Genomic DNA, 57,671 nt, shown 5'->3' on the forward strand with positions numbered 1-57,671 from the left:
GTTAGTCCAACAGTTTAAATCCAATCCAACGGGGATCGTCGAACGAATTGGGTATGGCGCGGGAACGAAAGATTTTGCCCATCCAAACGTATTGCGGGCGATGTTACTGGATGGAGAGGCGGACAAAGCGGGGCCTGATCAGGAGCAGGTTTTCATTTTAGAAGCGCAAGTGGATGATATGACGGGCGAAGCATTGGGCTATGCAATGGAAGCGTTGTTTTCCGCGGGAGCCCTTGATGTGTACTACACGCCTATTTTTATGAAGAAAAACCGTCCGGGTATCCTCATTACCGTAATTGCTCATGCTGAAGCGGTTGATGCTTGTGAACAGACACTACTCGTCGAGACGACAACATTAGGTGTGAGGCATTCAACTTGGAAAAGAGTTGCGTTGCAACGTCAATTTATTGAAGTCCAGACGGTATATGGGGCAATCACAGTTAAACAAGCGTTGCGCGGGGATCAACTGCTGAATCAGGCCCCTGAATATGAGGATGTCGCTCAAGCGGCTAAACGGTATGATGTTCCATTTTTGGAAGTGTATCAGACGGCGTTAAAACAATTGAAACGGTAAGCAGAACGAACCAGTCGTATCAAAAACGGCTGGTTTTTTGTGTGTAAATGGTATCCTTATTTTACAACCCGAGTATAATTTTGTAAAATATAATATTAATGTTCATGACGGATGCGCGTGGAACAAAATGAGAGGGGACGGGTTTGTGTCGGAGAAACTTGCAACATTTTTGGAGCAGAACATCACAGAATTAAAACAAAAAGGACTCTATAATGTGATTGATCCTTTACAAGGCGCGAATGGACCGATGATTACGATTGCCGGGCAACAGTTAATCAATCTGTCTTCGAATAATTATCTCGGTTTGGCGACCGACGATCGTTTAAAGCAGAAAGCGAAAGAGGCGATTGATCAATATGGGGTTGGGGCCGGGGCCGTGCGTACGATAAACGGCACATTGGAACTACACATTCAACTAGAGGAAAAGTTAGCTCAATTTAAACAGACAGAGGCGGCGATTGCCTATCAGTCTGGGTTTAACTGTAATATGGCGGCCATATCGGCGGTAATGGACCGACATGACGCGATTCTTTCAGATGAATTGAACCACGCTTCGATCATCGATGGATGCCGATTGTCGAGAGCGAAAGTTATTCGTTTTAATCATGCGGATATGGACGATTTACGAGCGAAAGCGAAAGAGGCGACACAGTCCGGACAGTATCAAAAGGTGATGGTGATTACGGATGGCGTGTTTTCCATGGATGGAAATATTGCCAAGCTACCTGAAATTGTAGAGATTGCGGAACAATATGACCTGATTACTTATGTGGATGATGCTCATGGCTCGGGGGTATTGGGGAAAGGGGCCGGTACGGTCAAGCATTTTGGGTTATCGGATCGAATCGATTTTCAGATGGGGACACTGTCAAAGGCGATTGGTGTTGTCGGTGGGTATGTGGCCGGGAAAAAGCAGCTTATCGATTGGTTAAAAGTGCGCAGCCGTCCATTTCTTTTTTCAACTTCATTAACGCCAGCAGATACGGCCGCTTCTTTGGAAGCGCTTGAGATACTTATGAATAGTACTGAACTAGTTGATCAACTTTGGCGCAATGGGGATTACTTAAAACAGGGTTTGAAAAAGCTAGGATATGATATTGGGATGAGCGAAACGCCAATCACACCTTGTATTATCGGGGATGAACAACAAACACAGACCTTTAGTCAACGCTTGCATGAGCTCGGCGTGTATGCGAAAGCGATTGTCTTCCCTACGGTGCCTAGGGGAACGGGCCGCGCGCGAAATATGCCGACAGCCGCCCATACGAAAGAAATGTTGGATCAGGCGTTGTCTGTTTATGAACAGGTTGGCAAAGAAATGAGTATCATTTAAGATATAAAAATTGCTAATCTGAATTGCAAGTGGTATTATTAGGTAGTGTGTGTACGCAAGAAGTTATATCTGTAGAATTTGAAATCGTTGAAGGAAACCTTAAATGGTATGCCGAGACGTAATTGAAATTTCATATGTCTAGGGATGATGGAAGGGCGTATTCCAAATCAGGAATAGAGCCCTTTTTTTGGGTTAAGATAACCATAATATTGAGATTCACTAAAAAGGAGATAGAAAGCATTGGCTACATTTTATGAATTTGGCATTCACCATAATTTGCTTCGCGCATTAAGTGAGATGGGTTTTGAAGAAGCGACCCCGATTCAAGCGGAAACGATCCCGATCGCATTAACAGGACAGGATCTGATTGGTCAAGCCCAAACAGGAACAGGGAAAACAGCTGCATTTGGTATACCGTTAATTGAAAAGATTGACGAAACAAACGGCCAGATCCAAGCTGTAATTTTAGCCCCGACAAGGGAATTGGCTGTGCAAGTGGCCGAAGAGATAAATCGAATTTGTCAGTATAATTCGGTTAAAGCTTTACCGATTTACGGCGGCCAAGATATTAATCGTCAAATTAGAGCGTTAAGAAACAAACCACAAATTATCGTGGCTACGCCTGGACGGTTTATGGATCATATGCGCAGAAAGACCATTCGTTTGCATGCGATCGAAACGGTTGTATTGGATGAAGCGGATGAGATGTTAAACATGGGTTTTGTCGAGGATATTCAAACGATTCTTCAGGAGATTCCAGACGAGAGACAGACGTTGTTATTTTCAGCGACGATGCCGCGGGCTATCCAGGACATTGCCCAACGTTTTATGAACAATCCTCAAATCATTAAAGTGAAAGCGAAGGAAATGACGGTTCCTAATATTACGCAACAATACATTGAGTTGCCAGAGAAGCAAAAGTTTGATGTATTGTGTCGTTTGTTGGACATTCATTCCCCAGAACTTGCAATTGTGTTCGGCAGAACGAAGCGAAGAGTTGATGAATTAGCGGAGGCGTTGCATAAACGCGGGTATGGAGCCGAAGGGATTCATGGGGACTTAAACCAAGCGAAGCGTGATACGGTTTTGCGTCGCTTTAAGGAAAGTTCAATTGAAGTGCTTGTCGCTACTGATGTCGCGGCTAGAGGATTGGACATTAGCGGTGTGACGCATGTTTATAATTTTGATGTGCCGCAAGATCCAGAAAGCTATGTGCACCGTATCGGGCGTACAGGTCGAGCGGGTAAAACAGGATTAGCGATCACACTTGTGACACCGCGAGAAATGGATCATTTACGAGTCATCGAAAGATTAACAAAGCGTAAAATGGATCGTGAAGCGGTGCCATCGTTGGCAGAAGTGATGGAGGGACAACAACGAATTGCGCTCGATAAGCTGTTGGAGACAGCAAACGAAGGCGATTTGCAGTCGTACAAGACATTATCGCAGCAGTTGCTAGAGGAAACGGACTCGGTCACGTTGCTTGCTGCGGCTTTAAAATTATTGACAAAAGAGCCAAGCACGATTCCTGTCCAACTAACAGCGGAAGCTCCTTTGCGCTCGAAAAAGCGTAACTTTGATTCAAAAGGCAAAGGCGGCGGTGGAAACAGGGGCCGTGGCGGCGGCTATAAAGGAGATCGCGGCGGTCAATATAATCGCGGACGAGATCAACAAGGCGGCGGTGGCGGTCAACGTTCAGGCGGTCGCAAGCAGTCGGCCAAGCGGACAAGAAAAGCTACGGCTGGGAGCGGGGCCAACTCTAGGTAGAGATTCTGCTAAATAATTAAAGTTTAATCAGAAGGCTGTATTCTTTGGGAAGCAGCCTTTTTCTTGTTTTCATTCACTATTAAGGGCTAGGATAGATAAATGGAAATCTGGACCCAATCACGCTAAAGTGTGATTGATAGCTTAAATCACCGGGAATAATGGAGTGAGCTACGCCTCAATAGAAATTTAGACGTTTTTGTGCTATAACTACAGATAATGGAACGGTCAGATACATAAAGCGGAATAGAAAGGTTTGATAGATGATGGAAAGTAAGACCACGTCCTCTAATTTCATTCGAAACATCGTTATTGAAGATCTGGAAGCGAAACGTCACGATCAAATTATTACTCGCTTTCCACCTGAGCCAAATGGTTATTTGCATATTGGACATGCCAAATCGATTGTGCTCAATTTTGAATTAGCGGCAGAATTCAAGGGGAAAACGAATCTGCGTTTTGACGACACGAATCCTCTAAAGGAAGATCAAGAATTTATTGATTCAATTATAGAAGATGTGAAATGGCTCGGCTATGGGTGGGACGGACTATATTATGCCTCTGATTATTTCGAGGAAATGTATAACCGAGCGATCGTACTTATTAAAAAGGGAAAAGCGTATGTGGATGATTTAACGGCCGAGGAAATTCGGGAATACCGCGGTACATTAACTGGACCTGGAAAGGAAAGCCCTTACCGTAATCGTTCAGTCGAAGAAAATCTGGATTTATTTGAACGGATGCGAAAGGGAGAGTTTAAAGACGGAGAAAAGGTGCTGCGAGCAAAGATTGATATGTCATCGCCAAACCTAAACATGCGCGATCCTGTATTGTATCGGATTGCTCACGCAAGTCATCATCAAACAGGTGATAAATGGTGCATTTATCCGATGTATGACATGGCTCACCCGCTTGAGGACGCTATCGAGGGGATTACACATTCGATCTGTACGATGGAATTTGAGGATCACCGACCGTTGTACAATTGGATTGTTGAAGAATGTGAGATGGAGTCACAGCCGCGTCAAATCGAATTTGCTCGTTTGAATCTAACGAATACGGTGATGAGCAAGCGAAAATTGAAGCAACTGGTTGATAATGAATTTGTCGACGGTTGGGACGATCCGCGTATTCCTACGATTTCTGGATTGCGTCGCCGTGGCTATACACCTGACTCCATTCGCGCCTTTTGCCGCGAAATTGGGGTGGCTCGTAATCAGAGCACAGTCGACACACAAATGTTAGAACACTTTATTCGCGAAGATTTGAAATTAAAAGCGCCGCGCACAATGACGGTCATCGATCCGCTCAAAGTTGTAATTACCAATTATCCTGAAGGCGAAGTGGAATGGTTAGACGCGGAAATTAATCCGGAGAACGAAGAGATGGGTATGCGCCAAATTCCTTTTTCTCGAGAAATTTATATCGAACGGGACGACTTTATGGAAGTTCCGCCAAAAGGGTATCGTCGCCTTTTCCCGGGGAATGAAGTGCGCCTGAAACACGCCTATTTTGTAAAATGCGAAGAAGTGATTAAGAATGAACAAGGGGAAGTTGTTGAAATTCATTGTACATACGATCCTGAAACGAAGAGCGGTTCAGGATTCACAGGGCGAAAAGTGAGGGGAACGATCCACTGGGTTGAAGCGACGCAAGCGATCCCCGCGGAATTCCGCCTGTATGAACCATTGATATTGGATGATGTGGATAGCAGTGAAGAGGAAGAAGAGGCAACTTTTTTAGATCGTGTTAATCCCGACTCATTACAAGCGATGCAAGGCTTTGTAGAACCGAACATGAAGGATTCGGAAAAGCAAGATAAATTCCAGTTTTTCCGCCACGGTTATTTCAATGTTGACCCGAAAGATACGACGGAGGACAAGCTAGTGTTTAATCGCATTGTCTCGCTCAGAAGTTCGTATAAAGTGCCGAAGAAATAAGCAGATCAAGCAGGTAAGGGGTCCTCCTTTACCTGCTTATTCTTTTTAGAGCAGAAACCACCCGATCAAACTACCGACGCTGCCAAATAAGAAGGCGTAACCGAGGTTCCACAAGGAAACGCGATAAGGGCTCACTTGCAACAAATTGCCGACGAGTGATACGGAAATGTTAAACGGTCCGGCTGTGACAGTCGATAGCCCAGAAGTCGTTAAAACAATCGCTAAACTGAGTGGGTTGATTGCGGGCATGACGATGTGCATGGCGCTGCCTAAGATACTAATCGTAACTAATGGATGAAACCCAACCATCGCCAAGGCCAAAAATATAAGTTGAATGGAGAGAAACAGTAAGATTGGCGTTTTCATCAACCATTCCACTGGTGTGTAGATATATTGGATGAAATCAGACTCTTTTAAAACCAATGTCAACAATCCAATCGACAGAAACAAAAACATAAAATTTTTGAGACCAATCGTTCGTTGTTTCCAGACGGGGAAACAATAGTTAAGGTATCGTTTGAAGCGGCCAATTACCATCGCCCAAACAAAAGAATACGGAATGATAATTAAAGAGACCGTTTGTAGAAATCCAAAATCAAAGAAGTGATTTGTAAGCATGACGATCACGATGAAGATCATTAAAAAGCAAAATAAAGCGAGTGTCTTCTTCATGGGATCGGAGAGCCCGTGTGGTGTGTCGGCGCTATCTGCCTGATTTTCCGTTTGTTTCGACCCATTTTGAATGGAGAAGGACCGATATTGCCATCCTAAACACCAGTCTGCGAAGAGTAACAATACAACCGATAATCCAAGCCAAGGAAAAAAGGTTAAATAGCTAATTCCCGTAATATCAATGCTGATTGCCACTAATATTTCCATCGGGCTAATCACTAAGCTTAACGCGTAACCACGTAAGATCGACCTCGCAATGAGCTTTTTTTTCAATCGCTGCGGCAACTCTTTTAACGTCTTTTTCAGAACAGAATCAACGAGTGGAATCGTTGCTAAGTTTAAGAACCCCCCTAATAAGAAGGTGACAAAGGAACCGCGTGAATAGAGTTGTCCAAGGTGTTGCGCGTCGGATTCTAGTAACTGACTCACATTTCGATCATAGCGTCCAATATAAATGACACTGTTGATGAAAGGTACAGCATACAATATCCCCATAATTGGAACGGTTGAAGTTACGTAATAAGGGAGTTCAACGATGGGATGCCCTGCTTGCAAAAAAAGTCCTAAGCCAACGAGGAAAAAGATGGCGCCAGACACTTGGAAAAGTCGCATCGCTCCACTAAACGAAATAGAAATACAAATTAACACAAGAACACCAATAAAATAAGTAAGGTTCTGGGAATTAAGGAATATATTTGTAAAGTAGGATACAATAAGAACAGTATAAAAAATTAAATGGACCAAAGATAAACCTCATTTCCATGTAATGAACAAAACTACATACATATTGATATTATCAAAATTCACCATATTTATACAGGAAGAAGGCGATGAACAGCTATGCAACAAATTGGCGTCATTGGACTGGCTGTGATGGGTAAAAATTTAGCGTTAAATATTGAAAGCCGCGGGTACCGTGTATCTGTGTATAATCGTTCGCGGGAACGAACCGAGGAGTTTGTTCAAGAGGCTGTTGGAAAGCAAATTGTAGCGGCCTATACGTTGGAGGAATTTGTTCAATCCTTAGAAACTCCGCGCAAAGTGCTGATCATGGTTAAAGCTGGCGAACCGACAGATGCGACGATCGAACAACTGAAGCCGCTGCTTGATCCTGGCGATATTATTATTGATGGCGGTAACGCTTATTTTCCGGATACGTTACGGAGGAGCGCGCAGTTGGAAGCGGAAGGATTTCGGTTTATCGGAATGGGCGTCTCTGGCGGAGAAGAGGGGGCGTTGAAAGGTCCATCGTTAATGCCAGGCGGTCCCAAGGATGCTTATCAATTAGTGGAACCGATTTTAACGGCCATTGCGGCAAAAGTGGATGGGGATTCATGCTGTACGTATATAGGTCCAGGCGGAGCGGGTCATTATGTGAAGATGGTCCATAATGGGATTGAATATGGCGACATGCAATTGATCTCTGAGGCCTACCACATTCTGAAAGGAACGCTTGGTTTAGAAGCCAATGAACTTCATGAGATTTTCTCCAATTGGAACCAAGGAGAGCTCGATAGTTACTTGATCGAGATTACGGCTGACATATTTACCAAAATGGACCCGGACACGAACAAGCCATTGGTCGATCTGATCCTCGATTCGGCTGGGCAAAAAGGGACAGGCAAGTGGACGAGTCAAAGCGCCTTAGAACTGGGCGTGCCGTTATCAATTATTACGGAATCTGTTTTTGCCCGCTTTTTGTCGTCGATGAAGGAAGAACGGGTCGCCGCTAGCGAGATTTTGAAAGGTCCCCAGCCGACGCCATTTACAGGTGATCGCGCTGAATTTATTGAAGCGGTACGCAAAGCGTTGTATGCGAGTAAAATCTGTTCCTATGCGCAAGGTTTTGCCCAGATGAAAGCTGCATCTGAAGCGTATGATTGGAATCTGCGATACGGTGAGATTGCGATGATTTTTAGGGGCGGTTGTATCATTAGAGCTCAATTTTTGCAAAATATTAAACAGGCGTATGATCACAACGCTAACTTAACAAATTTGTTGCTGGACTCCTATTTTCAACAGATTGTTACCGATTATCAGGCGGCTTGGCGTCAAGTCGTGTCTGTCGCCGTTGCCCAAGGGATTCCTGTCCCAGGCTTTTCAAGCGCATTGTCCTATTTTGATGGTTATCGAAGCGCCCAGTTGCCAGCCAACCTTATTCAAGCGCAGCGTGATTATTTCGGGGCGCACACGTATCAACGGATCGATCGAGAAGGTGTATTCCATTTTAAATGGTTTGAATAAGGAACATCAAAAAAAGGGTCAACTCTTGGAGTTTGGCCCTTTTTTTGTTTCATTTATTTTTGTTCTCTTTGCATAGCGGCGATTTTCCCGAATGGCCCGGTTAAAGCGGCAGAGAGTTCCTCAAAAAGGGGATGTAGTTGCTGATAGGTTTGGTGACGGTTTTGATTTGGAAGATACCGTTGTTTTTCTCCAAGCCTATCGCGGAAAGCATCAATCCGTTCAATTTTACCCATTGCCAGCAAAACGAGAATCGCCGCTCCCCAACTTGAACTTTGATGACTTTCTGGAACATTGACTTCAATTCCGAACACATCGGCTAAAATTTGACACCAAAGCGGTGATTGCGCAAACCCGCCCGAAGCGCGCAACGTATGGAAATCCCCTGTTAACTCTTGTAATGCTTGCCCGATTCGGTATAAACAAAAAATAACGCCTTCCATAATTGCCCGTGTAAAATGAGCGCGTTGATGATGTAACATCACCCCGAAAAAGGTTCCGCGCGCATCCGCGTTCCAAATGGGCGCCCGTTCGCCCGTTAAATAGGGTAAGCAGAGTAGTCCATCACTGCCAGGGGGAACGCTGGCGGCTTCTCTAGTTAATTGCTCAAGGGAGACACCCGTCGCTAACTGATCACGAAACCACTGCAACACGAGCCCTCCGTTATTTGTTGGTCCGCCAATTACCCAATGTTTATCTGTGAGCGCGTAGCAAAACGAGCGCATTTTCGGATCGATCAACGGTTGCCCAACGACAGCGCGGATCGCTCCGCTTGTACCAATTGTAATGGCTAGTTCGTCGGGTTCAATCGCGCCGATTCCTAGATTGGCTAAGCAACCATCGCTGGCGCCAATGATAAAAGGTGTATCGGGATGGAGTCCGAGCTGGCGAGCCCAATGTGGATTGAGTCCTCGTAACGGGTATGTTGTTGGAACAGCGATGGGCAATTGTTCTTTACGGATCCCAAGCCAATCCAAGATTTTGGCGTCCCAGTCTAAAGACTTAAGGTTAAACAAACCGCTTGCAGAAGCGATTGAATAGTCGGTCACATACCGACCAAACCATTGAAACAGCATATAATCTTTAAACGATACAAATTTTGCGGTCCGCTTGAATAAGGCGGGTTGGTTTTGCTTGTACCACAATAACTTACTTACAGGAGCCATCGGGTGAATAGGCGTTCCAGTTCGTTCGTATAAATGAAGCCCAAACTGCTGGCGAATCAGCGTTGCTTGTTCAGCGCTTCGATTATCCGCCCAGGTGATGACCTCTGTTAACGGTCGGTGTTGTTCGTCAATCAAAAGCAAGGAATGCATCGCCGCGCTGATCCCAACCCCAATGAAGTTGGATTGCTTGGATTCACGAACGACCTGCTGAATAGCGTGGACCGCGGCATTGAGCAGCATTCGCGGATTTTGTTCCGCATAGTCGGGTCGCGGAATCGTTAGCGTATATTGTTGTTGATGTTGGGCGATGACGTTCCCCTCCGTGTCAAAAACAACCGCTTTCGTGTTTGTTGTGCCGATATCTAGTCCGATTACATACATACGTTTCCCCCCCCCTTTTCTATTGTTTTCAATTATCTTTAGACTTTGCAATTTGGCGTTATTTACCCCCGCTTATCTTAGTAAGGCGCATTTAAATTTATCAAAATGGACTTTCCTTGAATAGTTATTATTACCATTTGGCATTCTAAGAAAAAAGCTTGGGAGGTCAAATGGATATGCGTAAATGGATGACAGGAATTTTAGCGGCATCGCTGCTTTCATTATCTCTTACCGCTTGTGGCGGAGGACAGCAAGGCGGTGACCAGCAGAAGCAGGAGGGGGCAAACCCGCCAGCGGCTGGAAATGTAAGAACAATTCGAGCGGGTATCGGCTTGAATGATCAACACCCGCAATTTAAAGGGTTGGAAAAGTTTAAGGAAATTGTGGAGCGTGACACAAACGGCTCGATCGTCGTTGAGAATTATCATAGCGGCCAACTGGGTGATGACCGCGCAATGATGGAAGCGTTGCAATTAGGGACGCAAGAGATGACGTGTCCGTCGACCGCTCCCATCGCTAACTTTGTGCCAGGATTCTCCGTATTTGATATTCCATTCTTATTTCCGAATGAAGAAGTAGCGGATCAGGTGCTACTGAAGGATCCCGTTGGACAAGAATTGTTGGACATGCTGCCTGAGCAAGGCATGGTGGGATTGGCTTATTGGGAAAATGGATTCCGCGACTTGACGAACAATAAGCATGAAGTAAAGACAGTAGCAGATTTTAAAGATTTAAAGATCCGCACGATGGAAAACAAATTGCACTTAGCCGCATTTCGCGCGTTAGGCGCGAATCCAACGCCAATGGCATTTAGTGAGTTGTTCACGGCGATGCAACAAGGTACTGTCAATGGACAAGAAAACCCAATCGCGACGATTTATCTACAAAAATATAACGAGGTGCAAAAATATTTATCCTTAACCCACCACGTTTACAGTCCGTTTGTTTTGCTATTAAGCAAGAAGTTTTGGGATGAATCGACACCTGAAGAGCAAGAGATTATGAAGAAGGCAGCCCAAGAAGCGGGTGATTACGAGCGTAAACTTGTTCGTGAAGCCAATGGGGAATATGTTGACGATCTGAAAGCGGCAGGGATGACGGTGACCGAAATCACGGAAGCAGATCGCGCAGAAATGAAAAAGGTTACAGATGCTGTGTTGCCCCAATTCGTTGACACAATTGGAAAAGATATTGTCGACAAAGTAACGACAGCTGTAGAAAATGCAAGTAAATAAGCTAGGTAACAACTGAGATGAAAGGGGGAAACAGATGAGGGAGGTATAATCTCGCGCTGTTTCCCACTTTTTCGTACACCGTTTCCTCATCTGAAAGGAGGATCAACCATGTCTTTGTTACGCGCGATCGACCGTTATTTTGAAGAATCAATTTGTATTGTGTTGTTTTCGGCGATGGTCATCTTAACTTTTAGCCAAGTTTTATCCCGATCCGTGTTTCATCTATCGCTTGGCTGGACGGAAGAAGTCTCCAGATTTATGTTCGTATGGTTGGTTTATATTTCCGCGGCAATGGCAGCTAAACATCGTCGTCATATTCGCGTTGAGTTGATTGATCAGTTTCTATCGCGACACTTGGCTAGGTGGGCGGGATTGTTTGCTGACTTGTTATGGATTGGCTATGCGCTGGTCGTCAGCTATCAAGGGTATCTCGCCGCCGTAAAAATTTGGGGACTTGGTCAGCTTTCGCCTGCCACGCAGCAACCGATGGGATTTGTTTACGCCATCGTCCCGTTAGGCTTCTTATTGATCGCCCTGCGAGTGGCTCAAGGAATTGCCGCCCGTTTTCGCGGTGAATATGAATTGTCAGAGGAAGAAAAATTACGTAGAGCGATTGAGGAGGGGTAACGATGTCGGCGCCAGCTATATTAGCTTTAACTTTAACGGCCAGTCTGCTCATCGGTGTGCCGATTGCCTTCTCCATTGGGATTGCGACATTGGTCACCTTATATTTTGGCGGTATTCCGATCGCCTTTCTTGCCCAGCAGTCGTTTACAGCGCTTGACTCTTTTCCGTTGATGGCGGTTCCTTACTTTATTTTAGCGGGAGCGTTAATGGAAACGGGGGGACTGTCGAGTCGGATTATTAATGTCGCCCAGGAAGCTATGGGAAATATTACCGGCGGTTTCGGGATTGTAACTATTTTGGCATGCGCCTTGTTCGCTGCGATTTCGGGATCTAGTCCGGCGACGGTCGCGGCAATTGGCTCGATAATGATTCCCGCGATGGTTGAGCGTGGTTATCATAAAGATTTTGCGGCCGCAGTAGCGGGTTCAGGCGGTGGACTGGGCATTGTCATTCCCCCTTCGATTCCGATGATTATATACGGGATCGTAGCGGGCGTGTCGATCGGGGATATGTTTTTGGCCGGGTTTTTCCCTGGGTTTATTTTGTCGGTCCTCATGATCGTCTGGATTTATATCACAGCTAAAAAGCGTGGCTACACGGGAACAGGCGAACCCTTTCAGTTGGGCCGATTTTTTAAATCGCTTTGGGATGCGAAGTGGGCTTTGCTTGCTCCCGTTATTATTTTAGGCGGAATATACAGTGGCTACTTCACACCAACCGAATCAGCGGTGATCGCTGTTGTCTATGGTCTGATCATCGGCCTGTTTGTTTACCGAGAACTGAAGTGGAGTCAGATTCCGCAGGCGTTAATTTCTTCTGCTCTTGTAACAGGTTCGGTTATGGTCATCTTGGGTACTGCGACAGCCTTTGGAAAGCTGGTCACGATGTATCAGATCCCAACTTTGTTGGCGAATGCGATGTTGAACATTTCAGAAAATCGGTTCATTTTGCTGACATTGATCGTGATTTTAATTTTATTTGTCGGAACTTTCATGGAAACACTATCGATTATTATCATCTTCGCCCCCTTATTTTTGCCGATTTTGATAAGGCTTGGGGTTGATCCGATTCATTTCGGGATTTTACTCGTCGTTGGGGCGGAAATTGGGATGATGACACCGCCGCTTGGCGTAAATCTATTTGTCGCTTCAGGAATTTCAGGCTTACCGATGGAACGGGTCGCTAAAGCTATTTTTCCCTTTGTGATTGTGTTGACGGGCGGCCTGTTGTTGATGACCTATGTCCCATGGATTTCGACGGTTGTGCCTGACACGGTGAAAGTTATTAAAGCCTACTTTGCGGCAAAAGGAGGAGCTTGATCGGTGAATCAACTCGACGTCGTTACATTCGGAGAAACGATGGTTCTATTAAATCCAGAAGAGATGTTGCCGTTGGAGTATGTTCATCGTTTTCAAAAGCAAATTGGCGGAGCGGAGTCAAATGTTGCGATCGGACTCTGTCGACTGGGCCATTCGGTCGGTTGGTTTAGTCGACTTGGAGATGATCCATTTGGACGGTTCGTGTTGAGATTTATACGCGGCGAAGGGGTCGATACATCGCGATGCTCATTTACGGATCAAGCGCCGCACTCCCTTTTATTTAAAGAGAAACTCTCCCCGACAAATATCAACGTGTACTATTACCGAAAGCAAGGCGCGACCAGTTTATTAACTCCAGACGATTTGGATGAGGAATACATTGCGGGGGCCAAGCTTTTGCATTTGACGGGAATAACGCCAGCCCTGAGCGCAAGCTGTCGAGAGACGGTGTTTGCCGCAATTGAAATGGCTAAGTGTCATGGAGTGAAAATTGTGTTCGATCCGAATTTACGCTTGAAATTATGGTCAGAACAGGAAGCAAAAACGACGTTGTTGGCAATTGCGGAACAGGCAGATTATATTTTGCCTGGATTGGACGAAGGTCAGTTTCTAACAGGGGAGCAAATGCCTGAAAAGGTGGCTGCGGCGCTGCGACAAAAGGATCCAATGAAGACAGTGATTATTAAGCTTGGCAGTAAAGGATCGTTTTACCAAGATCAAACGGGCAGCAACTACGTAAGCGGATTTCCCGCTCCGCAAGTGGTTGATCCGATTGGAGCTGGCGATGGCTTTGCCGCTGGTGTGATCAGTGGGATCTTACGCGGTGAATCATGGGAGCAAGCTTTGCGCAGAGGAAACGCGGTTGGAGCAATCGTCGTTGGAGCAAATGGCGACGTGGAAGGATTGCCAACGGAATCCGTCGTGGAACAGATGTTACGAGGAGAACATGCCACCCAAGATGTCAAACGATAGAAGGGGGATGAAAGGCAATGGACAAGTTAGCGAACTTGCAGAGATTAATCGATTCGGGATTCGTTGCCGTGGTTCGTCGGCCTGGCGCCGATCAAATTGACGCCATAGCGGAAGCGTTAGTTGCGGGCGGTGTCGGGGCCTTGGAAATCACTGTCGACACACCGAATGTGTGGGCCATGATTGCCCGCATTAAACATCAGTTTGGGCAGCGGGTGTTGGTTGGAGCGGGCACGGTGTTAGACGCGCCTACGGCTAAAACGGCGATTGAAATGGGAGCCGATTTTATATTTGCGCCGGTTTGGGATGAGGAAACGATTCAGCTTACAAATCGTTACGGAAAGATTTCAATTCCTGGGGTAATGACGCCGACGGAAATTGTAAAAGCTTATCAGGCAGGGGCTGATTTGTTGAAGATTTTCCCCGGCCGTTCGCTAGGTGTTGATTATATTAAAGAATTGCGCGGTCCTTTAGGACATATTCCAATGATGCCAACGGGGGGAATCACTCTCGAAAATGTCGCGAAGTTCATTCAAAATGGAGCTGTTGCTGTCGGCGTCGGTGGGGCGTTACTCGATCAGCAGTTGATCGAGGCGGGTCGTTATGATGAATTAGAGGCATTGGCCCGTCAGTTTTCCACGGCGATCCAAGCGGCGAGAAGGGAGGAGCAAAGATGAAAATAACAAAGTTTGAAACGTTCATTGTTCCGCCTCGCTGGCTATTTTTAAAAATTGAAACGGATGAAGGGATTGTTGGCTGGGGTGAGCCCATTATTGAGGGACGAGCCGCTACCGTTGAAGCGGCAGTCCATGAATTAAGCGACTACCTGATTGGGAAGGATCCGTTGCGGATTGAAGATCATTGGCAAACGTTGTACCGTAGCGGTTTTTACCGCGGGGGCCCAATTTTAATGAGCGCGATTGCGGGCATCGATCAAGCCCTGTGGGATATTAAAGGTAAGTTCCATAACGCTCCGATCTATCAATTGTTAGGCGGAGCTTGCCGTGATTCGATTCGTGTTTACTCGTGGATTGGCGGAGATCGCCCGAACGATGTGGGGACGGCAGCTAAAGAGGCTCAGCAAGCTGGTTTTTCAGCGGTAAAAATGAATGCGAGCGAGGAGCTGCAATACGTTGATTCATACGCAAAAGTGGACCAGGTTGTGGAACGAATCAGCGCGGTTCGCGAAGCAGTTGGGGCGGATTTTGGGATCGGAATCGATTTTCACGGACGGGTCCATAAACCGATGGCAAAAATCCTTGCAAAAGAGTTAGAGCCGTTTCGTCCAATGTTCATCGAGGAACCCGTGTTAGCGGAAAATAATGAAGCGTTGCGCGAGATTGCTCAGCATACGCATATTCCAATCGCGACGGGGGAGCGAATGTTTTCGCGTTGGGAATTCAAACCGCTGTTGCAGGATGGCTATGTTGATATTATTCAACCTGATTTATCGCATGCGGGCGGAATTACGGAATGCAAAAAGATTGCAGCCATGGCGGAAGCGTATGATGTTGCTGTCGCGTTTCATTGTCCACTCGGGCCTATTGCCCTCGCTGCTTGTTTGCAAGTCGACGCAACCGCGCATAACGCGTTTATTCAAGAGCAAAGTTTGGGGATCCACTATAACGAGGGCAGCGATCTGCTGGATTATGTCGTTGATCGGTCTGTTTTCGATTATGAACAAGGCTTTGTTCGCATCCCACAAGGACCCGGCTTGGGAGTCGAGATCGATGAGGAACATGTTCGGAAAATGGCGAAGCAAGGTCACAAATGGAAAAACCCCGTTTGGAGACACGCGGATGGATCGGTTGCTGAATGGTAAAAAGGGAGGTATTGGTGGATTGATGGGATCATGGAAAGTCGTTGTAACCGATTTTGATTATGCTGATGTACACCCGGAGGAAGAGGTACTTGACCGTCTAGGGATTACCTTGATAAAAGCGCAATGTCGCTCGGAAGCGGACGTGATTGAAATATGCAAAGACGCCGATGGGGTTCTGACGCAATACGCCCCGTTTACGCGGGAAGTGATCGAGCAGTTAGATAAGTGTAAAGTGATTTCTCGCTATGGAATCGGCGTCGATACCGTTGATTTGGCGGCCGCAACGGAAAAAGGGATTATCGTTAGTAATGTAACTGATTACTGTATCGATGAAGTATCCGATCATGCGATGGCTTTTTTATTGGCATGCGCTCGTAAAACTGTTGTGTATAATCAAGCAGTCAAACAAGGCGTTTGGGATTATAAAGTCGGGATGCCGATGTTTCGCTTGCGCGGTAGGGCGCTCGGGTTAGTAGGACTTGGTAGAATTCCACAACAAGTCGCTAGAAAAGCGCAAGCTTTTGGCATGAGGGTGATCGCTTATGATCCGTATTTGCCAGAGCATGTCGCGCGCGATTTGAATGTGGAGCTGGTCGATCTGAACACGCTTTGCGAGCAGGCCGATTTTATTTCCATCCATACACCGCTGACGGAAGCGACGCGAGGCTTCATTGGACCTGAACAATTCCGACGAATGAAACCGGAGGCGGTGATCATCAATACCGCTCGTGGACCGATCATTAATGAGCAAGCAATGATCAACGCTTTAGAAAGCGGAGCGATCGCTGGGGCGGGGTTGGACGTATTGGAGCAAGAACCAATTCCCGCGGATCATCCGTTTATGAAGATGGACCAGGTGATCTTGAACCCGCACGCTGCCTGGCATTCCAATGAAGCGCAGGAAGAATTAAAGCGCAAAGTAGCGGAAAACGTCGTGGACGTTTTGTCAGGTTACTGGCCGCGTTATCTCGTCAATCGAGAGGTACGAGAGAAAGTGAAATTGAAGGAGAAAAGCCCAACATCGGAGTAGATACGATGTTGGGCTTTTTGGATTTGTGGTGGCCGCGATGGGCGGTCAGAATCGCGCTTTGATCCGGAGTCTCATGACGCGCGCTCACGTTTATTTGAAAGCATCGGGTTCTGATCGACACCATCACGACGCGCTACCGCTACTTTTTCAAGGAATCGCGTCTTGATCAAGCAACCATTTTTGCTAGGTCAAAAAAATTCAGCTCCAGGTCACAAAAAGTAGCGTTAGCTCACAAAAATCGCGCGGCTGGTCACGAAATTTTTCCTCTTGCTCACATCGAGGGAATCAATACAAATAGGGGCTGCTTAAATTTCGACCTCAACGCTGTCAATACGAATCCTTTCAACCTTAGAAATATCAATCGGCTCGGGTGAAGTGAATTTTACGATTACTTGATCCTTTTCAGTAAAGCTGATCATTGAGTCAAAGGCTAAAAGACTGCCATCGGTCATTTTTGCTTCCACTGTTATTGTGTCATCTTTATCAAATTTACCATTTCCATATAAACTAACACCAAGCGGCGAAACGGTGATTTGATGCGCGGTCCAGGTTCTAAATTCCCGTTGAAAGTCTTTGGACCACTCATTTCCAACGGATTTGATCTTAAATGTGGTGTTCCAGTTTCCTCTACTGTTGTTACCATTAAAATAGAAGTTGCCCATAAGCGAAAACTGATTTAGATCGAGATGCTCGATATTAAAAACATATTCGTTATACTCATTTCCGTAACCGGTTTTTCCAACTGGATCAAGTCCAAAACTAACACTTGATGAGTAGATTTTATTACCCAAGTCATCGGTAAGATAAAAATGACCGTGACTATCAATATCATTTCCCGTCCATTTTACTTGAATATGAAGACGATTATCGATGATTCCGAGATTAGATATGCGCATAAAGTCTATTTCTGGAAGAGTCCACTTAATCTCACCAGGTTTCAAAACTTGGACAGTTCCCTGTCTCTTTAATTCATTATACAATTCGCCACCTCCGCCAGGAATATTGTCCATGTCTAGAGGAATCGTTTCAACGTTTTTCGCTTCTACCTCTGTCCAATTGGCATCGACCCGAATATCTTCAAATTTTTGTTTGTGACTTAGAAAAGTTTGCGCTTGAAAGCGCGCTTTTTTATTGTTGAGATCTTTTCCTCCGTTAGCTTGAATCCGTAATGTAGCCGTTTTCGTTGTTTCATCATAATCAACTATTTGGCTATTGAACATGGATGCCCCGATTAATGAGTAATCATAGAGATCAAGTGTTTCATCGATTCGGTCTCCGACAAGATCCTGCATCGTCACGTAAATAACAGCCATTTCATTATCATTCATTGCAGCAATGACATCCATTTTAATACCATCATCCTCACTGCTCGCTTCGATAGGGTGAAGATAGAGCGCTATTTGTGGACTAACAAAGGATAATAAATGATTAAAAGCGGGTATGGTTGCGGCCCCAACGCCAATTGTAAGCGCGAGAAATAAAGAGGCTGCCAATGGAAATGTTACCATTTTCTTAAATCTCATTCTTGGTTGCTCCTTATTAGCCAACTTCACGCCAAGGCGCACTTTACTGTGTAATTCTTTCGGGATCTTTATTTTCTCTAGCTCCTGTTTTAGTTTATTCATGTGAGTTAACCTCCTTCAAGTCCTTTCGCAATTTTGCTAAGGCTCGGTATAGAATTGATTTTGCAGTCCCAAGCGGTATGTCCAATGCTTCGGCTATTTCCTTGAATGTGTGATCGTGATAAAACCTTAGTAGTACCACGCTTTTTTCATCCTCGCGCAACGTGTCAATTAGTTCTTGCAAGGTAAGGGAAAGTGGAATGTCTTCATCCTCTGAACTGATCATTTGTTCAATTTCAGGTTTAAGATGGACCACTTTTTGGTTTCTTCGAACAGTATTAATTGCGCAATTTATTGTAATACGGATAAGCCACGTTTTTAGATACTCTGGATTTTTCAACGATCGGATCTTTTTAAAAGACTGATAAGCGACATCCTGCGCAATATCTAAGGCATCATCTTCATTTTTTACATAGATAAAAGCTGTTCGGTAAACTTCAATCTCATACATTTGAAAAAGCTTTAGAAAGGCTTTGGCGTCCCCCTTTTGGGATTTTTCCACTAAACGAATCATTGTATTTCACCCCTCTCTTTGCGCGATTCACATCTATTAGACAAACGAATGCATCATTTGGCTTAAGATAGATTTTAAAAATAGCTCTAAGTGTATACTTTTATCACTGCTCATCCGTTGTATAAGTGTAGGGAGGAAGAACGATGAAAAAAGAAGATGCGCTTGCCTCCTACTTGCTCAACTTAGGAGAGGAAGTGTTACGGTTATTGCAAATGAGAGGATCCAGAAAAGAAGATGCGGAGGATATCATTCAAAATACGTTTTACAAAGTGTATACATTGTTGGATGAGTTGACGGAGGTGAACATCCGACCTTGGTTTTTTAGAGTGGCGCTGAACGAGCATATCGATTTCATGAGAAAAAAGGAGCAGCAGAACATTTACATTACGGATGAAATGTTCGCGATGTTGCAACATACGGATCGCGCGTTTGACGCTTTTTTAAATAAGGACGAGATTGTCTATCTTTTAAAGGATATCAAACAAGAGCACAAAGAAATTTTCTTTTTGAAGTATTATTACGATCTTTCGTATGAAGAGATTGCCACGATGCTGGATATAAAAGTAAACAATGTGAAACAAAGATTGTACCGGGCGCGGCAATCCATTCGATCAACCATAGGAGGGAGAACATAGATGGAAACATCATCGTTGAAAAGCGCGTTAAAGAAAGCCAAGCGAAAACAATTACTAAAAACGATCATTATCTCGACATTGGTTGTACTAATTTCAATCCCAGTTCTTTATAAAACGGGGAATCATTTTGCGGCAAAAGGTTCCGCGAAACTTCATAATAAACTTTTTTTGTATCATCAAATTGCCCAGCCGAACGTTAACATTGATTCTCAAGTGACCAGTAGTTCCTCCACGTTTGGCGGCAACATCACAACGAATCGATCTAAAAATATTAATGGCTACATCGTCCCGTGGAGTACGTTGACAAGTCCATACGATTGGATTCGAAGTAGTATTGATTTTAACGAAATAATTCCAAGTTTATATTGGTCGGATACACAATATTATGAGTACGATAAACAAACAAAGAATAAATCAGCGACCTTTTATCATCCTGAAAACGAAAAATATTCTTCGATTCCAAATGAATTAGCGGGGGTTACCCAACTCGACAATCATGTCGCAGAGGTGGCGATTTCCTTCGATCAGCCGTACACGTTTCAAGAAATTCAGGCGCAAATTCCCAACAACTTAAACACCGTTTGGCTGTATTTAACATCGGAAATGAGAGATGAAAAAATGGGACCTGTGGGTATGCCTGTTTATGGATTTAATCCGGGAGATGAGCCGGACGAGGCGTATGGAAGTTTTGTGAAGGCGTTGCAGCAATATGATCCGAAGGGTCATATTGAAGGGATTCAACAATTTTTAGAAATGAACAAAGACAAATCATTCGATGAGGTAAAAGTGTTAGGGATGATGCTGACGGGTCAAACGCAAAATTTCAAAGCGTTAGAAAATCAGGATTTCATCCGCGCCGCCTCTGTCGGAGCTACCGCCCCGATTGTTCCGTATATCGAGCCAGAGAAATAAAACAAACAAGGGTTGCCCGCCGAGGACAACCCTTGTTCTTGTTCCTATATTAAGCTTCTGTTTTTTCCGGCCGATTCAAAAGGGTAAGGATAAAGAAGAAGACGTAGCTGAGCAGCAAGATCACCCCGCCGCCGATGTAGACGATTAATTCTACCGCTTTCGGTATTTCAAACGGTTTGACCATAAATAGCCACATGCCAATCGTAAGGCCGCTCGAACCGATGATCGCGCTCCAAAAATGAAGTTTGATAAGCATCGTTTCGGTCGTTTGGAAAACTTTATAATAGACAGCCCAGGCGAACAAGCTTAACCAACCGACAACGAGAATATGAGCGTGGACAGGTCGGAACGCATAGGAACCTGAGCCCGCCATATGAGCGCCTAAAATGGCCCCGATCAACCCGAACAGCGCCGAAAATCGTAGTAAAGTTTGACTGTAATGATTCATCAAATATGTCCTCCGTTTACATTATTAATATAAACAATGTTTCTACTATCAATATACTGTATATATGTGAACGGAAGATGAATTCAATGTTTTTAAATGTGCTGCAAATCTTCTTTTGGCTCAATTGGTAACTCAACGATAAAGGTTGTTCCCTCTTTTTCCTTACTGGTTACCTGAATCTGCCCATTATGTAGCTGAACGATCGTGGCGACGATGGATAGCCCTAATCCAGTCCCTTCCATTGTTCGTGTCCGAGAACTGTCTGCGCGATAAAAGCGTTCAAAGATGCGTTCCAATTCCGTTTGCGAGAGTCCAATTCCCGTATCTTCAACTTTAATCGAAACCGTTGTTGCTGTTTTGTGAATGGAAACGTCCATGCTGCCATCCGCCTGATTATATTTGATCGCATTTGTTAGTAGGTTGTCCCAAACCGTATTGAGTAACGATGGATCCCCATAGATTTCGGTGTCGGGTAACGAGTAGCTAAGCATGATCCCTTTTTCGCTAATCAGCCATTGATAGCTACGAATCAACTCTTTCCATTGGTCACTCACATTAAAATGCGTTTTTCTAAGAATATCTTCATTCCGATCCAAAGAAGCGAGCAACAACAGTTGTTTCGTTAATGTAGATAGACGTTGAATTTCAGCGTTTGTAATCGCCACGTACTGACTTCTTTCTTTTCCGACCACCGTTTCTTTCTCTAAAAGGTTTACATACCCTTTTATATTGGATAGCGGAGATTGAATATCATGAGAGATGTTTGAGATGAATTCCTTTCGCATGTCTTCTATTTGTTCCAGTTTGTTGGCCATTCTCAAAAAGCTTTGGGCTAGCTCGCCCAATTCATCTTGTCTCGCGATATCAAGTTCAACTTGGAAGTCGCCGCGGGATAAATGGGTCGTCGCTTTGGTAAGTTTGGCGATGGGATTGACAAGAAATTTGGCGCTGATGACAACCATCAGGATGCTTAGCGTGGTTGAGAAGATGATCAGTAAGCCAAACAAGCTGCGCATTTCACGAAATAGAAATTCGATACTCGGTCTTAAAAAGAGGGCGTACTGCTGGCCATGGAACGTTAAGGGGACACCGATTGTATTGCGCAATTCATTCGCAAAAAAGCCGGTAACGAATGTCTCCTGCGGAAAATGGAGAATGCCGTGATAAATGTCTCCGTTCAATACGCGCTTTTCAATCGAGACAGGCAACGACTTGTCGCGAAAGGGCCCACCGAAAAAAAGGGAATCTCCCGATTCCTGGACCAAGTGAAGCTGGTAGCCAACAGCAGCTAGGCTATGTAGGTAGGCTTCAAGGTCAAGATCGGGATTCTGTTCAATAAACGAAACAACCTGTAACGCCAGCTCGGTGTTTTTTTGGTCGTTTTCAGGCTTCAGTTGGTGTTGGTAATAGGCGTTCGCCAGCATAAAAGAGAGCAGCCCGCTGGCAATCATGATCCCAAAGGTGACGATCATAAACTTACCGTAAAGCGATCTCATCCGCGTTTTTCCTCTAACGCATAGCCGACCCCACGCACCGTTTTCAATTCGAAATCATCGGTTAATTTGGAAAAGCGTTCTCGTAATCGTTTAACGTGGACATCAACGGTCCGCTCATTTCCTTCGTAATCGAGTCCCCAGATCTGTTCGATAAGTTGTTCTCTTGAAAATACTTGCATCGGATGGGTCGCTAAAAAATACAATAATTCAAACTCCTTTAAAGGAAGTAAAAAAGTGCGGTCATCAATTTGAACTTCATAGCTTCGCTTATTAATTGTTGTCGTTCCAAGGCGGGCGATCGTATCATCTGTTTGTTTTTGATAGCGGCGTAATAACGCTTCAAGACGAAAGATGAGTTCGCGCGGTTCAAATGGTTTTACTAAATAATCATCGGTGCCGGATAGAAACCCGCGTTCTTTGTCCTCTATTTGATCTTTGGCGGTTAGCAAAATGATTGGGATGTCGTATTGTTGACGGATCTTTTTTGTTAAAGCGTACCCATCAAGGTAGGGCATCATCACATCGACGACCGCTGCGTCACATGATTCCTTTTCAAGCAGGGCTAAAGCGTCCATCCCATTTTTAGCTTGGAGGACGGCGTAACCGGCCTCCGTTAAATGGATGTTAAGTAGATTTAAAATATGGATATCGTCATCGATCGTTAAAATCTTGATCATACCATTTCTCCCTCATAGATTTAAGCATTTATGCTTGTGTCGCTTGGGGGCGCGGTTTTTCGTTTGGTAAATAAGCTTCGCGTCCATTCGCTGAATCGATCTGAATAGACATACATCACAGGGATGAGGACTAACGTGATTAATGTTGAAAATGTGAGCCCAAATACAATCACAATTCCGAGCGATTGTTGCATTTCAGCGCCTTCTCCAATCCCCAAAGCGAGCGGCAACATGCCCAATACGGTCGTAAAGGTGGTCATAAAAATAGGGCGCAATCGACGCGCGCTTCCCGTGACGAGAGCTTCGTCCCGCGGCATACCGCGCTCTCTAAGTTTGTTAATGTAGTCAATCATAATGATCGCGTTGTTAACCGCGATCCCGACAAGCATAATTAAACCGATCAAAGCCGGGGCATTCAGTGATTGACGCGTAATAAACAACCCAGCAACCATTCCGATGATTGTGGCGGGCATACTGAACATAATAATAAACGGATAGAGAAACGAGTTAAATTGAACAGCCATGACCGCATATACCAAAACAATCGATAAAGCGAGGGCGAATACTAACTCGCCGATGGCCATGCCATGCTCTAAACTTCCCCCTTCTAAGGAAATCGTATACCCTTCTGGGGTGTGGATCAAGTCTAACGTTTGTTCGATTTCTCGTGTTACGGAACGCAAATCTCTGCCGACAATACTCCCTGTAAGTTCAACGCCTCTTTCCATATTTTCACGTGTGATCGTGTTCGCGCCATCGACCATCTTTATTTCCGCAAGAACAGCTAAAGGAACCGTTGCTCCGTTTGGTGTCATCATCGGTAATTGTCGCAAAGACTCGTAATCGGATCGATAGGACTCAGGGATCGTCACAGAAACATCAATCTCTTGATTATTCAATCTCAACGTTGTTGCTGTTTGTCCGCGAATCCCTGCCCGAGCGTTCTGCATAATATCGGCGATCGGCATTTGATAACGAGCGGCTGCCTCCCGATCAATCTGAATTCGCAATTCAGGTCTCGTATCGCCCATTGAGTTTTCTAAATTCGTAATCCCAGGAATCGTTTCGAGGATTGTTTCCATCTCTTTCGAAATCTCGTGTAACGTATCTGTGTCTGGACCCGCTATTTTCAAAGCGACATCCGGTGTGCCGGTCGTGCTGTCTTGCGCGATGGTGTTTAACTTTAAATCGGGAAATTGAGTTGCGAACTGATTGACCTGCGCAATGAGTTCATCTGTCGACACATTCCTTTTGGTAGTCGTACTGAGCTGGACGAATAAGTTTCCTGTGTTCGTTCGGTCGCCATCTCGATCGCTTTTACTTCCAACCGTTGACGCCACGAGTTCAACGGCGTCCTTTTCTAGTAAAAATTGTTCAAGGGACGATAGAACCTGGTACGTTTCCTCCAGATGGGTTCCTTCAGGCAATGTTGCGATGATTTGCAGTTCTCCTTGATCCAATCCCGGCAGCAAATCCATCTCTAATAATGGGATCAGAGTCAGACTGATGATCAGGAGACCAGCCGTTAAGGATAACGTTGTCTTTTTTCGACGAAGCGACCAGCGCAACAGACGTTGATACGTTTTTTCCGCAACGTTTCCGATTTTCGCTGTAAGTTCAAGTCGTTTACTTTCTTTTGAACGAGTCTCCTCTATCTTTAACAAGCGCCCCGCCAACATCGGCACAAGTGATATGGAGACGATTAACGAGGCAATCAGGGCAAAGCTGATCGTGAACGCTAACGGTCTAAAAAGTTGTCCGACAACCCCTTGGGTAAAGGCGATGGGCAGAAAGGCGACGACTGTCGTGAGAGCGGAAGCGAACACAGCTCCGCCTACTTCTTTTGCTCCGATGATCGAAGCTTCGAGCGGTTCATGACCGAGCTGGCGATATCTAAAAATGTTTTCCAAGATGACGATGGAGCTATCGACCATCATCCCCACGCCGAGGGCCAGTCCGCTCATCGTTAATAGATTGACAGTCGACCCAGAGAGATACATCATAATGAAGGCCGAGATGACTGAAATCGGAATGGATAAAATAATGACAAAGGTGCTGCGCAAGTTACGTAAAAACACCCACAATATAATCGATGCGAGTAGACTACCGATGATCAAGTTTTTAATCACATCGTCGACAGCTGTTCGAATAAATACGGAACTATCAGATATCACGGTTAATTTGGCGTCATCAGGCAACAACAAGTTAAGTTGCTCGACCTGTTGAGTGACCGCTTCAGCTGTTTGGACTGTGTTTGCGTCCCCTTGCTTCATAACCGAAATACGCGCCGCTGGAATTCCGTTAACATAGGAAAATGTCTCCTGCTCTGTAAAAGTGTCTTTCACGGTGGCCAAATCGGACAAGTGAATGGTTCGTCCCGAGCGGAGCGTAATCAGGAGTTGTTCTATCTCTTCCAATCGCTCATATTCGCCAAGTAAGCGGATATTCATATCTTGCGAGCCGCGCGTCATGCTGCCCGCGGACATACTCTGATTGTTGGCCGATATTGCTCGCGAAACGTCATTGATACTTAAACCGTATGCGGTGAGCATCCCAGGATCAACTTCGATTTGAATCTCTTTGCTTGTCGTTCCATTAACGTCAATTTGCGCAACCCCGTTAACCCTTTCAAGTTGCGGTTGAATCACATCTTCTACTAAGTCGGTTAATCGCGCTAATGATACATCACCGGATAAGCTCAACTGGACGATCGGTTGGGCATTCGGATCTATGTTTAAAACGTTCGGCGGTTCGAGGTCCGATGGAATGACGTGTCTATTTTTATCTAATGTCTCTCGAACTTCATCCAATGCTTCCTCAATGTCCGTGGAAGCGTCAAAAACTAGCAATAACACGGACTGATTGCTGCGGGAAGAAGATTGTAATGTATCTAGTTGGTTTACCCCGCTTAATACCCTTTCCAATGGTTTAGTGACAACATTCTCCACTTCCTCTGGGGCGGCTCCTGGGTAAGAGGCGCTTACAACAACAACGGGGATGTTAAACCTCGGAAACAATTCAACAGCAATGTTCCTTAGTGACATCAAGCCGACAAAAATAATAAGAACCACACAGATGATGACAGCGACAGGTCTTTTGACTGATAAATCAATCAGTTTCATCGGCAATCACCTCCGTGACCTCAACAAGCGCTCCGTCTTTGAGTGTTAGATGCCCTTTGACAACGATATTCTCGCCGCTATTTAATCCATCCTGAATATGAGCCCATTGTTCATTTTCCTTACCGACGGTAACGGATCGTCGTTCCGCTCGCATATCTTCATTAATGACGAAAACATAATGTTCTTGATTAACGAACAGGAGAGCTTCGTTTGGAATGAGAATCCCTTCTTCGCCGCTAACTTGTTTCGCCAGAGTTAATTCAGCGACCATCCCTGGTTTTACTTTTGCAGAGGGGGCCTTTAGTTCCACTTCAATCGGATAAACGTTGGCTTGCGGATCGGTAACCGCGCTGATAAAGGTTAATTTCCCTTGTACATCTTCTCCGATAGATTTTATCGCCGCGCTTACTGCTTGGTTGAGTTCAAGTTCGGCTAATACCTTTTCAGTTACAGACGTTTTGATAAGCAGCGGATTCGTCTGAACGAGTGTCAGCAGCGGGGTTTGCGGGGAAGCCATTTCCCCGCTTTCTAGGGCAATATTCGTCACTTTACCGGCAAATGGCGCTGTTATCGCCGCTTGCTTCATTTGGTCCTTTACTAATTCAATCGTTAGTTGCGCTTGCGTAACGGAAGATTCGGCGGCTTTGATCCCTTCTGTCCGATTCGCGTTCGCCACTGCTTTTTCCGCTGCTTGAATCGCTGCTTGAGCTTTTTGGCGGGTAAGTTGTTGTTGTTGCAATGAAGCTTGGGCTTTTTGTAGGGCGTCCTCCGCCTGTTCTAGTTCAATTTTAGGAATCGCTCCTTGTTCATGTAACATGGCAGCCCGTTGATGATTCGTTTCCGCTATTTGTAAAGCGGTCATCGCGTTTGAATCGGCTATGCCTGTCTCTTGGTAGGCAAATTGAGTGTTTTGTAGATTAAGTTGGGCTTGGTCAATTTCCTTCTGTCGGTTTAGTTTCGCGTTTTCTACATTGACTTGCGCCGTTCGCAATGATACTTCCGCCTGTTTCAATTGGTTGCGTAGATCGGTTTGATCAAGCGTAGCAAGTAGCTGTCCCGCCTCAACGTGTTGCCCTTTTCGAACATGAATCGCTTCAATTTTTGCGGAAACATTCGCTGAAAGTTGAATTTCCTTGCTAACAGCTACTTCTCCCGTTAGTTTTTGCGTATCTTGTAATAAACCGCTTTGGGCTTGTTTAATATAGACGGGAAAGGTTTGTTCCGTGTCGGTGACGGCGGCCTCTTTGCCGCACGCGGAGAGGAATGCAGCAACGATGATTATCATAAAAAAGTATGTATAAGACTGCTTGGTCAAGGTGGTTTCCTCCTTCATATTTCGATACGATCCCTTTTATTGTTCATCTTCCCATTGTTATATGAACGGGCCGTGAACCAATTGCATGAACCGTAAAAATTGAGGTAACATAAGAAACGAGAATGGAAGAGATCGGAGTCAATGTATAGATGGAAAAATTACAACAGTTAATTACAGAGCTGATCGAGCAGGCGGAATTGTTTCAGGCTACGTTAAGCAATCCGCGCAAAAAGGATTCTTATACAAAGGTAGAGGTCAAGCCAGTTGAATTAAAAGATGGCCTCTACTATCAATTTAGTTACCATTACGCAAACAAAGTCATCCATGATAATTTGCTTCCGAACGGAACGATTGGACAGGTAATGGAATTAGTTCAAACGAAATTTAGACAAGTATACATTCAAGCGGCGAAGTCGGATTATCAAGTGTTGATTAGCAAGAAATTTAAGGTGACGATTTTAAATAAAAAGCCGACAAGGCAACAAGCGGATCTTACGCACAATCGGAAGAAGAACTACTTAATCGAAGAAGGAAGACCGGTCCCTTTTTTGCAGGAACTTGGCGTGATGAATGCGCAGGGGAAAGTGTTCGCGAGGCGGTTTGATAAATTTCGTCAGATCAATCGTTTTGTGGAGATGATTCGAGATATCGTTCCTCATTTAAAAAAGCAACGACAAATAAATATCGTTGATTTTGGCTGCGGAAAATCGTATCTAACGTTTGCCCTTTATCATTACTTGCATCATTTAGAAGGATTGGATATTCGCGTGATCGGTCTCGACTTAAAGGAAGATGTGATTCGCCATTGTGATGCCTTAGCGCAAAAGTTAGGATACGAGCAATTGAAGTTCCAAGTCGGCGATATTAACGAGTTCGAGGGGCTCGATCAAGTCGATATGGTTGTTACGTTGCATGCATGCGACACGGCGACAGACGCCGCTTTGGAAAAGGCGGTCCGTTGGGACGCGGATGTGATTCTTTCGGTACCCTGTTGTCAGCATGAATTAATGAGGCAGGTAGAAAACGAGACGATGGCCCCGATGTTGAAACACGGGATTATAAAAGAACGGTTTTCTGCATTAGCAACGGATAGTATTCGCGCGCAGTTACTGGAGATTGTCGGTTATCGAACTCAGTTGTTAGAATTTATTGATCTGGAACACACACCTAAAAATTTATTGATTCGAGCAGTCAAAGGGAACACGGCTGAAGATCGTTTGCAATCAATGAAGGAATACAAGGCGTTTAAAACGTTTATGCGGGTCGATCCATTTTTGGAACATGCCCTGGAAGATGTATTAGAGCCGATGTTTCATGAACGTGTATAAAAAGGAAAGAGTGGGGTCATAATAGGATTAAATCTCCTTTACCTTTGTTCTCCCCTATCTTATAGTGATCTTAAAGGAAGGCTTACGCTTTCTTTTAGGATCACTTTTTTTTGAACCTTTTATTACATTGACAATCAGAACATTTTAATCTACATTGAGTGAGAGTCATTTAAAGCGGTCTTTCATGGAACCGATTGCTCCTCCCATAGCAACGGTCCGTGAGCGGAAGGATGATAAAAAATATAGAGTTTTACCACGGGAAATGAGGGAGGAATGGATTATGAAATTAAAAGATATCGATGCGATTGACGCGCAAATTTTACGGCTCTTGTCAAAAAATGGACGAATGAGCAATGCTGAAATTGGCAGAGTTGTGGACCTATCGAGGGCAGCTGTAAGAGAGAGAGTAAATTCCCTCGTTGAAAATGAAATCATTGAACGGTTCACGATTGTAGTCGATCCGCGTAAGGCCGGCACACAGCTGTCTGTCTACTTTGACATTGAAGTTGAGTGGATGAAGTTGGAATCCGTTGTCGAAGCCTTGGTTGCTTACGATGAAATAACGAATGTTTATCAGATGAGCGGATCACTGCATCTACATTCTCATGCTATGTTGGACGATACCGAACATGTTGAGGAGTTCATTTTAAAATTGTATGCGATTGACGGGATTAAAGATATTACGAGTGAAATGTTGCTACGTCGCTTCAAAGAAGAACGTTCCATCTTAATTTAATGAGTTAACAGGATTAGGCTTCCTCCTAAAGAGCAATTGACTCCGTGAGGAAGCTTTTTTGTTTCTACTTGGAAAAGGTACGGATATCCTCATAACTCGACTGAAAAAGGGAGAAATGCTCTCACCTTTGTCGAATCTTCGGTGACGAAAGTCAAATTCCAACAAATTACCCCCCTTTGCAGAGCTTGTCCATCCCTGTAAAATAAAGGTAATCAGAAACGAAGCAACGTGGCTAACCCGGGAACGGCCCACTGTCAGTCATCTAAAACATGATGGGAGTGTTGAATCAATGTTAAATGTTACGGTCGGATTTGTATTCACTCAAGTGATGTTTAGTGACAATCAGGGAAAACTGCAATTTCATCGTGTCCTGACAGACGTGGAGAAGCCTTGGAATAGTATTTTTGAGTTGCTTGAATTAATTTGCAATGCGTTACGCTCAGATGGCCAACAACAATCGGTTTATTCTTTAATGAATAGACTTCAAATTCAAGTCCAATATAAAACAGTTCACTTTGATCGCTTGCTAGGCTCGTTACAGGAGGCTTTGTCAGTCGCTTACGAAAATAGTCAGGTTACGATTCATAACAGTCGCGGCGAAGCGTTGACCCCAATCAAACCGATTGATAATCATGCCGTCGATTGGATTGAAGCGGAGGAACAACAGGAGCAACCGAAGCGCCCCGTGTTAGTGGCGGAACAAGTAACTTGCGCTGTCACGCAATTACAACCATTCCAACAGCAAGCAATCGCGTTATTTGGAAATGTAAGTGGGGATAATACAGGTAGACAGCAATTAGTGAATGGTCTGCTAAGGACGCATCGACACCCACCGGCATTTATTACGCGGAGTCATCGGGCGGATCAGGTTGTATGGGGAGGATTCGAGCGCGGGGATCCTTCCTTGGCGTGTTAATTCGTGACGCGCATCTTACTATGTCGATCGTCCTGGTTTTTGTATCTGTGTAAAATTTTGTTGAACGAATAAAGACCTATCGGGCTCTTTTACCGCATATGATACATACTATAGACCATATAAAAAAATAAAAGGAGCTGAAGTGGATGAAAATGAAATGTGAAAATTGCTGCAGTATCTTCAAGATCAAGGCTCATTGCCCAACATGCGGGAGTCAACGAGTCAAAAGGATCATCATTGTGAACGAGAAAAATAATAAATAAGCGAACCATCTTTTTTTTATTTCTCCACTGTTCTGATATCCACCCACTCTGTACGTGTCATTCATCGGCGCGCATACGGTCTAACGTTGCGCCAAAGGGGTCATAAATAGACCCCAATAAGCAAGGAAAACGTTCATGAAATGTGATGATCGCCTGTGACCGATTTCTAAATCGAAGTTAGATCATAAGGCGTGAAAGATATTGAATTTGGGCAGATTAGCTTTAACCCCTACTTTTTCATATTTACTTTTCAAATGAGTTAGGAGCAGCAGAATGCTCCTCTTTTTTTTCCTCTGCTTGGTACATTGTTGGATTGGGTGTATATCTCACTTAGGAAATAAGATAGATATGATGAGGTGAAAGTATGGAAGCGAGAGTTGCCTATTTTTCAGCGGAGTTTGGAATTGATTCCTCTCTTCCAATCTATTCGGGAGGATTAGGAGTACTAGCCGGGGACCATATTAAAGCGTCACATGATTTAAAAATCCCGCTCATTGGTGTAGGGATTTTTTATCGCAAAGGTTATTTTCAGCAGAGAATTTCAGCGAGCGGTCAGCAAGAGGCGGTCTATGATCCGCTGAGCATTGAGCAAATGCCGATTGATCCTGTTGTTAATGAACATGGACAGCGAATCATTATCAACGTGACTATTGCAGATCGGCAGGTTGCTTTGCAAGCGTGGGTTACAACGATTGGCGGGGCGCCGGTTTATTTGTTAGACGCAGATTTTGAGCAAAATGAACCCGCGGATCGTCGCTTAACAGATCACTTGTATGGCGGCGGTCAAGAGGGAAGAATTGCGCAAGAAATTATTCTTGGAATTGGCGGGGCTCGATTGCTTCAAGAACTTCAAATTGAGCCTGATGTTTGGCATATGAATGAAGGACATTCCGCCTTTTTAGCTTTGGAACGGATTCGCGTCTATTCCGCGCAAGGTATTTCATTCGAAACCGCGCTTGAAGCGGTTAAGGCGAGCGCGATTTTTACAACACATACTCCTGTTCCTGCCGGGCACGATCAATTTAGTTTTGAATTAATGGACCGCTACTTAGGGTCTTACTACTGGCAATTGGGAACGACGCGGGAAACGATTTTGCAATTAGGTGAAATGAATGGTTGCTTCAATATGACACGTTTGGCAGTATCAACTTGTTCACAAGTGAACGGAGTTAGTAAACTTCACGCAGAGGTGACAAAGGAATTATTTCATGACTGGACTCCGCAAATCCCAGCGGATCATATTCCTATGCAGGCCGTCACGAATGGGATTCATACGGGAACGTGGTTGGCCGCCGAGGTAAAGCAATTATTTGATCGTTATTTAGATTCCGATTGGGAAGTAAACATTAAAGAACTGGAAACGTGGAAAAACACATGGCGAATCCCCGATGAAGAACTATGGGACGCGCGTCGCAAGGTGAAACGACGGATGATTGACGCGCTTGACTTGCCGTTTAATGAGAATACATTAGTAATTGGATTTGCTCGTAGATTTGCGACATACAAACGCGCCTTACTGTTTTTCCGCGATTTAGATCGATTAGAACGCATCTTGAATCAACAAGATCGACAAGTTGCTATATTGTTAGCGGGGAAGGCTCATCCCGCAGATCAACCCGGTCAGGAATTAATTCGCCAAATTTGGGAAATCTCACAAACATCGGCGTTTAAAGACCGCGTCATTTTAATGGAAAATTACGATATGGCCATGGCGAAACATTTGGTAGCTGGGGTGGATGTATGGCTGAATACACCAACCAAACCGATGGAGGCCAGTGGCACGTCAGGTCAAAAAGCGGCAGTCAATGGCGTCCTCAACTTTAGTGTGTTGGATGGTTGGTGGCCGGAAGGGTTCAATGGAAAAAATGGGTGGGCGATTGAAGGCGATCAATCCGGTGATCGCGAAATCCAGGATCAGATCGATGGCGAAACATTGTATCATATTTTGGAACATGAGATTGTCCCGCTTTATTTTGGCAACCCGTCTGGTTGGGCGCAGATGATGAAGGAATCCATTCAAACGTTAGGGCCAGCGTTTAGCGCCAGTCGGATGGTTGCTGATTATTGGGAAAAGCTGTACGTTCCGACAGCAAACCGCGGCCGTCGCTTCACAGCCGATGGACTAGAAATTGCGAGCAGAATGGCTGCTTATAAGCAGTTTATCCGCGCCAATTGGAACGCGGTGAAGATTGATCAAATTGAATTAATCCCATCAGAATCGGAACAGCTATCCGTGCGTTGTCAAGTTCATCTAGGTGAAATTTGGAGAAAGGATGTTTCTGTGGAAGCGGTCGGTTCATTAGGATGGGATCGAGGAGTGTGGACAGAGGGCCTACAGTTCGCGGAGGAAGTGGGACCTGGTGTGTATTCATATACAGGGGTGTTTTCAGGCAGTGTGGAAGAATGGTTTGAACAACACGCCAACATTCGCGTGATGCCGATTAGTCCAGATTTCGTCAACGATTATGAATTAGAATTAGCGACGTGGGGATAAGGACAATATAAAATGGGAGACCCGATAGCGGGTCTCCCATTTTTAATCTCTACTTTGGATGACTAATAGATAGCCTGATTCCACTTTAACTTCTCCGAAATCAGCTTCCAGCGTATTGCTGATGCCAAGCGTATCACCGATTGAAATTGTAGCATCCTCTAGTGGGTAACGAAATCCATTTAAGCTAATTCCGCTGACTTCCAGACTTAGCGGCAGCAAAGAAATGTGGGTGAACATTCCTCTTTTAACGGTGAGGTGTTTATCAACCAATCTGATTTCGTTATGCTCGTCGCGAATACAGCAGGTAATACCTGCTCTCAATCCCTTCATGAGTAAATGCGCATTTGCTAGGGAATGATCAAAGCGGGTTCCTACGCCGCCCATTACCCAAATATCGCGGGGCCGTTGTTCGATAGCCCAGTTGAAAGCCATCTCGGTGTCGGTTAGATCTTTCATAATCGGATCGCAGGAAATAAATTGTTGGCAATTTTGTTCGATCTCAGCGCTTTCCGCTTCAGTGACCGAATCGAAGTCTCCCAGGCAAATATGAGGATAGATCTGCTTCCTAATCAGATGTAACGCCCCTCGATCTACGCCGACCAGGACATCGTCTTCTTGAATTTCTTCGAATGCGGCAGGACCTAAGTTTCCGCCAGTAAAAATAAGAATACGTTTGTTGTTCATCGAACTGACCCCCATCTACAGATTGTTATTGAATTCGCATGATAACAGTCGGGATCATTAATAATTGAGACGTTAGGCTTCGTATTTTTTAAAAGCAAGTGTGACATTGTGACCGCCAAATCCTAGCGAGTTGCTGAGGACAATGCGAACGTCAGCTTGTCTTGTTTCGTTCGGCACGTAATCAAGATCACATTCTTCATCCGGCGTTTGGTAATGGATCGTTGGCGGCAACAGTCCTGTCTCGATCGATTTCACGGAAAAGATCGCTTCGATCGCTCCCGCGGCGCCTAAGAGGTGGCCTGTCATCGATTTCGTGGAGCTGATCGCCAGTTGATAAGCATGCTCGTTAAAAATCGATTTAATCGCTGCTGTTTCATATTTATCGTTCAAAGGAGTGCTTGTGCCGTGGGCGTTGATGTAATCGACTTCTTGCGGTTGCAGTCCAGCATCCTTGAGCGCTTCTCGCATCGCTCGCGCCCCGCCTTCTCCGTCTGGAGCGGGAGCAGTAATATGGTAAGCGTCTCCGGTCGCTCCATAACCGATAATTTCAGCATAAATTTTAGCGCCTCTTGCTTTCGCTTGTTCCAATTCTTCAAGCACAAGGATGCCGCAACCTTCCCCTAACACAAAGCCGTCACGGTTTTTATCAAACGGGCGACTCGCTGTTTCGGGATCATCATTGAACGTGAGCGCTTTCATTGAACTAAAACCGGCTATCGACATATCGGTAATGGGGGCTTCGCTTCCGCCTGTAATCATCACATCGGCATCGCCGCGGGCAATCACTTTAAATGCGTCTCCGATCGAGTTAGCTCCCGAGGCGCAAGCGGTTACTGTGCATGCATTTGGCCCTTTTGCTCCGAGTGTGATTGAAACTTGTCCCGCAGCCATATCCGCGATTAACATCGGCACAAAGAAAGGACTCACACGACGATGACCGCGCGCCTCGAATGTGCGAAACTGCTCTTCGTACGTTTCCATCCCGCCGTTTCCTGAGCCAATCCAGACACCGACTCGTTCGGCATTCTGTTCATTAATAGTTAGTTTTGCGTCCTCGACGGCCATTAATGAAGAAGCGACCGCGAATTGTGTGAAACGGTCCATTCTGCGGCCCTCTTTGAAATCAATAAATGTTCCAATATCAAAATTTTTTACTTCGGCGGCAACTTTTGCCGGAAATTTTTCTGGATCGCGTCTTGTTAAAGGTCCAATCCCAGATTTTCCAGCAATAAGATGGTCCCATGTCGTTTGCGCGTCTAAACCTAGTGGTGTCACACAACCGATTCCGGTAATAACCACTCTTCTTTTACTCATAATTCACTCTCCTCGGTAAAGTGGTAATCTATGTTTTTGGGGGAAAAATTACTTGATGAAATGTTTGCAATCCTCATTCTATCATATATTAGCGGGGAAGAAATCTCTATCATTTGATTATCAACTTTTACAAAAATGGGAACCTATTTATTGAAAGGGAGTGGGTAAAAAGTGAATCTATGTATGGCCCACCGCGGTTGGTCGAGTCGAGCCCCAGAAAATACGATGGCCGCTTTCGAATTAGCGTTTAAACAACCCGAAGTAGAAGCGATTGAGCTAGATGTTCAAGTAACGAAAGACGGCGAGCTTGTCGTCATCCATGACTTCACAGTTGATCGGACGACAAACGGAACAGGGCGAGTAGCTGACTTTCGTTATACGGAGTTGGCCCAGCTTGATGCTGGACGTTGGTTTGACACCGCTTTTGCGGGTGAACGGATACCTCGATTAAGCGAAGTGTTGCAGGCGGCGCGCGGTAGATGCAAGATCAATGTGGAGCTGAAAACAGCGGGGGATCGCTATCCGAATATTGAACGGTTGACATTGGAAGAAGTATATTGGGTGGGCATGGAACACGATGTATGTCTCACTTCATTCGATCACCACGTCATTAAAAAGGTGAGGCGCTACGATCAGCGAATCGTAACGGGCTTAATCTTTAGCGGCTTACCGCTATTAGTTAAAGAACAATTAAAAGAGGCGGGAGCTTCGGTCGTTTCGATGGATTATCAGTATTTAACCCGCCCGTTTATTGAGGCCTTGGAACGTCATCAATTTGGAATCATCGCTTGGACCGTTAATGAGGCGGCAAGCATCCAACAACTGATGGGAATGAGTTCAACGATTCAAATTTGCGTGAATGATCCACAGCTCGTTATTGAACAATGGAAACAGGGGTAAAGGGGACGTAAACGGGCAAGCGCGTCGCCTAACGTCGCTGTTTATGAAAGCGGTCAACAAGGAAGCGGGCATACTCGATGGGGGCTCGCAAGGCCTCATGATCGGTGTCAAAGTGACCTAACTTACGCATGAGTGTTTTGCCAGGTTTGATATTGACTTCAATGATCCAAATCTGTTGTTGTCGATCGATCGCTAAGTCTAAACCGAGCTCAGCAAGCCTTGTGTTGTATGATCTTTCAAGGAATGGCGGGATGTATTCGCTTAATCTTACGAGTTTGCGATACAATGCGTCGGCAGTCGATTCATCATATTGCTTACGAAGGAAAGGTTGAACGTGATGCGCTTGACCTCCGCCACTCAGGTTGGAAGTCATTGTCTCTTCTTTTCCTTGTCTCACCCCGATCCCCGTCATTTGCCATTGTCCATGTCTGTTTTTTTGCATGAATGCCCGAATGTCAAAGACACAATCATGTTTGTCGCGAATGTCGATCCATTTTTGAACAAGATAGCGTTGTTTCCGCAATGTTTTACTAAGTCTCTGTTCTAGCTCGGATCGGCTCAACGTGATTGGCGTCGTCTGCAAATGATCTGAAAGCTCATAATTATCTTCTTTTTTCGTAATGCGGAAGATTCCTTTTCCGCCACTGCCATTTAACGGTTTCACCATGACTGAATGGCTCTTTTGAATCATGTTTAAAATGGGCCTCGTGTCATTAGCGAGCTGTGTTGGGATTAAAAAGGGACGCAACAACCTTGCTTGGGCTAAGTGCCTGTGAATGGTCCATTTGCTTCCGATGCTATAACCAATGAGCGGGAGGCTGCGAAGCCGTTTCATCTGTCTCATTTTTTGCATGAGCGCGGGCTCATTGTAATAACCGATATCATACGTAATCGAGGGAAACGGCTCGGTTTGCTTGATCCACTCCTTATTTACATAGACGTAGCCGTGAATCGTGGTTTGTTTTAGATTAACATCAGGCGGCGTATAGACGAGGACCTCATCAAACCCTGATTCAATCGCGATTTTCCGCGTCGGATCATAGCGATGCGGGTCTGTAATGCGATGGACCAAAATGCCTAATATTGTTTTCACATCAATCACCTATTCGTTTAGATTACAACGCATTACTATATACAATGTCTGAAGATATAAAAGCGTTCGAACCACCGCAAAATTGAAAGTTGCGCTACTATTGTTTAATGTATTAACTAGTTTTGGGGGGATGTTGAAATTGAAATTCAATCTGAGAATGATATTTATTTAGCCTTGAGCGCAGTTCGAAAGCTGATGGAAAGGCTTTCGTTTTCAGAGTTAGATAAACAAAAGGTGTTAGTCAGCGTCTCCGAGTTAGCCCGGAATGTGTTGGTTCACGCCAATGGACAAGGGTTTATTGAAAGCAAAATTTTAAAAGATAGCTTATGTATTACTGTGGTTGATCAGGGCCCCGGGATATTAAACATTGAAGAAATTCTTCGATGCGCGGAAGTTAAATCAGAAACAGGATTAGGCCTTGGCTTAAACGGCGTCAAACGATTGATGGATGAGTTCTACGTTGAAACGGGAGAAGGAGGTACGAAGATCATTGCCGTCAAATGGAGAGGATCTTCTCGAGGAGTCGAGAGAAACAGATCAAACGCTAGGTCGACTAGCATCGATCGGTCAAATTTCGGCGGGTATCGCCCATGAAGTAAAAAATCCGTTAACATCTGTCAAAGGATTTCTTCAGTTACTGCAGGAGGAGCAACAACATTCGTTTTTAGATATGGCCGCATCCGAGTTGGATCGAGCCCTAGACACATTAGAGAACTTGCTTCATGTTTCAAAGCCGGACTTAGATAATGAAGCGTACACCTCCATTCATGTATGCGCCGAATTGGAATCGATCATTTATTTATTTCAAGATCAACTGTATCGCGTCCAAGTAAAAACCGATTTTGAAAACACCAATGAAATTATTTTGGGACAAAGAAATCAATTGAAGAAAGCTTTCTTTAATTTATTAAAAAATGCGTTCGAAGCAATCGCCGAGGAAGGCCAGATTATCATTGGGCATCGTCGAATTGGAAATCGCATCCTCGTTACGATTGAAGATTCCGGGGCGGGTGTCCCAGAGGAAAAAATGGAGATGCTGGGAACGCCCTTTTATACGACGAAAGAAAATGGAACAGGCATGGGACTAGCTCAAGTCTTTTCTACGATTTATCAACATGGCGCCACAATCGATGTTGAAAGCTATGAAGGGAGAGGAACCAAGTTTATGATACAGTTTCCTGTTGTCCTAAATGGGGAAATTGAACCGAGAGAATTGGACCTGCCTTATGAAGAAGGTCAATCCTTTGAGCAGTATTTGGAAGCGAATCGCGAGCAGTTTAAATCGTTACTACTTCAAGAGGCGATGACGATTTTTCAGCGTGTAGAGGAGGCAGAAACTCTCGACCAAGAAGATCTGCTAAGTACGGCGACGAGCTTAAAGAGATATGTGATTCAAGGGTTGCAACACGAAGTGATCGTGATGGCGAAAAGCCATGGGAGAAATTGGGCTAAAAATGGGTTGCCGCTTATTTTAAAATTAGAGTGGATCCAATCGTTTCGAAAGGTTTTCTCCGATTTCGCCTACACCTTTTACAAGCGAACGAGCCCGGAATTAGATTCGGTATTAAAGATGGAAAGACAAACGACGTACATTCTTGATCATTTTATTAATCACTACATTGCGAGTTTCACTGAATATAACAAAGACGTGTTGCGCTCCCATCGTGAACTAATTGATGAGCTTAGCGTGCCGGTCATTCTATTAACGCCATCTTTGGGTGTGTTGCCGATTGTAGGGACAATCGATACTTACCGCGCGAAACAAATTCAGGAACGCGTCTTGGCGCAGATCGAATCGCTCAAAATTAGCAGAATGATCGTCGATTTATCCGGCGTCGCGTACATGGATACGGCTGTCGTGAGTCATTTGTTTCAAATCATCGAGGGACTAGCATTGTTAGGGTGTGAGGCTGTCGTGACGGGGATACGCTCCGAGATCGCGAATACGATCATTGATCTCGGTGTGAGGCTGACCGACAAAATCCATATTCAAGGCACATTGCAACAGGCTCTTGACAAGTTTGGATTAAAAGTAACGTATACAAATGACATATAACTTTTAAAAAAGGAAGAGCGCCTATGATTAACAAGCGCGCTTCCTCTTAATTTTCGTCGTTATTGCTTTCTTTTTAAAATCATAAACGTGGCGGATCCAATCGCGACAAGATTTTGCTGATCATCGTAAATTTCAGAATTTCCGACGACAAGCGTGCGACCGCGATGGGCGAGAGACGCCTTTGCGGTTAAGACCGTACCTCTACCCGCCTTTATGTATTTAATGTTTAAATCGACTGTCGCTGAAGTTTGAGTCGATAAATCGAGCGTGGAACGAACCGCGCTGCCGATTGAGGCATCGACAAGCGTCGCTAAGGCCCCTCCATGCACAACGCCGGCGGAATTGAGCAGGTTTTGAAAAATCTCGCAACGAATTTCCGATTGACCATCATGGGCTTCAATCTCTTCAATTCGAATATGGTCCCAAAATGGTGAACGGACATCATGTTTTTCTGTCATTGTAACAAATTCCTTTCATGCCTTCTAATTTTACCTATCTATACTCTTTCTACATTGTTATTTGTTCTCCTGTTTAAATAGGACGATTTGACATAAAAAAAGGCCTCCTTATGTAGGCAGACCTTCTCTAAAAGTTAAGATTGATTGTGAGAAAAAAGTACATGCAGACAACTTCCAGGTTCTCTTACTTGCGCGCCTGTTTCTGGGTCAACAAAAATGATGGGCTTTGTGAGCAGCGGGTACACGTCAAATGATTCAACCTGACCAAAGACGCGTTTCTTTATTGAAGGAAAAGAAGGACTATGAAACATTTGGTTGTCGATAAAATTGTTCAATCAATGTCACCCCTTTTATTGTCTCATGCTTCAGTATACTAAAATAAACGACCACTATTAGTCTGATATTGCGATGTCTGCCTGAACATTCTGTAAATTATGGAGGCCCAAAAAAACCCAAACTAATTTCATTGAATACTCCACTTTTGGGTAAATTAATGTTAAAATAAAGTTCATTACCCTAATAAAAGGAGTGGTAAGCGTGAGTCAAATTGTTGATCAATTAAACGAAATGCTTGAGGCTGAAAAAGCTGGAGTGGAAACGATGGCTTTCTTTTTGGAAAAGGACCCGACGAACGAGCTATATAAAGAGGTTAAAAATGATGAAGCTTGGGCGTGCGCCGGATTAATTCAAAGCGTCAAACGCGAAGGCGGTAAAATCAGTACGGGCAAGGGTGATTTTGCTTACAAAGTGAAAGCGTTAACAACGATTGAGGAACAAATTGAATTGTTGGTTCGGGGGCAAACGTGGGTTGTGCGTAGAATCGATAGAGCGCTTGATTCGCCGATGTCAGACGAAACACGGGCATTTTTGCTGGAGATGAGAGAAAAGCATTTGGTTAATAATGATAAGGTGGAAGCTTACGGAGCGAATAACGCATAATAAATAATAGAAGCCGGTTGCTGGCAAGGCAATCGGCTTTTTTGTTTAATGAACTTCATTATGAAGAAAGGGGAAGAGATACGCATGTGTGTCATTTTTATTGCATACCGACAACACCCGAACTACGAATTGATTGTGGCCTCGAATCGGGATGAGTTACATAGTCGCCCGACAGAATCGGCCGCTTTTTGGGAAGATCAGCCCCAACTGTTAGCCGGACGTGACGCGGTTGAGTGGGGGACATGGCTTGGTGTAACAAAAAATGGCCGTTTTGCGGGGCTGACCAATTACCGTCAGGCGGAACGGGATGACCCCACAAAAAATTCCCGCGGTCAACTTGTCAAAGACTTTTTAGTGTCTTCCGAGCCTGCGTCTGATTACGTTTCCAAAATCCAAGCTGAAAAGGACAACTACAACGGATTTAACTTGCTTGTCTATGATCAGCAAGCGATGTATTACTATTCAGCGCGCCAAAATCAGGTTACCCAACTGGAACCGGGTGTGTACGGATTGAGCAATGCGGAGTTAAACACAGCGTGGCCAAAAGTTGAAAAAGGAGTTCAGCGTTTGAAAGCGTTGCTTGAGACGTATCCAGACACGCTGCCAGAGAAGGATTTATTCGAGCTGTTGGCGGATCGCGAAATCGCCGCGGACGATCGATTGCCTGACACAGGGATTGGGCTTGAACAGGAACGACTCGTTTCTCCGATCTTTATTCACAGTCCCGAATATGGCACCTGTTCATCCACGGTACTCACGATGACGCGCAATGGACAAGTTTCCTTTACGGAGCGTACATTTAAGCAGGGACAACCCTTCAACGATGATGCTCATTTTTCTTTTCAATTGGAAGAGAAAGGCGGAATGTGAGATGAGGACACGATGGTTATTGATTGGGGTCATCATTCTATTCATTTTATTGGTCGCTGATTTGTTCAATGATGGCTTGATTAGCAGGTGGATAAGATGGAAGCGATAGGGTGAAGTGAATCGGACGTTTTTTACTATAATAAAGATAAAAAAGGATGAGGAAATTTGGTGAAGATTCGGCATGCATCAACGGTGATTTTGGCTCGAAAAAATAGCCTAACAGACCCTTCTTTTCAGATCTATCTCATGAAACGGCCAAAGACTATGCAAACTTTTCAAAGCTATACGGTGTTTCCTGGCGGGATGCTAGAAGCGCAAGACGAGCGACCGGAGTGGAAGCATTATTTTCACAATTGTATTAATACGCATCTGTTGTTGCCTGAAAGATCCGATTCTCCTGTACGCGCCTTCTCCGAATCCAATCAGGGTCAAATCCCAGAGTTGCCATATGTTGTCGCCGCGATTCGCGAAGTATTTGAGGAGACTGGCATTTTACTGTGCCAATGGAATCGGGAATCGCAAGCTGTCAAGTTTCAATCTGGTCATGATCCCGCTTTAAGAAATTACCGCAAGGCGCTGTTAACGAAAGAACTAACCTTCCTAGAAATGGTCAAACAATTGGATCTTCAATTTGATGCCGCCCAATTGACCTACATTGGCCGACGGGTCACACCGCCGCCAAAATCTTTCTGTTTTGACGCAAATGTTTACTTAACGATCGTTCCCGCTGGCGCAGTAAGCGCTCCATCAAGAGAAGCGGTAAGCGATGAGTGGCTTGAGCCAGCCGTCGCGTTACAATTGGCGCGTCAGCGTGAAATTGTGTGCGCCCCCGCGACGATCGAATGCTTCGTTGCTCTGCAATCATTAGAAAAGCCGATAGAAACGTTGTGGGATTAGTCCTGAAAATTGAAAAAATCCTGTTCATTAACAGGACATGCTCCAACAAAAATTCATTATTTTTTGGCGTTTAAGTTTTGTGTCATTGAGGCAAGATAGTGGTGAGGAAAGCACATAGCCCCCAGGGGTCCATTGGATGGATGGTATGGACCGCCAGGGAGACTCTGCCGCTCAATCATTCGGACCGAGCAAAAGTTTCGAGAAAAAAATTTTAAGTTGAAAGTATATGAAAACGTGGCTCAAATTTAGCTGAAAAGGCTCTTCTCGCGCTGTTAAAAGAGGTAGCCTCTGTTCAGCTATTTTTCTTTCAAAGGTTCTTTTCTATTCTTAGTATAACCCCTGTTTGCACCTTATAAACGTATTCTAGCAAATTCTTTTTGAAAAGTCACGAACAATTATCGATGTTCTTAAAGGTATTTATTTACATATATACACTAGTGAAACTATTTTTATTCCAATCAAATTTTTAACTTAAAAATCACCAATTTGGAGGGGAAAGGATGACTCGTAAACGATCTCGCGCTGTTATTAAAAAGACGGAACAATATGGGGCGCCGAACTATCATCCGCTGCCGATCGTGATTTCTAAGGCGGAAGGCTCTTGGGTGGAAGACCCGGAAGGGAATCGTTATTTAGATATGTTGAGCGCTTACTCAGCTTTAAATCAAGGACACCGTCATCCTAAAATTATTCAGGCTTTGAAGGAACAAGCGGATCGGGTTACACTCACTTCACGCGCTTTTCACAACGATCAACTCTGCGAGTTTTATGAGTTGCTATCCCGATTAACGGGCAAGGAAATGGTCTTACCAATGAATACAGGGGCGGAAGCGGTGGAGACAGCGATTAAGGCCGTCCGTCGCTGGGCTTATGAGGTGAAGAAAGTGCCTGAAAATCAGGCGGAGATTATCGTCTGCTCGGGTAATTTCCATGGTCGAACGATTACCGTTACTTCTTTTTCATCGGAGAAAGAGTATCAAGAGGGTTTTGGACCATTCACTCCCGGGTTCAAAATCATTCCGTATGGGGATATTGCGGCGTTGAGACAAGCGATTACGCCGAATACCGCCGCGTTTTTATTTGAACCGATACAAGGGGAGGCAGGGATTGTCATCCCTCCAGACGGATTTTTAAAAGAGGCGGCGGAGTTATGTAAGCAACATCACGTGTTGACGATTGCCGATGAAATTCAGACGGGTTTTGGTCGGACGGGCAAACCATTCGCCTGTGATTGGGAGCAAGTTATCCCCGATTTATATGTGATGGGTAAAGCGCTTGGCGGGGGGGTATTTCCGATTTCAGCCGTTGCCGCCGATAAAGAAGTATTGGGCCTGTTTAACCCTGGTTCGCATGGATCAACGTTTGGCGGCAATCCGCTAGGATGCGCCGTGGCGATTGCGGCGTTGGAAGTGTTTGAAGAAGAGCAGTTGGCGCGGCGTTCGTTGGAATTGGGTCGTTATTTTATGGAGCAATTGCGGCAAATGAAACATCCATCGATTCGTGAGATTCGGGGTCGCGGGCTATTTATCGGGATTGAGTGTGTCGATGAAGCGCGTCCGTATTGCGAAGCCTTAAAGGAACAAGGTTTACTCTGTAAGGAAACCCACGTCACAACGATTCGACTCGCCCCACCTTTAAATATCTCAAAACAAGATCTCGACTGGGCCTTCACGCGCATTCAGGCCGTCTTTAATTAATAAAGGCTATGCTGGGTCGCTGAGTGAGGTTTCGCGGCGGACCGGCAGAGCCTTATTCTGCTTTCTGTTCCCCCTTTTGGTAAAATAGATAGAAAGAAGGTAAAGGAGAGAAGGCTGGATGTATTGTAATACATTTTCGATCGTGGCTCGTTGTCCAGATTCGGGGCGTTTTGGCGTGGCCATTTCTACCGCGGTCCCTGCAGTCGGATCTCTATGCTCGTTCGCGAAAGCGGGAGTTGGGGCGATTGCGACGCAAGCGTGGGTGAATCCTTCGTTAGGCGTAAAAGGCCTGGCTTTGCTCGAGGAAGGACTGAGCGCGGAACAGACACTGAAACGATTATTGGCAGAAGATGACGGTCGTAATTCGCGGCAGTTGGGTATTGTTGACGCTAGCGGTCAATCCATTGCGTATACAGGATCGCGGACGGTGCGTCATCAGGGGCATACGAGTGGTCCGAACTATGCGATTCAAGGAAATATGTTAAAAGGACCTGAGACGTTGCAAGCGATGGAAGATTCTTTTTGCTCATCGGAAGGTGAATTGGCGGAACGATTGATGCGGGCTCTGGAAGCGGGACAAGCTGCAGGCGGGGACAAACGGGGGAAGGTGTCGGCTGCATTGACCGTGGTCGATACGGAAGGCTTCCCTTATTGTGAGCTGCGCGTCGATGAGCACGCAGATCCTGTCGCTGAACTACGCCGCATTTTTAATATCCATCGGATTGGTCTGATGTCTTGTTACAATAAATGGGTAAGCAGTATTAAAGAAGGAAAAAAGGTGTCGATGCGAGAATTATTTAAGAGAGACTAAAAAAAAAGACTAACTATAAATGGGGAGGAACAAAAGTGAAGTTTGATTCATTATACAATCCGTATCCATCAAAAAGGAATACCGTTTACGCAAAAAATGGAATGGTTGCGACATCGCAACCTTTAGCCGCGCAAGCCGGTATGGATATATTGAAGAAGGGCGGAAACGCGATTGACGCGGCCATTGCAACAGCTGCTTGTTTGACTGTCGTTGAACCAAGTTCAAACGGGATCGGTGGGGACGCCTATGCAATCGTGTGGGTTAATGGGGAAATGCATGGTTTAAACGCGAGCGGACCATCTCCGCAAGGCATCTCAATTGAAGCGATGCGCAAAAAAGGGTACAGTGAAATGCCGAAGTACGGCTTAACGCCTGTTACAGTGCCTGGGGCGCCAGCTTCATGGGCGATGTTATCGGAACGATTCGGTAAGTTGCCGTTAAAGGACGTTTTACAACCCGCAATTGACTATGCGGAAAATGGCTTTCCGGTTCCGCCAACGCTCAGTTTTGCTTGGAATAATGCGTTTCAGCGGTACAATCTTGAATTGCCGAGCAACGCCTTTTCTTTAGATGATTATGAGGTGTACCAGGAATGGTACAACGTGTTTGCTCCGAACGGAAGAGCGCCACGCGCGGGGGAGATGTGGAAGTCTCCTGACCATGCAAAAACATTGCGATCGATCGCTGAAACAAACGCAGAGTCGTTTTATCATGGGGAAATCGCCGACAAAATTGATGCTTTATCGAAAAAGTATGGCGGTTTCATTCGCAAAGAAGATTTGCAAGCTTACAAGCCGCAATGGGTTAAGCCGATCTCAGTCAACTATCGCGGCTACGATGTTTGGGAAATTCCTCCGAACGGACAAGGCTTGATTGCTCTACATTCATTAAACATGTTAAAGGGTTTTGATTTCCATGCCAAGGAAATGGTGGAAACGTATCATAAGCAAATTGAGGCGATGAAACTTGCGTTTGCCGATGGACTCGCCTATATTACGCAAGAAGACAAGATGGAAGTGGCCGTTAAAGATATTTTATCTGAAGAATATGCTCAAGAACGTCGTGAGCATATCGGAGAAGAGGCGCAACGTCCATTTGCGGGGACGCCGCCGAAGGGTGGAACCGTTTATCTTGCGACAGCGGATGGGGAAGGAAACATGGTTTCCTTTATCCAAAGTAACTACATGAGTTTCGGATCGTGTGTGGTCGTGCCGGACACAGGAATCGCATTGCAAAACCGTGGAGCGAACTTCTCTTTGGACCCAGAACACGCGAACCGTTTAGAGCCGAATAAGCTATCCTTTAACACTATCATCCCTGGCTTTTTAACAAAAGACGGCAAGGCATTGGGACCATTCGGTGTGATGGGTGGCTTTATGCAGCCGCAAGGTCACGTTCAAGTTGTAATGAACATGGTTGACTTTGGGATGAACCCGCAAGCGGCTTTAGATGCTCCGCGTTTCCAATGGACAGGAAATATGCGAATCGAGCTGGAAACAGCCGTGCCTGAACATATCGCGCTTGCTTTAGCGGCAAAAGGACATGACATTCATTGGTCACTGGGATCGAACACATTTGGTCGCGGCCAAATCATCTTGCGCGATGAAGATGGAGTGTTGTCCGGTGGCACCGAGGCGCGTACGGATGGATCCATCGCTGCTTGGTAATAATGTTACTAAACTTCGGTTAAGGTTTGGCCGATGTCACGGATTTTCAATAGGCCTCCTTTTCGAACAACCTCGAATCGGGATGCGAATTTGAGCGGAGTGGATTGAATGACAAAGGGTGATTTTCTAGGTGGCGACAGTGGAATTTAGGCTGCCTAGGGGGTCACCTTTTACTTCTTAGAGGAGGGTGAGCAGATGATCAACGCGAATCACGAACTGTTTAACGGAGGACCACCTAAAGTTATTATCGTGGAAGGAAAGACAGACCGGGAAAAATTGCTGCGGATATTGAATGAAACGGTGGAAATTATCTGTACGTACGGAACGTTAAGCGATGAAAAAATCGAAGAGATCATCTGGCCATTGCAAGATGAAGATGTCTATGTGCTTGTCGATGCCGACGCAGCCGGCAACAAACTGCGCAAACAGCTCAAACGAGAACTCCCTCACGCGAGGCAGTTGTACACCCGCCGAATGTACGGCGAAGTCGCTACAAGCCCGATTGAACATCTAGCAAAAGTGCTGCACGACGCCCATTTTACCGTGCATGAGCATTATCTGGAACCCCCAGGCGGAAGAGCAGATCGATAAGACATTGTAGTGGGCGGGGCGACCCTCGGGCGTGGTGAAAGTCGGGGGTGCGCGCGGGGGGATAGGCGGATGAGTCTGGGACCTGGAAGATAAATGGACTTTAGACAACTAACCTCAATTTTTCAAGCAAAAAAAGTGGATGTAGAGGGGTTTAAGTGGACTTGCGACAACTATTTTGATCCAGCTGATCTCTCATTTCGAAATAGATGGACTTTTGTCCACTATGAGAGGGTGGGGTGTCGGGCTGGCAGGGCCCCGATTCCAAATTTGAGATGGGGGTCCACTTCTGTGCTTGTAAAGGACAAAACTCCCGTTAGACCGCGGACTCAAGAGAAAACGGTCTCTGTAATGGTCGCAACTCCCGTTGCGTGTGGTGCGGCCCGCTTTTCCCCATGAAAAGGTCCTGTAACGGTCAAAACTCCCTTTACAGGACCCTTTGTTGTACTCGCTTTTGTTGTAACGGGAGTTAAGACCCTTAGAGTCCACCGTTCTCCTACTTCCTCATTTTACTTGCCACGTAATAGACTCCATAGATCATCAGACCTACAGTGATAATATGGCGAGCGAATAAATAGCGGTTCCGATTTGAAAACTCGAGCTCAATTTCGTCGCCCCCCCCCTTATTTTTGTACATATTCGATAAATGGAAAGTCGTCCTCATCCGCGATCACTTCCAGATCATGCGGGACGCGCAGATAGATGATCTGATTATCGGCCCGATGCCAATGCTCTGATCCGACCCATTTTTCCTCCTCAGTAAATTGCCGAATCGTAAACTCGGGGAGGGTCAGCGCCAACTTAATGGTTTGGTTCAGGGCTGCAAAACGCAGGGCTTTTCCATCTGTATGATCATGTAGGGCGTAATGTCTCGGTTCAAGCTTGAAAGAAAAGTCATAGCCGTTCATAATAAACTTCCCTTGAAAAAGAAAGACTTCCAATTTATTATCGTTTTCCTCTTTCCTTTCCAAGAGCACGTTAAAAGAGCGGTCCTCACCTTCTGAAATGAGTTGCAATAAATCTTTTTGCCCTAAATCGAGCTCGCTTTGCTTCACTAAAAATGGTTGAGCGAGCGGTGAATCAAGTTGACCCACGCGTAAATCATCAAAAAGAGAACCCCAAGCATCACTGTCCAATTCTACCTTTTCCAACGTTTGATCGCTCACCGTAATAAACGGGATGGACGCTGCTGCCAAAATAAGAATCCCGATATAACTAAACAGCAACCAATGCGTTACTTTTCTCGTTACCTTTCCAAATTTTAAAACGAATCCAAGCGGAATCAATAACAAGAGCAAAAATGGGATAAGCATCGTTGTCAAAATCATGATCTGACCTCCAATCGTTTCCAAATCCGAGTAGACACCGCAAAGAGAATCGTAACCGTTGCGCTCGCTTTTATGGTAAATACAATTAAACTCGATTCGAATCCGTAAAATTGGACGATGTCCGCTGGCAGTGTAAAAGCGGGTGGAATCAATGATCCGATAAATAAGATCGGGAAGATCCCAGCGAATAGTTTGTTAACTTGGACTAACGTTCCTACAAAATAGCCCAATGCGCCAAACAGGAGGACATATAAAAAAGTAGCGATCACACCAATTAATATCTCGACAAGCGCTACGTGAATCCCATAGAGTGGATCCTCCAACTGAATATACATAATGAATTTCAGTAAGTTTCCAGCCAAAAGGGAAAGGGCAGCCCCTAATAATGAAACGGTGACTAAAAATAAAACATTCGAAAGACTACTGCTTAGTCGGTTGGTTATAAACGTAAAATCATGATAACGATACGCTTTTGTCGTAATCGTAATTGCCGTCGTGAATGCCCAAACCATCGTAAACACGATGATTAAATCCGCGGTATAATAATTCGCGTTATAACTGAATCCGCTAGAAGAGCCTCCGCCGCTGGATACCACGCCACCCAATGAAAACAAAATAGCGAGCGCTTGAACAAACACGAGCGAACTCAATGCGTCAATGTTGGCCTTTAATTTATAGCGATATTGCTTTTTAACGGTTTCAGCTAGGCTTATCTTTGTTAAAGCCATCGTTGATCCCTCCTATTTCTCAATCATGTGGAGACGAATGTGTTCCCCTGCGCCGATCGATAGATCTGGCGGAATACGCAAATAAATGACTTGGCTACCACTCGTCACATGTGACATCTTCTTCGAGTCGCCTTTGATTTGTTTCAGTGGAAAGACATCGGAAATCAACCCAACCTTAAGATGTTGCTCATAAGGCATGGCGATGTACAAGTCGTTGTTCGTTTGCAAGTTGACTCGAAGCGGTTCAAGTTCATGAGAAAAATCGTAACCATCGATCCAAAGTCCCTCCGCATACATAAACACATCCAGTTTGCCGTCACTTTCCTTTTTTCTTTCAACATACACTAATGCGTCACCATAGCGACCAGACCAAACTATATCCATCGACTCCGTTTGCATCAGATCAATGCTTTTCTCCTCCAATAAAAAACTAGAATCGATCTGATCGAGCTGCCCGTTACTTAGTTTTGTATTTAACTGACTCCAAGCCTGATTCATCTCTAGCCGATCGACGCGTTCCAATTCCAAAGCGTTATTTTTAATAAACGGAGCGAGCGCGGTCGAGAGCAGAAGTACCCCTAAATAAATAGACAGCATCCAGTGTGTAAATTTGAGCGTTGTTTTTCCGATGCATGCGCGAACAATCATGAATAAGATGATGATTGGCAATAACAACGACAAGAAATTTGAGATTATCGTCATGATTTAACCTCCAATCGATTCCAGATCACCGTGGCAGCGGTGAAGAAAAGTGCGATCGTACAGAACACTTTTGCAGTAAGCAATGAAAATGTTGTTTCTTCGGTATAGAATTGAACCAGTTCAGACGCGAAGGTTGCGTCCGTTAGAAACATCCCCACAATGAGAACAGGCAGAAGAATTCTCATTGCTTTATGCAGTTGAAACAGGCTCCCCACTAAATAACCGGTTGAACTGAATAGAAATACATATAAAAAGGTAACACAGTAAGCGATTAGGGTTTCAGTCCATACGGACGGCATGCTATACAGCTGAAAACCGAAAACAACGCCTTGCGTGGCAACGAGAAAATTACCAGCCAGTAGGGCGGTGATGCTTCCAAGCAAGGTGGTTGTTGCTAGAAATAATAAATTCGATAGACTACTGCTCAGCCGATTGCTAATAAACGTGAAATCGTGATGTCGAAAGGGCTTGGTTGTGATCGTAATCGCGGACATGACTGCCCAAATAAATGTAAATAAAATGACGATATCGGATGAAACGTATTTTAGTTTGACGCGTGTATGGAAAGAGTCCGATAAAATGTCGTTATAGCCAACGTATGAAAGAGCGACAGCGAGTAATTGAATAAAAATGAGCGAACTCAACGCGTCAATATTCGCCTTCAGTTTATAGCGATACTGCTTTTTAATCGTCTGCGCCAGGCTCATTTCTATCAAAGACATCGTCAATGCCTCCTTTCGTTTCACTCGTTAGGTAGACGCACAAATCACTCGCTTGCACAGCGGATAGTTCAAGTCCGTCTGTCCGAGCTCGATCAAGCGTTGATTCGGAAAAAACATTTTTAACAACGGCGTAAAGGGTATTCGATCCAATCATCTTTTGGTGAATGATCTCGCGTCCATCGATAAATTCCAGCGCCGTTACTTTCGGTCCTTGGATGCCAATCGCCCATTCTTTTAAGTCGGAAATAGGCAGATGCAAATGTTTTTGTCCGTGATGGATGAGCAATACATCTTCCAATAGATCTTCAATCTCATCGAGATGATGACTGGAGATGATGATCGTTCGCGGATGGGCGATGTAATCTTTAAGTAGCGCTCGATAAAAATCGGTCCGAACGGATGCGTCCATGCCAGTCGTCGGTTCATCAAAGATCGTTAACGGAGTTCGAGCGGCAAGCCCGATGATTGCGTTGAACGTGCTCGTTTTTCCTTTTGAAAGGCGGTTATGATAGTTTTTTGGATCAAAAGAGAAATAGTCGAACAAACGTTGGGCTAGCTGTTGATCCCAATTTGGATAAAAGCTTTCAGCGACTTGCAGCAATTCCCCAAGCGGCACGGCGGGCGGAAAGCTCATCTGGTCATCCACAAAAATAGAGTTGGCAGAGACGGTCAAGCTATCAAAAGGGCGTTCGTCAAACACCTTGACCTCACCGGATGTTTGTTTAATGAAACCTGCGATCATTTTTAGCAGCGTTGTTTTGCCCGCGCCATTGCGACCGATCAGCCCGGTAATTTTATCAGCTTCAATTTGAAAAGAGAGTTGATCTAGCGCTTTTTTTCTAAAGTATGTTTTTGTTAATTTTGAGCACTCGATTACGTTCATCGCTCACATTCCTCCTTATAGATGTCCCGAATCATCGTTAGTAATTGTTCCTCGCTTACTTTTAGCCTTCTCGCCTCCAACACAACTTCGCGCGCTAAGCGACCCAATGTTCCCGTTTTTCGTTTCTTTCGGATCGCTTCTTTCGCCCCTTCAGAGACAAACATGCCGAGCCCTCTTTTTTTATACAAAATGTCCTCATCCGCAAGTAGATTGAGGCCCTTTGCCGCTGTTGCGGGGTTGATCGTGTACATCTCAGCTAACTGGTATTGGGAATAAACCCGTTCATCCGGCTTAAAATGACCGCTTAATATTTCAGATTCAATCCAATCCGCAACTTGCATGTAAATTGGCTTGGTGCTCTTTTTGTCCAGCATGATTTCCGCCTCCTCTCATGCCTAGTGCATTACTGTTGTAATGTAGTATATAGCGGACGGGGAAAGTTGGCAAGCTTCGATTTGAATCGCGCTGTGCCTGTCGGTCGCTATGTACGGTAAAATAGGAGGTAAGATAAACGTGGGAGGGACAATAGACAACTTGGCTGTTAGGGGTGTGACGGGAATCTTTGATGGGGTTAGCCGCGCTTGGAGAAAATGGATTGGTTTTTTTCGGGACTAGTATTGCAACCGAAAAAGGATCGTTTGGGGGAGGGGTAAACGCGGTGAAAAGACATACTGTGATTGGCAGAATTCTATTTTGGATTGGACTTCTATGCTTTTTTCTTGGCTTAGGAATTTTTGATTACCTCTACATGCCTGAGAAACCACTAATCATTGTTGGGGTTGGAATCGCAATCATCATCACGGCAGACTTCTTTTTTCAGAAACCAAAAAAGGAAAGTGGAGGGGAGTAGATCGGACTGTTATTATGGCCGTTTACGATCAGTTCGCTTATTTTTGCGGTCGTCGCTTTGTATTTTAAAAAGTCAAAGTACTTTGTCTTTGCCGCTTTACTGATTAGTCCAATGTCGTTATATTTGGCTGCAACACCGCTGTTTCGATGGTGGGGATTGACGCTTCCGATCTTTTACCTAGTGACGGCGCTAACCCTTAGAAAAAATAAGAGGTGGTTAGCGGGTTTGTTGATGTTTCCAAACTTCGTGATCGTTGGTTGGCTTGGCTATGTAGCGATCCTGGCTTGAATTATTTGGATATCTCGGTCCATTCATGCGTTATATGTTATTGTCTCAATGAACGCCCGCACCGCTTGAAAAATGGGTTTCATGGTCGCTCATTAATCATTAACGTCTTGCTATTATTCAAACTCCAATTAAAAAAGCTGAGATAAGTCACTTATCTCAGCTTTTTTCGGCATGGATAGATGCCATCCACAATATTCGATAATGAAGGGGGAGAATACCGTTTACGAACCAGTCTCCTCTAATTGTAAATCCGAATCCACGCCCTCCGCAGCTTCCGCAGGAGCTTCCCCGAAAGCAACTTCTTTGCCAGGTAACAAAGCGTGCAGCAAGATTCCTAAAAATGTAGCCATCGCAATGTTATCGATCGTAAGGTTGGCGATAAAATGGCGGATGGTGAAATCGTGAAATTCCAGTTTGAATCCGCCGATTCCTGTCACGAGAATGATTGCGGCGATGACCATGTTACGCTTTTCAGCGAAGTCAATTTTGTGTTCGACGTACATTCGCATCCCTTGCGCGGCAATCGTTCCGAATAGCACGATCGTCACACCGCCTAACACGGGTTCAGGAATCGTCATTAAGGCAGCCCCAATTTTCCCGATAAAAGCGAACGAGATTGCAAACACGGCAGCGAGGCCGATTACGTTGCGACTATACACTTTGGAAATCGCTAGCACCCCAATATTTTCCCCATACGTCGTGTTTGGCGGTCCCCCGATAAAAGCGGCTAACGAGGTGGCAAGTCCATCGCCTAGCAACGTGCGGTGTAGCCCTGGATCTTTCATCAAATTCCGATTCATCACATTTCCTGTGACGAGCAAGTGACCGATGTGTTCCGCCAATGTGACGAACGCAACGGGCACAATAATCGCCGCGGCAATCCATGCGGACGGTGAAGTGAAAGCTTCGAACAGCTGCGTCGTAAGCATATGGTTATCAAACATATCTTTCGGAGGGACCAACCAAGCGGCATTCGTAATCTTTGCGAAGTCCAGCCATTCAGGGTGACGGATCGCCGTATACGCATACCCTGTCACCATCCCCGCTAAAATCGGAATGACCGATAAAAATCCTTTAAAGAAAACCATAAAAACGACCGTAGCAATCAATGTAATAAAAGCGACTTCGACCGCGGCAAGCGAATAAAGCGGATTATTCGGATCAGGAGAAAGCGGATCGTGCAACGCCCAGTTAACGGCAACGCCCGCGACGCTCAAACCAATCACGATAATGATCGAGCCAATCACGACGGGCGGCAGTAACCGATTGAGCCAATCGACACCCGCTTTTGAAACGATCGCGGCGACGATCACGTACACCATCCCCGCTAATAAACAACCGAGCATGGCCGCCCCGTATCCCGCATCGCTTGCGGACACAGAAATAATTGGACCGATAAAAGCGAAGGAAGAGCCAAGGTAGTTGGGCACTTTCCCTTTTGTTAAAAAGATAAATAAGAGTGTTCCAAGTCCACTGGATAAAAGCGCGGCTTGGACATCGAGTCCAGTTAATAACGGTACGAGCACCGTGGCCCCGAACATCGCGAATAAATGTTGTAAACTTAACGGAACCCATTTTTGTAGTGGCGGGGTCTCATGTGTATCAATAAAATCTTTCGTTTTAGCCATGTTCATTCCTTCTTTCTAGAGGCTCTCTTTGATAGCCACTCGTTCTTGGTTGTCGATTTCATTTAGCTCAACCGTAATAATTTCAGACCGTGAGGTGGGCACGTTTTTTCCAACAAAATCAGGGCGAATCGGCAGCTCGCGGTGACCGCGATCAATCAAGACCGCCAGTTGAATCATTTCTGGACGACCCTTGTCCATTAACGCGTCAAGAGCGGCTCGCACCGTGCGTCCAGTAAACAGCACGTCATCGACGAGGATTACTTTTTTGCAATTAATATCGGGCAAGTTTGTATCTTTAATAATCGGCTTTGCTTCTCTTTCCATTTCGGTCAAGTCATCACGGTAGAGCGTGATATCCAAGTCCCCTACGGGAATTTCCAACCCTTCAATTTGCTGAATCCGTTCCGCCAGTCGATTAGCGAGATAAATGCCGCGTGTGCGAATTCCGACCAAGACGCTGTCTTCAACCCCTTTGTTTCGTTCGATGATTTCATGGGCGATCCGCGTTAAGGCGCGGCGCATGGCTGCTTCGTCTAGAATCACACTTTTTTCTTGGAAATGCTCTGTTGTCGTCATCACGATCCATCCTTCCTTTTGCTGTAATAGTATGCGCTAGGGTCGGCAAAAACAAAGAGCTCCCTGTCATCGTTGACAAGGAGCTCTACATTCGCTCATGCTACATAAACGGCTATCCCACAGCTGAATAAGCTTGGAATGCCTTGTATCCGACGACCTTGCCAGCCTCACGGGACTGAGTTAAAGGTACTCTGTTCAATTGCACACATTATGTCATGCGCTCGCTTATTTTGTCAACTGGGTATCGATTTCCAGCCGACTGAGGGTCCTCCTTTTTTGCAAAAATATGATATGATACGACGTAAGAGAAATAATTTTTAACGATCGAAGGTGGGTAAATGAAGAGGCTAAACCCAATGTTGCAACGCTTAGAACAATTTTATGAAGAGATGGTTCAGTTGCGCCGCGAACTTCATATGTATCCCGAACTTTCTTTTCAGGAAGTCGAGACCCCGCGAAAAATTGCCGCCATTCATCGAGAGCTTGGTTTAGATGTACGGACAGAAGTTGGCGGACGAGGGGTTGTCGCTACTTTGCGCGGCGGAAAACCAGGACCGACAGTCGCATTGCGCGCAGATTTTGATGCGTTGCCGATTCAAGACGAGAAAGAAGTGGATTATAAATCGCGGGTGCCAGGTGTGATGCACGCTTGCGGTCATGATCTACATACCGCAACACTGATCGGGGTTGCTCGAGTGTTAGTCGAGCGCAAGGAAGAACTTGCTGGAAACGTCGTGTTTATTCACCAATTCGCTGAGGAGGTTTCGCCAGGCGGAGCCAAACCGATGATCGAAGATGGTTGTTTAGACGATGTCGATGTCATTTACGGTTACCATGTGTGGGCGGGCATTCCGTACGGGGAAGTGAGAGTGACGGAAGGATACATGATGGCTGCGGTCGACGATTTTATCATTCATATTGAAGGAAAAGGCGGACACGGAGCGACGCCTCATGTTACAGTCGACCCGATCGTAGTCGGTAGTCAGCTCGTGCTGAATTTGCAGCAAATCGTCAGTCGGCGTGTCGATCCATTGAAACCAGCTGTGTTAACCGTGGGTTCATTTGTGAGCGGAAATGCGTTTAACGTCATTCCGGGAACCGCTCAACTTAGAGGGACGATCCGTTCCTTTGATGACGATGTGCGAGCGTTGATGGAGCAAGCTTTAAAAGAAGTGACCGAGGCAACATGCCGAGCGGCGGGGGCTAAGGCGCGGATTGAGTTTTTGCGCGGATACCCAGCGGTTAACAATCATGCGGAACCGACCAAGTGGATTGAAGAAGCGGCGAAACCGATCGTCGGAGCGGATCAAGTCAAACCATTAACGCCCATTATGGGCGGCGAAGATTTTGCTTACTATTTGCAAAAAGTTCCTGGAACGTTTTTCTTTGTCGGTGGAGAAAATTCGGAGCTGAACGCGGTTTACCCGCATCACCATCCGAAGTTTGACGTTGACGAACGAGCGATGATTATCGGTGGAAAAGTATTCCTAGCCGCTGTTGCTCGACATTTACTTAAATAAAACCACTTTTTAGTTTTGTTTTTTGCGCTTTTTTCCCTATACTAAGGGTATCGACTTAAAGAGAGGTTTTATGGATGGCAAATGAATTTAAAATTTGTGATGAGTGCCGGACGACAAATGTGAAAACGTTGCTCCCTCTGTTAAAACAGGTAGACCCCGAAGCGGAAATCGTCATGGGGTGCCAATCTTACTGCGGGATCGGACATAAAAAATTGTTTGCAATCATCAATGGCAGACATGTTACGGCTGTGACGGAAGAAGAGTTAGTGGACAAAGTGGATAAAGCGGTGAAACGAGCAGCAAGAAGGAAGAAGGTTTCCCCGACAACGTAATAAAAGGCGCGTAATCGGAAGCGCAGTGAAGGGGCTATGCTAGGAAACGGAAGTGTTTTCTGGCGCAGCCTCTTTTTTGATTGCCTTTGAAGAGCTCTTGGAGTGTGTAGAAAAGGCAGAGGGCGCGTAACGCAAAAAAGCGGGGGAAGATGGGCTCTCCACCGCTTTTCACGCGCTCGTTTCGTTTAGTTGAACCAGCCGTTTATAATCGAAATTAACTTTTTAAAGAAAGCGCCAAATGCAGAAAGGAAGTTTTTCGTTTCTTCTTGCTGCATAATCTCATCAAACTTCCCCTTGGCGATTTCTAAGTTTTTACCGACTTGTTGCCAGTCGATATTCAGGTTTCGCATTTTATCGAATAAACTGACCAGCCCGTTTAACTCATCGCCTGTTAATTGAATCCCCAATTGCTCCGCCACTCTCTGGATTAAGGCGCGGATGTCTTCCGTTGTTTTCGGCGGATTCTTCGCAATTTCTTGTTTGACTTCGTTCATAAACTGGACCGCTTTATCATCGCCGATCGATTCTGAAAGCTTCGCTGTTTTGACCATTTCCTCATTAGCCACTTGTTTTTGTTCTTCAGGAATCT

55 protein-coding genes (2 of these 55 running past the window's edge) are annotated in these 57,671 nt (G+C 45.2%); 32 read left to right on the forward strand and 23 right to left on the reverse strand.

What is annotated here, in order from left to right; genetic code table 11:
• The 4 genes from larC to BEP19_RS13465 all read left to right on the forward strand — a co-directional run.
• Positions 1-574: the final stretch of a nickel pincer cofactor biosynthesis protein LarC gene (gene larC, locus BEP19_RS13450; protein ID WP_120190428.1), read on the forward strand. The gene continues 710 nt to the left of window position 1, outside the view; the window shows 574 of its 1,284 coding nt (coding positions 711-1,284); its start codon lies off the left edge, out of view; its stop codon occupies positions 572-574.
• A gap of 127 nt (positions 575-701) precedes the next feature.
• Positions 702-1,907: a glycine C-acetyltransferase gene (locus tag BEP19_RS13455; protein ID WP_120190429.1), complete on the forward strand. Its 1,206-nt coding sequence runs from the start codon at positions 702-704 to the stop codon at positions 1,905-1,907.
• A gap of 240 nt (positions 1,908-2,147) precedes the next feature.
• Complete coding sequence (cshA, locus tag BEP19_RS13460) at positions 2,148-3,674, forward strand: degradosome RNA helicase CshA (protein WP_120190430.1); 1,527 nt, start codon at positions 2,148-2,150, stop codon at positions 3,672-3,674.
• Positions 3,675-3,937: 263 nt separating this feature from the next.
• A complete protein-coding gene (locus BEP19_RS13465; RefSeq protein WP_120190709.1) occupies positions 3,938-5,611 on the forward strand; it encodes a glutamine--tRNA ligase/YqeY domain fusion protein in 1,674 nt (557 codons plus the stop codon).
• A gap of 45 nt (positions 5,612-5,656) precedes the next feature.
• Here the strand turns inward: BEP19_RS13465 and BEP19_RS13470 are convergent, their stop codons facing one another.
• Positions 5,657-6,931, reverse strand: coding sequence for a hypothetical protein (locus tag BEP19_RS13470; protein WP_147393797.1), 1,275 nt, complete (start codon positions 6,929-6,931; stop codon positions 5,657-5,659).
• A 192-nt stretch (positions 6,932-7,123) separates the two neighbouring features.
• Here BEP19_RS13470 and gndA point away from each other — a divergent pair, with 192 nt between their 5' ends.
• Positions 7,124-8,527, forward strand: a complete 1,404-nt coding sequence (gndA, locus tag BEP19_RS13475; RefSeq protein WP_120190432.1) for an NADP-dependent phosphogluconate dehydrogenase — start codon at positions 7,124-7,126, stop codon at positions 8,525-8,527.
• Between the two features lie 53 nt (positions 8,528-8,580).
• Here the strand turns inward: gndA and BEP19_RS13480 are convergent, their stop codons facing one another.
• Positions 8,581-10,071 carry a gluconokinase gene (locus BEP19_RS13480; RefSeq protein WP_120190433.1) on the reverse strand — a complete coding sequence of 497 codons (1,491 nt, stop codon included), beginning with the start codon at positions 10,069-10,071 and terminating at the stop codon, positions 8,581-8,583.
• 176 nt (positions 10,072-10,247) lie between these two features.
• Between BEP19_RS13480 and BEP19_RS13485 the strand changes: the two genes are divergently transcribed.
• From BEP19_RS13485 to BEP19_RS13515, 7 genes are all read left to right on the forward strand, one after another.
• Entirely contained in the window at positions 10,248-11,306 is a 1,059-nt protein-coding gene (locus tag BEP19_RS13485) for a TRAP transporter substrate-binding protein (protein WP_120190434.1), read from the forward strand.
• 108 nt (positions 11,307-11,414) lie between these two features.
• A complete protein-coding gene (locus BEP19_RS13490; RefSeq protein WP_120190435.1) occupies positions 11,415-11,933 on the forward strand; it encodes a TRAP transporter small permease in 519 nt (172 codons plus the stop codon).
• A gap of 2 nt (positions 11,934-11,935) precedes the next feature.
• Positions 11,936-13,252, forward strand: coding sequence for a TRAP transporter large permease (locus tag BEP19_RS13495; RefSeq protein WP_120190436.1), 1,317 nt, complete (start codon positions 11,936-11,938; stop codon positions 13,250-13,252).
• Positions 13,253-13,255: 3 nt separating this feature from the next.
• Complete coding sequence (locus BEP19_RS13500; protein WP_120190437.1) at positions 13,256-14,224, forward strand: sugar kinase; 969 nt, start codon at positions 13,256-13,258, stop codon at positions 14,222-14,224.
• A 17-nt stretch (positions 14,225-14,241) separates the two neighbouring features.
• Positions 14,242-14,898 (forward strand): bifunctional 4-hydroxy-2-oxoglutarate aldolase/2-dehydro-3-deoxy-phosphogluconate aldolase, encoded by a 657-nt coding sequence (locus BEP19_RS13505; protein WP_120190438.1) that lies wholly within the window; start codon positions 14,242-14,244, stop codon positions 14,896-14,898.
• Entirely contained in the window at positions 14,895-16,043 is a 1,149-nt protein-coding gene (dgoD, locus tag BEP19_RS13510; RefSeq protein WP_120190439.1) for a galactonate dehydratase, read from the forward strand. Before BEP19_RS13505 ends, dgoD begins: the two co-directional genes overlap by 4 nt.
• Positions 16,044-16,065: 22 nt before the next feature.
• Positions 16,066-17,073: a C-terminal binding protein gene (locus BEP19_RS13515; RefSeq protein ID WP_120190710.1), complete on the forward strand. Its 1,008-nt coding sequence runs from the start codon at positions 16,066-16,068 to the stop codon at positions 17,071-17,073.
• Between the two features lie 305 nt (positions 17,074-17,378).
• Here the strand turns inward: BEP19_RS13515 and BEP19_RS13520 are convergent, their stop codons facing one another.
• On the reverse strand, positions 17,379-18,698 hold the full coding sequence (locus BEP19_RS13520) for a DUF4179 domain-containing protein (RefSeq protein ID WP_120190440.1): 1,320 nt from the start codon (positions 18,696-18,698) through the stop codon (positions 17,379-17,381).
• Positions 18,691-19,209 (reverse strand): sigma-70 family RNA polymerase sigma factor, encoded by a 519-nt coding sequence (locus BEP19_RS13525; RefSeq protein ID WP_120190441.1) that lies wholly within the window; start codon positions 19,207-19,209, stop codon positions 18,691-18,693. The genes BEP19_RS13520 and BEP19_RS13525 overlap by 8 nt, the downstream gene beginning before the upstream one ends.
• Positions 19,210-19,352: 143 nt before the next feature.
• Between BEP19_RS13525 and BEP19_RS13530 the strand changes: the two genes are divergently transcribed.
• On the forward strand, positions 19,353-19,844 hold the full coding sequence (locus BEP19_RS13530; RefSeq protein WP_120190442.1) for an RNA polymerase sigma factor: 492 nt from the start codon (positions 19,353-19,355) through the stop codon (positions 19,842-19,844).
• Positions 19,845-20,756, forward strand: coding sequence for a sigma factor regulator N-terminal domain-containing protein (locus BEP19_RS13535; protein ID WP_120190443.1), 912 nt, complete (start codon positions 19,845-19,847; stop codon positions 20,754-20,756).
• 49 nt (positions 20,757-20,805) lie between these two features.
• Here BEP19_RS13535 and BEP19_RS13540 read toward each other — a convergent pair whose 3' ends face one another.
• The 5 genes from BEP19_RS13540 to BEP19_RS13560 form a co-directional block, all read right to left on the reverse strand.
• The gene (locus BEP19_RS13540) at positions 20,806-21,204 is read right to left on the reverse strand and encodes a hypothetical protein (RefSeq protein ID WP_120190444.1); all 399 of its coding nucleotides are present in this window, start codon (positions 21,202-21,204) and stop codon (positions 20,806-20,808) included.
• A gap of 92 nt (positions 21,205-21,296) precedes the next feature.
• Positions 21,297-22,700: a sensor histidine kinase gene (locus BEP19_RS13545; protein WP_120190445.1), complete on the reverse strand. Its 1,404-nt coding sequence runs from the start codon at positions 22,698-22,700 to the stop codon at positions 21,297-21,299.
• Positions 22,697-23,377: a response regulator transcription factor gene (locus BEP19_RS13550; protein ID WP_120190446.1), complete on the reverse strand. Its 681-nt coding sequence runs from the start codon at positions 23,375-23,377 to the stop codon at positions 22,697-22,699. The genes BEP19_RS13545 and BEP19_RS13550 overlap by 4 nt, the downstream gene beginning before the upstream one ends.
• Before the next feature lie 20 nt (positions 23,378-23,397).
• Positions 23,398-26,499 (reverse strand): efflux RND transporter permease subunit, encoded by a 3,102-nt coding sequence (locus tag BEP19_RS13555; RefSeq protein ID WP_120190447.1) that lies wholly within the window; start codon positions 26,497-26,499, stop codon positions 23,398-23,400.
• Positions 26,486-27,814 carry an efflux RND transporter periplasmic adaptor subunit gene (locus tag BEP19_RS13560; protein ID WP_170145373.1) on the reverse strand — a complete coding sequence of 443 codons (1,329 nt, stop codon included), beginning with the start codon at positions 27,812-27,814 and terminating at the stop codon, positions 26,486-26,488. Before BEP19_RS13560 ends, BEP19_RS13555 begins: the two co-directional genes overlap by 14 nt.
• 149 nt (positions 27,815-27,963) lie before the next feature.
• Between BEP19_RS13560 and BEP19_RS13565 the strand changes: the two genes are divergently transcribed.
• The 4 genes from BEP19_RS13565 to glgP all read left to right on the forward strand — a co-directional run bounded on the left by BEP19_RS13565 (position 27,964) and on the right by glgP (position 33,551).
• The gene (locus BEP19_RS13565; RefSeq protein ID WP_120190449.1) at positions 27,964-29,142 is read left to right on the forward strand and encodes a class I SAM-dependent methyltransferase; all 1,179 of its coding nucleotides are present in this window, start codon (positions 27,964-27,966) and stop codon (positions 29,140-29,142) included.
• Between the two features lie 280 nt (positions 29,143-29,422).
• Entirely contained in the window at positions 29,423-29,878 is a 456-nt protein-coding gene (locus BEP19_RS13570; protein ID WP_120190450.1) for an Lrp/AsnC family transcriptional regulator, read from the forward strand.
• 289 nt (positions 29,879-30,167) lie between these two features.
• Positions 30,168-30,794 carry a hypothetical protein gene (locus BEP19_RS13575; RefSeq protein ID WP_120190451.1) on the forward strand — a complete coding sequence of 209 codons (627 nt, stop codon included), beginning with the start codon at positions 30,168-30,170 and terminating at the stop codon, positions 30,792-30,794.
• Between the two features lie 627 nt (positions 30,795-31,421).
• Positions 31,422-33,551: an alpha-glucan family phosphorylase gene (gene glgP, locus BEP19_RS13580; protein WP_120190452.1), complete on the forward strand. Its 2,130-nt coding sequence runs from the start codon at positions 31,422-31,424 to the stop codon at positions 33,549-33,551.
• A 42-nt stretch (positions 33,552-33,593) separates the two neighbouring features.
• Here the strand turns inward: glgP and BEP19_RS13585 are convergent, their stop codons facing one another.
• Both BEP19_RS13585 and fabF read right to left on the reverse strand, forming a co-directional pair.
• Positions 33,594-34,235 carry a thiamine diphosphokinase gene (locus BEP19_RS13585; protein ID WP_120190453.1) on the reverse strand — a complete coding sequence of 214 codons (642 nt, stop codon included), beginning with the start codon at positions 34,233-34,235 and terminating at the stop codon, positions 33,594-33,596.
• 72 nt (positions 34,236-34,307) lie between these two features.
• The gene (fabF, locus tag BEP19_RS13590; protein WP_120190454.1) at positions 34,308-35,549 is read right to left on the reverse strand and encodes a beta-ketoacyl-ACP synthase II; all 1,242 of its coding nucleotides are present in this window, start codon (positions 35,547-35,549) and stop codon (positions 34,308-34,310) included.
• A gap of 171 nt (positions 35,550-35,720) precedes the next feature.
• On the opposite strand from fabF, the gene BEP19_RS13595 reads away from it, so the two are divergent.
• On the forward strand, positions 35,721-36,449 hold the full coding sequence (locus BEP19_RS13595; protein ID WP_147393798.1) for a glycerophosphodiester phosphodiesterase: 729 nt from the start codon (positions 35,721-35,723) through the stop codon (positions 36,447-36,449).
• 28 nt (positions 36,450-36,477) lie between these two features.
• Here the strand turns inward: BEP19_RS13595 and BEP19_RS13600 are convergent, their stop codons facing one another.
• Positions 36,478-37,542, reverse strand: a complete 1,065-nt coding sequence (locus tag BEP19_RS13600; RefSeq protein ID WP_120190456.1) for a YheC/YheD family endospore coat-associated protein — start codon at positions 37,540-37,542, stop codon at positions 36,478-36,480.
• Positions 37,543-37,737: 195 nt separating this feature from the next.
• On the opposite strand from BEP19_RS13600, the gene BEP19_RS13605 reads away from it, so the two are divergent.
• Positions 37,738-38,136, forward strand: coding sequence for an ATP-binding protein (locus tag BEP19_RS13605; RefSeq protein WP_120190711.1), 399 nt, complete (start codon positions 37,738-37,740; stop codon positions 38,134-38,136).
• Positions 38,033-39,598: an ATP-binding protein gene (locus BEP19_RS13610; RefSeq protein ID WP_170145374.1), complete on the forward strand. Its 1,566-nt coding sequence runs from the start codon at positions 38,033-38,035 to the stop codon at positions 39,596-39,598. Before BEP19_RS13605 ends, BEP19_RS13610 begins: the two co-directional genes overlap by 104 nt.
• Before the next feature lie 59 nt (positions 39,599-39,657).
• On the opposite strand, the gene BEP19_RS13615 is transcribed toward BEP19_RS13610, so the two are convergent.
• Together BEP19_RS13615 and BEP19_RS13620 are read right to left on the reverse strand one after the other, a co-directional pair.
• A complete protein-coding gene (locus BEP19_RS13615) occupies positions 39,658-40,056 on the reverse strand; it encodes a PaaI family thioesterase (RefSeq protein WP_120190458.1) in 399 nt (132 codons plus the stop codon).
• Positions 40,057-40,190: 134 nt separating this feature from the next.
• Positions 40,191-40,391 carry a hypothetical protein gene (locus BEP19_RS13620; RefSeq protein WP_120190459.1) on the reverse strand — a complete coding sequence of 67 codons (201 nt, stop codon included), beginning with the start codon at positions 40,389-40,391 and terminating at the stop codon, positions 40,191-40,193.
• Positions 40,392-40,593: 202 nt separating this feature from the next.
• Here BEP19_RS13620 and BEP19_RS13625 point away from each other — a divergent pair, with 202 nt between their 5' ends.
• From BEP19_RS13625 to BEP19_RS13655, 7 genes are all read left to right on the forward strand, one after another.
• Positions 40,594-40,995, forward strand: coding sequence for a DUF6306 domain-containing protein (locus BEP19_RS13625; RefSeq protein WP_120190460.1), 402 nt, complete (start codon positions 40,594-40,596; stop codon positions 40,993-40,995).
• An 84-nt stretch (positions 40,996-41,079) separates the two neighbouring features.
• Positions 41,080-41,865 carry an NRDE family protein gene (locus BEP19_RS13630; protein WP_120190461.1) on the forward strand — a complete coding sequence of 262 codons (786 nt, stop codon included), beginning with the start codon at positions 41,080-41,082 and terminating at the stop codon, positions 41,863-41,865.
• A gap of 168 nt (positions 41,866-42,033) precedes the next feature.
• Entirely contained in the window at positions 42,034-42,762 is a 729-nt protein-coding gene (locus BEP19_RS13635) for an NUDIX hydrolase (protein WP_120190462.1), read from the forward strand.
• 500 nt (positions 42,763-43,262) lie between these two features.
• On the forward strand, positions 43,263-44,459 hold the full coding sequence (locus BEP19_RS13640; RefSeq protein WP_120190463.1) for an ornithine--oxo-acid transaminase: 1,197 nt from the start codon (positions 43,263-43,265) through the stop codon (positions 44,457-44,459).
• Positions 44,460-44,577: 118 nt separating this feature from the next.
• Positions 44,578-45,270: a DUF1028 domain-containing protein gene (locus BEP19_RS13645; RefSeq protein WP_120190464.1), complete on the forward strand. Its 693-nt coding sequence runs from the start codon at positions 44,578-44,580 to the stop codon at positions 45,268-45,270.
• A gap of 101 nt (positions 45,271-45,371) precedes the next feature.
• The gene (locus BEP19_RS13650; RefSeq protein WP_120190712.1) at positions 45,372-46,937 is read left to right on the forward strand and encodes a gamma-glutamyltransferase family protein; all 1,566 of its coding nucleotides are present in this window, start codon (positions 45,372-45,374) and stop codon (positions 46,935-46,937) included.
• Positions 46,938-47,132: 195 nt separating this feature from the next.
• A complete protein-coding gene (locus tag BEP19_RS13655; RefSeq protein ID WP_120190465.1) occupies positions 47,133-47,528 on the forward strand; it encodes a toprim domain-containing protein in 396 nt (131 codons plus the stop codon).
• Between the two features lie 620 nt (positions 47,529-48,148).
• Here the strand turns inward: BEP19_RS13655 and BEP19_RS13665 are convergent.
• Genes BEP19_RS13665 through BEP19_RS13690 form a run of 6 tightly spaced genes read right to left on the reverse strand, consistent with a single transcriptional unit; the run spans position 48,149 to position 52,265 of the window.
• The gene (locus tag BEP19_RS13665; protein ID WP_120190467.1) at positions 48,149-48,853 is read right to left on the reverse strand and encodes a hypothetical protein; all 705 of its coding nucleotides are present in this window, start codon (positions 48,851-48,853) and stop codon (positions 48,149-48,151) included.
• Positions 48,850-49,581 carry a hypothetical protein gene (locus BEP19_RS13670; protein ID WP_120190468.1) on the reverse strand — a complete coding sequence of 244 codons (732 nt, stop codon included), beginning with the start codon at positions 49,579-49,581 and terminating at the stop codon, positions 48,850-48,852. Before BEP19_RS13670 ends, BEP19_RS13665 begins: the two co-directional genes overlap by 4 nt.
• A gap of 12 nt (positions 49,582-49,593) precedes the next feature.
• Complete coding sequence (locus BEP19_RS13675; RefSeq protein ID WP_120190469.1) at positions 49,594-50,283, reverse strand: hypothetical protein; 690 nt, start codon at positions 50,281-50,283, stop codon at positions 49,594-49,596.
• On the reverse strand, positions 50,280-51,005 hold the full coding sequence (locus tag BEP19_RS13680; RefSeq protein ID WP_120190470.1) for a hypothetical protein: 726 nt from the start codon (positions 51,003-51,005) through the stop codon (positions 50,280-50,282). The genes BEP19_RS13675 and BEP19_RS13680 overlap by 4 nt, the downstream gene beginning before the upstream one ends.
• Positions 50,968-51,888, reverse strand: a complete 921-nt coding sequence (locus BEP19_RS13685) for an ATP-binding cassette domain-containing protein (protein ID WP_120190471.1) — start codon at positions 51,886-51,888, stop codon at positions 50,968-50,970. The genes BEP19_RS13680 and BEP19_RS13685 overlap by 38 nt, the downstream gene beginning before the upstream one ends.
• Positions 51,885-52,265, reverse strand: a complete 381-nt coding sequence (locus BEP19_RS13690; protein WP_425452785.1) for a GntR family transcriptional regulator — start codon at positions 52,263-52,265, stop codon at positions 51,885-51,887. Before BEP19_RS13690 ends, BEP19_RS13685 begins: the two co-directional genes overlap by 4 nt.
• A 281-nt stretch (positions 52,266-52,546) precedes the next feature.
• Here BEP19_RS13690 and BEP19_RS13695 point away from each other — a divergent pair, with 281 nt between their 5' ends.
• Both BEP19_RS13695 and BEP19_RS13700 read left to right on the forward strand, forming a co-directional pair.
• Complete coding sequence (locus BEP19_RS13695) at positions 52,547-52,738, forward strand: hypothetical protein (RefSeq protein WP_147393799.1); 192 nt, start codon at positions 52,547-52,549, stop codon at positions 52,736-52,738.
• A gap of 57 nt (positions 52,739-52,795) precedes the next feature.
• Entirely contained in the window at positions 52,796-53,026 is a 231-nt protein-coding gene (locus tag BEP19_RS13700) for a hypothetical protein (RefSeq protein WP_120190474.1), read from the forward strand.
• 221 nt (positions 53,027-53,247) lie between these two features.
• Here BEP19_RS13700 and BEP19_RS13705 read toward each other — a convergent pair whose 3' ends face one another.
• On the reverse strand, positions 53,248-54,654 hold the full coding sequence (locus BEP19_RS13705; protein WP_120190475.1) for a solute carrier family 23 protein: 1,407 nt from the start codon (positions 54,652-54,654) through the stop codon (positions 53,248-53,250).
• 15 nt (positions 54,655-54,669) lie between these two features.
• A complete protein-coding gene (gene pyrR / locus BEP19_RS13710) occupies positions 54,670-55,230 on the reverse strand; it encodes a bifunctional pyr operon transcriptional regulator/uracil phosphoribosyltransferase PyrR (protein WP_120190476.1) in 561 nt (186 codons plus the stop codon).
• A 338-nt stretch (positions 55,231-55,568) separates the two neighbouring features.
• Here pyrR and BEP19_RS13715 point away from each other — a divergent pair, with 338 nt between their 5' ends.
• Both BEP19_RS13715 and BEP19_RS13720 read left to right on the forward strand, forming a co-directional pair.
• Entirely contained in the window at positions 55,569-56,750 is a 1,182-nt protein-coding gene (locus tag BEP19_RS13715) for a M20 metallopeptidase family protein (RefSeq protein ID WP_120190477.1), read from the forward strand.
• 74 nt (positions 56,751-56,824) lie between these two features.
• Positions 56,825-57,082, forward strand: a complete 258-nt coding sequence (locus tag BEP19_RS13720) for a YuzB family protein (RefSeq protein ID WP_120190478.1) — start codon at positions 56,825-56,827, stop codon at positions 57,080-57,082.
• 185 nt (positions 57,083-57,267) lie between these two features.
• On the opposite strand, the gene BEP19_RS13725 is transcribed toward BEP19_RS13720, so the two are convergent.
• Positions 57,268-57,671, reverse strand: partial view of a DUF1002 domain-containing protein gene (locus BEP19_RS13725; RefSeq protein ID WP_120190479.1) — the 3' portion only. It continues 463 nt past the right edge of the window; only the last 404 of its 867 coding nucleotides appear in the window; its start codon lies off the right edge, out of view; it ends in the stop codon at positions 57,268-57,270.

Source organism: Ammoniphilus oxalaticus (assembly GCF_003609605.1).
GTDB lineage: Bacteria > Bacillota > Bacilli > Aneurinibacillales > RAOX-1 > Ammoniphilus > Ammoniphilus oxalaticus.

Coding starts and splice junctions, on each gene's coding strand:
- BEP19_RS13515 (WP_120190710.1), top strand. CDS start 16,066: ATGGGATCATGGAAAGTCGTTGTAACCGATTTTGATTATGCTGATGTA.
- BEP19_RS13465 (WP_120190709.1), top strand. CDS start 3,938: ATGGAAAGTAAGACCACGTCCTCTAATTTCATTCGAAACATCGTTATT.
- BEP19_RS13525 (WP_120190441.1), bottom strand. CDS start 19,209: ATGATTCGTTTAGTGGAAAAATCCCAAAAGGGGGACGCCAAAGCCTTT.
- BEP19_RS13550 (WP_120190446.1), bottom strand. CDS start 23,377: ATGATCAAGATTTTAACGATCGATGACGATATCCATATTTTAAATCTA.
- glgP (WP_120190452.1), top strand. CDS start 31,422: ATGGAAGCGAGAGTTGCCTATTTTTCAGCGGAGTTTGGAATTGATTCC.
- BEP19_RS13605 (WP_120190711.1), top strand. CDS start 37,738: ATGGAAAGGCTTTCGTTTTCAGAGTTAGATAAACAAAAGGTGTTAGTC.
- BEP19_RS13665 (WP_120190467.1), bottom strand. CDS start 48,853: ATGATTTTGACAACGATGCTTATCCCATTTTTGCTCTTGTTATTGATT.
- BEP19_RS13570 (WP_120190450.1), top strand. CDS start 29,423: ATGAAATTAAAAGATATCGATGCGATTGACGCGCAAATTTTACGGCTC.
- BEP19_RS13675 (WP_120190469.1), bottom strand. CDS start 50,283: ATGACGATAATCTCAAATTTCTTGTCGTTGTTATTGCCAATCATCATC.
- BEP19_RS13545 (WP_120190445.1), bottom strand. CDS start 22,700: ATGAGATCGCTTTACGGTAAGTTTATGATCGTCACCTTTGGGATCATG.
- BEP19_RS13685 (WP_120190471.1), bottom strand. CDS start 51,888: ATGAACGTAATCGAGTGCTCAAAATTAACAAAAACATACTTTAGAAAA.
- BEP19_RS13645 (WP_120190464.1), top strand. CDS start 44,578: ATGTATTGTAATACATTTTCGATCGTGGCTCGTTGTCCAGATTCGGGG.
- BEP19_RS13555 (WP_120190447.1), bottom strand. CDS start 26,499: ATGAAACTGATTGATTTATCAGTCAAAAGACCTGTCGCTGTCATCATC.
- BEP19_RS13585 (WP_120190453.1), bottom strand. CDS start 34,235: ATGAACAACAAACGTATTCTTATTTTTACTGGCGGAAACTTAGGTCCT.
- BEP19_RS13480 (WP_120190433.1), bottom strand. CDS start 10,071: ATGTATGTAATCGGACTAGATATCGGCACAACAAACACGAAAGCGGTT.
- BEP19_RS13495 (WP_120190436.1), top strand. CDS start 11,936: ATGTCGGCGCCAGCTATATTAGCTTTAACTTTAACGGCCAGTCTGCTC.
- dgoD (WP_120190439.1), top strand. CDS start 14,895: ATGAAAATAACAAAGTTTGAAACGTTCATTGTTCCGCCTCGCTGGCTA.
- fabF (WP_120190454.1), bottom strand. CDS start 35,549: ATGAGTAAAAGAAGAGTGGTTATTACCGGAATCGGTTGTGTGACACCA.
- BEP19_RS13485 (WP_120190434.1), top strand. CDS start 10,248: ATGCGTAAATGGATGACAGGAATTTTAGCGGCATCGCTGCTTTCATTA.
- BEP19_RS13705 (WP_120190475.1), bottom strand. CDS start 54,654: ATGGCTAAAACGAAAGATTTTATTGATACACATGAGACCCCGCCACTA.
- BEP19_RS13680 (WP_120190470.1), bottom strand. CDS start 51,005: ATGTCTTTGATAGAAATGAGCCTGGCGCAGACGATTAAAAAGCAGTAT.
- BEP19_RS13540 (WP_120190444.1), bottom strand. CDS start 21,204: ATGAATCATTACAGTCAAACTTTACTACGATTTTCGGCGCTGTTCGGG.
- gndA (WP_120190432.1), top strand. CDS start 7,124: ATGCAACAAATTGGCGTCATTGGACTGGCTGTGATGGGTAAAAATTTA.
- BEP19_RS13655 (WP_120190465.1), top strand. CDS start 47,133: ATGATCAACGCGAATCACGAACTGTTTAACGGAGGACCACCTAAAGTT.
- BEP19_RS13650 (WP_120190712.1), top strand. CDS start 45,372: ATGGTTGCGACATCGCAACCTTTAGCCGCGCAAGCCGGTATGGATATA.
- BEP19_RS13490 (WP_120190435.1), top strand. CDS start 11,415: ATGTCTTTGTTACGCGCGATCGACCGTTATTTTGAAGAATCAATTTGT.
- BEP19_RS13715 (WP_120190477.1), top strand. CDS start 55,569: ATGAAGAGGCTAAACCCAATGTTGCAACGCTTAGAACAATTTTATGAA.
- pyrR (WP_120190476.1), bottom strand. CDS start 55,230: ATGACGACAACAGAGCATTTCCAAGAAAAAAGTGTGATTCTAGACGAA.
- BEP19_RS13630 (WP_120190461.1), top strand. CDS start 41,080: ATGTGTGTCATTTTTATTGCATACCGACAACACCCGAACTACGAATTG.
- BEP19_RS13615 (WP_120190458.1), bottom strand. CDS start 40,056: ATGACAGAAAAACATGATGTCCGTTCACCATTTTGGGACCATATTCGA.
- BEP19_RS13535 (WP_120190443.1), top strand. CDS start 19,845: ATGGAAACATCATCGTTGAAAAGCGCGTTAAAGAAAGCCAAGCGAAAA.
- BEP19_RS13565 (WP_120190449.1), top strand. CDS start 27,964: ATGGAAAAATTACAACAGTTAATTACAGAGCTGATCGAGCAGGCGGAA.
- BEP19_RS13640 (WP_120190463.1), top strand. CDS start 43,263: ATGACTCGTAAACGATCTCGCGCTGTTATTAAAAAGACGGAACAATAT.
- BEP19_RS13575 (WP_120190451.1), top strand. CDS start 30,168: ATGTTAAATGTTACGGTCGGATTTGTATTCACTCAAGTGATGTTTAGT.
- BEP19_RS13455 (WP_120190429.1), top strand. CDS start 702: ATGAGAGGGGACGGGTTTGTGTCGGAGAAACTTGCAACATTTTTGGAG.
- BEP19_RS13720 (WP_120190478.1), top strand. CDS start 56,825: ATGGCAAATGAATTTAAAATTTGTGATGAGTGCCGGACGACAAATGTG.
- BEP19_RS13505 (WP_120190438.1), top strand. CDS start 14,242: ATGGACAAGTTAGCGAACTTGCAGAGATTAATCGATTCGGGATTCGTT.
- BEP19_RS13520 (WP_120190440.1), bottom strand. CDS start 18,698: ATGAATAAACTAAAACAGGAGCTAGAGAAAATAAAGATCCCGAAAGAA.
- BEP19_RS13530 (WP_120190442.1), top strand. CDS start 19,353: ATGAAAAAAGAAGATGCGCTTGCCTCCTACTTGCTCAACTTAGGAGAG.
- BEP19_RS13670 (WP_120190468.1), bottom strand. CDS start 49,581: ATGGCTTTAACAAAGATAAGCCTAGCTGAAACCGTTAAAAAGCAATAT.